Source organism: Gluconobacter sp. P5B12, from assembly GCF_018812035.1.
Taxonomy (GTDB): domain Bacteria; phylum Pseudomonadota; class Alphaproteobacteria; order Acetobacterales; family Acetobacteraceae; genus Gluconobacter.
In genome coordinates this window covers 1-57671 of record NZ_JACRVV010000010.1, presented here as the reverse complement: position 1 = coordinate 57671, position 57671 = coordinate 1, and the positions used below count along the sequence as shown (strand labels likewise).

Here is a 57671-nt window from a genome sequence, read left to right as displayed (position 1 = left end):
GACCACAATAAACCTCGAGCGCCAGACGTTTTGCACAAATCAGTCGGCCAAATTCGATGACTAAATCGTCTGCCACGTGCCGATCAACCACTTCATATGTCAGGGCATCATCGGTCAAATCCTGTCCATTGAAAAGGAAAGACATTCCCCCTGAAACACCCACCAAACGATCATGTTCTTCTGTTAGAGATCCCCTTACTGACGGACCAATTTGTCCGCCACTCCCGTCTTGTGAAGAAACTTTTTGCAACAAAAATTCCCAAGATGCCAAAAATGGTCATTTCGGGCAAAGGTTCGAAAATACCCGAAACTCAATTAGGGATTCCCAGAAAATGGCCGATTTTCTAACTTCGTCTGCGCAGAAAACTGTCTCAAATCAGGCCGGAACAAATCGACCGTTTTTGTCAACCTCGTCCCTTCAAAATTCATGAAGGTAATTGCAAAGATCTTCAACCAACGATCCAGTTTGGAAGGTCATTTATTTGATGTATTTGGAGTGGTTTATATGATCATCGGCTACGCTCGGGTTTCTACAGAAGAGCAAAAACTGGATCTACAGATCCAAGCACTCCGGGCTGCTGGTTGTAGTCGAATTTTCACCGATCAAGGAGAATCAGGTAGTAAATTTTCCCGCTCAGGTTTGGACGCAGCAATGCAACATCTTCATGAAGGCTGCACCCTGGTTGTCTGGCGACTTGACCGACTTGGACGCTCTTTGTTTGGGTTAGTCCAACTCATGGAACGGTTAAGCAAGAAGGGAATACATTTTCGTTCGATAACAGAACACATTGATACTGCATCCTCCGGCGGCCGGCTAATGTTCCATATGATGGCTGCATTAGCCGAATTCGAACGATCCATCATTGCTGAAAGAACCCGAGCTGGCCTTGCCGCAGCACGCGTGCGAGGTAAGACGTTGGGCCGTCCTCGTCTACTTTCCGAACAGGATCTGGATATCGCGTTATCTCGCCTGGAAGACGGGACCGAAGGCCTGACCGACATTGCCCGTTCTCTAAACGTATCCTCCAGGACACTTTCGCGGCGCCTCACAACCGCAAAAATTCGTAAAAGGACACCCCTTCAAATCTCCCCGCTCCATGATACCTCTTTATCTCAATAACTTGCAGGAAACAGGCCGATCAATCTGGAACTACGGGACGCACAACATGGAATAAAAAAAACTGAACGATTGGGAGGAAAATAACTTCTATCTCGGCATACGGTTCGCTTGCGGTAATTTCAGCTGGATTGCGCCTTTTCGTGGAACGGATTGTAAAGTCGTAAGCAAACTCCATTCGTTTTTTAAACCGTTGCGGACGACAGCATTGCCTCTTTCGCGATAACCGCGATGTCGAGCCTGGGAGTAGTTGGCCGCAAAAGCATGCGCTCTTTCGTAACCGCCTTGAAGGCCTTAATCAGGACAAGCACTCGGTCGATACCGGCCGCACTTTTCGCAAAAATCCAGATCGCGCGGCCCCGAATGATGGCTCCGTTTGCCTAACTGTTTACTCCCGTGGTTTGATGGTGTGGATTGCTGCCATGAAGTCGCTGAGATGTGTCCTCAGCTCCTCATGGCTGTCGTAATGGAAGCGCTTGACGGTTGCCTTTTTGATTGTTCAGCTCATCCGTTTAACCTGACCATTGGTCCATGAGTGATTTGGTTTCATCAGACGATATTAGATCCCATGCGCTTCAGATCATGTCGAAGCGCATGGGACGCGACCAGGCCGCATTGCGATTACGGGGTTGGTGAGCGAACTGGATCCCATTATCGGTCAGAATGGTATGCCCCCGGTAAGGAATGACGCTTAGGAGATGCTCGAGGAATTCCCAGGCGTTCTTCGGTCGGCTTTCTCGACCAGATGTGTGACAGCGAATGTGCTTGTCCGGTCAATGACAACGAAGAGATACAGCTTGCCTTCAACAGTCTGGACCTCGGCAATATCGATGTGAAAAAAGCCGATAGGATGGCGTTTGAAACGCTGTCGTTTGGGCTTGTCTCCCTCCATATCCGGAAGTCGGGATATCTCTTGACGTTGAAAGCAGCGATGCAGGGCCGAGCGTGTCAGATGGGGAATGCTGGCCTATCGGGCATCAAGATAGTCATCCAGCGATAGCAACGTATGCCGGCGAAATGCCACGATCATCGCTTGGTCCGTCTCGGAAAGGACCGTTGATCGGGGCTCTTTTGGTCCCGTCTTCTGGTCCTCGACAGTCTGACGCTTCCACCATTTAACTGGAGGGTTGATCCCAAGCTCCTCGATCAGCGCCGCGAGCAAAGCCTGCGATCGCTGTAGTGCTGCTCGCACGGCGGCCGTGGTCTTGGCGCTGCCATGACGCATCTGTCATGTTCTGGCTATGAACCCTTAGCCTAACAAAAATTAGCTATCCTAAAAATTTCTGAATACTTATTTTTCTCAATCATTCAAAAAAGAGAGCTTCTATTGTCATCAATTTTCATAATATCGCACCATGATCATCATTAAATATTGATTCTGATCAATTCCGAAACTAAGACCTGTTAGGCTTTGAATGACAATTTTGGCTGCATAACTGTTTATTATGAGCATGATGCAGTCTGTCTTTTCTGATACCCCATAGTCCGTCTGGGAGACCTTGATCGAGGAAGTCCGTCCGAAGGACAAAATCCCACCGAAGAACCTTCGACGGACGATATCCGCGATTTTCTGGCGCCATTAGAACGGCGCGAAATGGCGCGCCCTTCCGCCTGAGTTTGGTCCCTAGTGGATCGCGGCACAACTGTTCATTTGATGCTCGAAACTCGGTGTATGGCAGCGCCTCTTGAAAAGGTCAAAACAGGGACTAGGCCCTCGGCACGGTTTTTCTCGATGGCACACAGGTTTGCGTAGCTGCAGACGGACATGGCAGGGCATTGTCCTTTACGCTTTCGCCCGGACAGGCGCACGAATTACCGTGTGCCTACGCCCTACTCGATAATCTGCCATACCCACCGATCTATGTCGTCTGCGATCGTGGTTACGCCTCACACAAGTTACAGGAGTATCTTTGGAGCCGGGGAGTAGCTATGATCAGACGTTACCTGTATCTGCGTTGAACTCTTCCTTCTCAGAATTCCTTTGATCAAAACGTCATTGCGGTTTCATGAAAAAACCTGGTTCTTTACAACCTGTCAGCCTTCTTGCAGTTGCTCGTGAAGCTGGCGTGTCCAGAGCGACAGCCTCGTTGGTCCTGCGCGAAAGTCCTCTGGTTGCGACCGAAACGCGCGAGCGTGTTCAGGAGGTCATGAAACGTCTTGGGTATATTTACAATCGGGGTGCAGCAAACCTCAGACAGAACCGGACTCATACAATTGGTCTCGTCCTTCCCAATATTGCGAACCCCTTTTTCAGTGAGCTGACAGCGGGAGTTGATGAGATCAATGATACCAATGACGTTGTCTGCTTCATCGCCAATAGCAATGAATCAGCTGATCGCCAGGCTCGCCAGTTACAACGGCTGCGAGAGCACAACGTTGATGGGGTCATCATCTGCCCTGCTGTGGGAAGTTGCCAGACGCTTCTTGACGATCTTGAGCGGTTAAAGCTGCCTTTCGTGCAGGCTCTCCGGCAAGTTTCTTCAGATGAGAGTGACTATGTGGCGGCCGATTACGCTGTTGGTATTGAGAAAGCAGTAACGCATCTCGTTCGGACTGGTCGTAGACGAATCATGTTCGTTGGCAATATGAACGTTCATTCTGCCGCCCAGGCTCGTTGTGAAGGATTCATGCGTGCGATGGCATTGCATCACCTCCCCCAAACCCTGATTGTCCCGGGTGGAGCAGAAAACACCTATGACGAAGCAGTGTTTGATACGCTGCTAAAGTCCTCCGATCCTCCCGACTCAGCTATCTGTTACAATGATATCATGGCCTTAAATGTCATGAACCGTCTTCAGGCGCATGGTATTGCCGTGGGTAAAGAGTTTGCAGTTATCGGGATGGATGATTTGCCTCAAGCATCGGCGTCATATCCCGCTTTAACGACCATCGCCACCGGTCCCCGCGATATCGGTCGAGCCGCTGCGAATCTTCTTCAGGCTCGACTTGAGAACCCCGAGCGTTCAAGGGAACATATTATTCTCTCTCCCCAGCTAATCATCCGTGACAGTTGTGGCGAAAATGCTCACCTAAGGTGATGTCTTTCCCCACCTAAACGACGATACGATCACAAAAAACGTGATACAAAATCATATAATCACACAAGAGTGACGTTTGGCTAACGTTATTTATGTGACTTTCTCTCAAAATTAGCGTTCCTTGTGTGAACTACGGTCTTTTAGATCGATCTAATTAAAAGTTCTGTTTCGTCGCCATAGATGAAATTCAAGGAGGGCTTATGACAACACCCATGAAATGGGCTCTGATTGGGGCCAGTAATGTAGCACAGGAGTGGATGATTGATGCCATTCGCTCGCAGAAGGAAAGTATAATCTGCACTGTTTTCGGTCAGAATGCGGACAGAGGAAAAACCTACGCGCAGGCCAATGGTATTCCCTGCAATACAACGGTGCTTGAGGATATTCTGCAAGATCCGGAAATTCAGGCAGTCTATATCAGCTCCCGAAATGAGTTCCATAAAGACCAGGCCCTTGCTGCCGCGCGTGCTGGCAAGCACGTTCTCTGCGAGAAACCACTAGCTTTATCGCTGAACGATGCTGAAGACATTGTCCGTGTCTGTCATGAGATGGGTGTCGTTCTTGGTACTAACCATCATTTGCGGTGTTCCGCCGTACATATCGCCCTCAGAGAGCAATTGCGTACTGGAACAATCGGGAAATTAAACGCCGCTCGCGTTTTCCATGCCAATTATCTTGCCAAAGCGATGGATGGATGGCGCTTGAATGATGCCGGGGGTGGGCTGATCCTCGATAGTACTATTCATGACATTGACACGCTACGCTTCTTGCTAGGAGCTGATCCTCTGTCGGTGTTCGCCATGACGCAGAGCGGACGGAAAAGTGTCTCTGGCATTGAAGATGGCCTTATGGCCGTCATGCGCTTCCCCGGAGATGTCCTCGTGCAGATCCACGGGTCTTACGCTGTTCCCTACGCTCCGGGGGGCGTAGAGCTTTATGGGGACGAGGGAGCTCTTATCGCACGGGATTGCATGTCCCAGAAACCAGTAGGAAGTCTTTCTCTGCGGAACGCAGAGGGTGAACATCCAATGTCCCTCACTCACCATAATCTTTACCGCTACAGCGTCGCTCGTTTTCTTGCCGCTATCGATGGCAAAGGAACACCTGCCGCAACAGGTGAGGATGGGGTGGCATCTCTCAGGATTGCACTGGCCCTCAAAGAATCCGCTCGGACAGGACGAGAAATAAAGGTCATCCCATCATGAGCGCAACAACGATGACGACGTCTCTTCCCCTTGATCAGGAGCGGCCCCTAGCTATGACTGAAGCCTTGTCACAGCGTCCTGAAATGGCGCCCGAAGAACTACGCCGTGCTGCCTGGACATGCTCTGTCGGGAGCGCCATGGAATATTACGATTTCGCGCTCTACAGTCTGGCCTCTGCTCTGGTGTTCGGGCCCCTTTTCTTCCCAAGCACCATTCCTGGCATGGGACTGGTTGCAAGTTTCGCAACCTATTTCATTGGGTTTGCGGTCCGACCGATTGGCGGCGTATTTTTCGGTCGACTGGGGGACCGTCACGGACGCAAAAAAGTCCTGCTCCTGACCGTAACGCTCATGGGGTTGGCAAGTGCTGCCATCGGCCTCATTCCGTCTTATGCCACAATTGGCATTGCAGCCCCTATTTTGCTTGTCTTAATGCGCATTTTACAAGGATTTGGCGCGGGTGCTGAACAGGCCGGTGCGGCCGTCATGATGACGGAATCTGCCCCAAGAGAGCGCCGTGGATACTTCGCTGCCCTTCCCTTTCTCGGGATTCAGATGGGAACGGTCGCGGCTGGCTTGATCTATTTTGGTATGCTTACAGGTGTACCAAATATTGCAGAGACCTGGATCTGGCGCGCGCCATTTCTCGGGAGTGCATTTCTTCTCGTCATTGCTCTCTATATGCGGCTGAAACTGAAGGAATCCCCAGCTTTCGCAAAGCTGAAGGAAGAGGAAGAGCATGAAGAGGTCATGCCCATCCGGCAGGTCCTGACCACATCGTGGCGCCCCATCACGGCCGGTCTTGGCCTACGCATGGCCGAAAATGGCGGCTCATCCATCTATCAGGTGCTGTCGATTAGCTACCTGGTGCATACGGTCGGGATGAGTAGCAAATGGGGCACCCTCGCCCTGATCGGCGCTGCATTCGTGGGTGCCGTTACCATTCCGGGAGCTGGATGGCTAAGTGATCGCTACGGACGTGTCCGAGTATATCGTGCATTTGCCATCTTGCAGGCTGTCACCGCTATTCCTGTCTGGTATGTCTTCAGCCAAGGAAACCCGGTTCTTTCGATGATTGCGCTGTCCCTGGCTCTGGGCGTCGCAACCTGGGGAATGTTCGGTACACAAGGCGCCTTCCTGCCTGAGATGTTCGGGGTGCGGCACCGTTACACGGCCGTTTCGTTTACGCGTGAATTTTCATCCGTAATTGCAGGAGGTGTTTCCCCCATGGTCGGGCAGTTCCTGATCACGATGTTCGCGCGTTTCAATATCGGTGGTGTCGCAAGCGGGAAGTTCGCATGGATACCACTCGCAACCTATGTGATCTTTCTGGCGGGATTGGCCGTGCTGGCAACGTTCTTCATTCCTGAAACTAGAGGAAGAGACCTGATGTCTCAGGACGACGTGTTCTAAAAAGTCCTCCCCTGATCCAGAACTATTCCTAATCCTTCCTTTTTGATTTCCACCTGAAATGCAACCGAACCTTCCGGACGCATCATGCTCCATTTATGTCTGAGGTTAACATGAAATCTGATGTTTTCTCTCCCTTATCGGATGCATTGGCACAGTATGCAGACCTGCTTCTGGGTGCGCGCAAAAATGGCCATTGCCTTCAACAGATCCCGGCTTCTTCTGCCCCTCAAAATGCAGAAGACGCATATGCGGTACAGGATCGGGTGGCACGTGGTCTGATCTCATCTCTTGGATCGATCCAAGGGTGGAAAGTTGGCGCCCCTACGCCAGACAGCGAGCCATTCTGCGCCCCTTTGCACCAGAACACGATTTTCTCGGGAGATACCAAACTCCCCGTGGGTTTATGCCGTCTCTACGGTGTTGAAGCTGAAATCGTTTATGTTTTCGGAGTGTCTCTGCCGCTGCGCTCCACGCCGTGGACAGAACAGGACGTCCGTAAAGCCATTGTCAGCGCACACGCAGCGATTGAGATTTTCGATACCCGCTTCTGCAAACCCGGATCCCAGTCGGGCCTGACCCATCTTGCGGATCAGGGAAACCATGGATCTCTGATTTACGGAACTCCTCTGGATGACTGGCAACGCCTTGTACCCGTTGATGAACCAGTCCGTCTCATTTTGAACGGTAAAACGGTCATTGATCATACAGGTGGAAATTCTGCTGGTGATCCGATGCGCCTTCTCGTCTGGCTCGCCAATCATGCTGCCAAGAGAGGTTTGCCCATACAGGCGGGAACTGTCGTAACGACGGGATCCATGACTGGAACTGAATTCGTTCCTGCAGGCACGGTCGCAGAAGTCCAGATCGGCCCATTAGCGGCAGTTTCCGTCACGCTCCCTTGAAAAGAACTGATGAAAGGTTTTCGGTCATGAAGCCGGAACTACTTCTTGTTGAACCCATGATGCCTGAAATAGAGGCTCTTCTCGATGCGGCTTATACCGTTCATCGTTATGACGGATCAGCCATTCCCTCTAATGTTGCCACGCGCATTCGGGGGATTGCTACAGGCGGCGGCACCGGTGTGCCAGCAGCGCTGATGAGAACTCTGTCGAACCTTGAAGTCATTGCCATCAATGGGGTGGGAACGGATGCCGTTGACCTGAAAGAAGCGGCACGACGCGGCATTGGCGTAACTACAACCTTGAACGTCCTGACGGATGATGTGGCGGATCTCGCCATGGCGCTCATGCTGTCGGCAATGCGCGATCTGGTTTCAGGAGACCAGTTCGTACGGAACCATCAATGGGGCGTTGGTCAGCTTCCGCTCGCTCATAAGGTCACGGGACGGAAACTTGGAATTGTCGGCATGGGACAGGTCGGACAGGCTATTGCCAAGCGTGCGCGTGGTTTTGATATGCCCGTTTCCTATTATTCCCGCCGTGACCTGGCGTTGCCAGACGCACCGTTTGTTCCTGACCTGCGAGCGCTCGCTGAACAGAGCGATATTCTGGTCGTCGCAGCTTCTGGCGGAGCACAGTCCCGGCATCTCATCAGTCGTGATGTCATGGAAGCCCTCGGTCCGTGCGGTCTGCTCGTAAATGTTTCCCGAGGCAGTGTTGTGGATGAGCAGGCCTTGGTAGAGCTACTCCAGCAAGGAAAGCTCGGAAAGGCTGCGCTGGACGTGTTCGAAAGCGAGCCGACGGTTCCAGAAGCCCTTCTCAAGATGAAAAACGTCGTTCTACAGCCGCACCGCGCCAGCGCTACGGTGGAAACACGCCTTCAGATGGGCCAGTTGGTTGTCGCCAATCTGGGTGCTCATTTTGCGGGTGTGCCTCTCCTGACGCCTGTGCAGTCAATCTGATTGGGTCAAGGACAGGCGCTGTTCCGCTCAGAACAATGCTTCGCTCCGAGGTAATACCATGATGTATTCCCTGTCTTTTCGCCGGAGGCTTATTGCCCTTGGTGTTCTCTCGGCTGGATGGCTGTGCGCCCATCCAGCCCATCCTCAGTATCGTGGTCCGATCTCCGAAACGGCCCCTCTCTTCGCGCTGGACACTCCAACGTCCTACGCCAATACGCCTTTTACACCCTCCGTGGAAAACATGGTCCTTCCGTGGGGAAGACTGGTTAAACGCCTCAATAAAATGGGGGTTGGGATCGTCGTGGATTACACGAGCGAAAGTGCCATCGCGCTGAATGCCGGTCATGGGGGTGATGCCGGATATGCGCATCAGATCGGGGTGGAACTGGATCTGGACTGGGAAAGGCTCATTGGGTGGAAAGGCCTCAAAACCCATGCCGTTTTCGTCAACCGCGCGGGCCATAATTTAGCATCTGATATGGGAGAAAGATCCCTTAATGGCTTTCAGGAAATTTACGGTGGTGGCGGCAATGTCGGCGTTCATCTGGTATACGTTTATGGAACGCAGGACCTTTACAAGAACCGGGTTCAGATTGCCTTGGGCAAGATGCCGGTCAATATCGACTTTGCTAATTCGCCCTTGTTCTGCACGTTCATGAACAAATCGAACTGCGGCATTCCAAAGTCCCTCACCCGTGGAGCGGCAGGGTATGCGACATATCCAGGATCAACATGGGGAACGAGAGTGCGTTACTGGCCATTACATGGGGTTTACACCCAGGCTGGCCTGTATGGTGTCAATCCATATCTGAATACCAACAGATACGACCGTACTGGTTTCAGGATGGATACAGAGCTTTATACCGGCATCTATATTCCCGTTGAAATTGGCCTCATACCGTCTTTTGGAAAGAACAATCTGGTGGGCCATTACAAGTTCGGCGTTGCGTATGATTCTTCGAATTACAGGGATGTCTATTACGATACGGCGTTACAGCCAGCAGCCAGAACGGGCATGCCCTATCGTTGGACCAACGGAAAAACACAGATATGGCTTCAGGCAGACCAGATGTTAATCCGTAATGGGAATGGTCCGCTGCACGGCCTTTATGCAATTGCCGGCTTCACGAAAAGTCAGGGCAACAACAGCCCCTATACGTATCAGGTTTATGCCGGGTTTGTAGACAGAGGCCTCATCCCTAGCCGTCCGCAGGATACAATGGGTGTGGAATGGTCAGAAACATTTGCGAGCTCGCAACTGGTAGCATCACAATGGATCCGGTATCGACAAGGTTTATCTCTGCCCGGAAATGCAGATTATCCGCAGAGTCACCTCACGACGTTTGAAGCGACTTACAATATTCACGTTTTCCGTGGCCTTTCGATCCAGCCGGACTATCAGCATATCTGGAGAACCAATCTTCAGAAAAACAAGCCAGAGGTTGATGCGCTTGGCCTGAAGATCCATGCTGTTCTTTAGACATTGAGTCCCGTGTTAATATCGAAACTTTCCCGGGCACGTTGACAAAAAGATCTGATCCAGAATTTTGCGGCGGCGAGATCGAAGAAGTTCCTGAACCGTCAGATGGTCAAGCATTCACACATCTCTATAAAGAACAGCTTTGAGCCACATCCGCTGCAACGTGAAAAGCTCTTTTATCAACGAGGTCTAAATCACCCTGGATCTGAGAAGGCTTTTTGTAAATTCATGACTGGGATTTTTGAAGATATGATTTGTTTCCCCGTGGTCTACAATTTTACCATCCTGCATTACAACAACATTGTCGCTCATCTCTTTTATAACGCCCAGATCATGAGAGATAAATAAATAAGCGATTTTCAGACGCTCCTGGAGCTCCTTTAACAATTCCAATACTTGTGCTTGCACAGAAACATCCAACGCTGAAACAGGCTCGTCACAAACAATCAATTTAGGTTTGCCCGCGATAGCCCGCGCGATGGCAATACGTTGGCGTTGCCCCCCCGAAAGCTGGAGAGGGTGACGGCGAGAAACGTCCGGTGTTAGGCGTACCAGCGCCAGAAGTGCCGTAATCCGTTCCGGAAACTCCGTCTGTGGGATGTTGTTGGCTTCAAGCGCATCAGCAAGAATACGCTGAACAGTCCAGCGTGGATCAAAAGAACTCAGGGGATCTTGATAGACAATCCCCATTTCATGCCGATGCGGCCGACGCTCTCGTTCATCTACGCTCCGGTGAGTATCAGCACATATCCCGTTCCAAACTTTTCCATCAAACCATACATTCCCTGCATCAGGCGCCAGAAACCCGGTTACAATTCTTGCAGTTGTTGTCTTCCCAGAACCAGATTCACCTAAAATACCGAGCGTTTCCCCTCTCCGAAGGGTAAAGCTGACATGATCTACCGCGGTCCGCGATGACCCTCGTGACTTAGGGTAATGCTTGAGGATGTCTTTCACGACGAGCAGAGGGGGGTCATCTTCCGTTTGCTGAACTGAGGAACGCTGCGGTTTGTGCTGTTGCCCTGGGATCGAACTCAGTAGCAAACGCGTATACTCCTGAGTGGGGCTCTTTAGAATTTGGGCCGCCTCTCCCTGCTCTATTAGTCGGCCTTCTTTGACCACGATAATTGTGTCTGCAACCTGAGACACGGCTTCAATGTCATGGCTGATCAGTAAAATCCCGTGCCCTGCATCCCGTAAGTCACGGAATAGTTCCAGAACATGCGAAACGGTGCTGGCGTCCAACGCCGTGGTTGGCTCATCTACAATGATGATCCCGGGGTTTAGGGCTATCGCAGAGGCAATGAGAGCCCTTTGACGCAGCCCTCCAGACAGTTCATTCGCGCGCTCCTGCAAGCGCGTTTCAGGGTCAGACACCGCGCTATTTCTGAGCAGTTCCAGAACTCGCTCCCGCCGCGCCCTGCGATGACGCCAACCCCGCAACTGGCCGTGAACCGTCAGAGCTTCTTCTATTTCCTGCCCAATAGTTCGCAACGGGTCGAGCGACGTCAACGCGTCCTGAAGCACAAAACCTATCTCTTTTCCGCGAAGTTCGCTCCAGCCCTCCTCACCCAGGCCCAGGAGATCAAGATCGCCGAGACGCAAGCTCTGTGCTGTAATCTGGGCTCGATCACCCGCCAGCCCAACAAGACTGCGCGCGGTCACGCTTTTTCCTGAGCCAGATTCACCAACCATGGCCAGAATTGTGCCGGGTTTTATCTGAAAAGAGAGATCATGTACGACCTGCTTTCCCTCAAACGATATGGAGAGTTTTTCGACCGTCAGTTCCTGTCCGATCATAGCATGTACCTCATGAGGGTCTGCCTTCGAGGCGACGTTGTAGGAAGCGCCCTAAAATTGTTGTGGACAGCACAGTCAGCACGATGAAAAGGCCTGGAAAGAGAGTCAGCCACCAGGCATCAGCAATGAAATCGCGCCCCATGGACATCATGGTTCCCCATTCTGGCGTGGGGGGTGGTGCGCCAAGCCCCAGAAAAGACAGTCCTGCCGCCCAGACAATCGTCTGGCCAACCCCCATGGTTGCGGTTACAACGAGCGGACGGAGCGCATTGGGTAGAACATGTCGTCGAATGATGGAAAATGGCGTGTGGCCAAGGGCACAGGCAGCTTCCACATATCCTGAGTGCCTTACCGACAGCACCTGACTGAAGACCATCTTGCCGTAGCCCGGCGTAGCGGCGATCCCGATCGCCAAGGCCAGTGGTCCTGCCCCTGTCCCAAGACTGGCGGAAAAAAGAAGCGCCAGTATCAATGCCGGAAACGAAAACAGCACATCTATAACGGCGCCGATGCCTTTCTGAAGCCACTGAGGACCCAGCCCGCCTGCCAGTCCAAGGATGATCCCACCAGAAAAACTGATTGCGACGGCCCCTGCCCCAACCAGAAGTGACTGCCGTGCGCCATGAATAACGCGCGTCAGAATGTCGCGACCAGACTGGTCTGTTCCGAAGGGGTGGTTCCAGTCTGGGGATAAGAAAGCGTGCCGTGGTGCAATAGCATAGGGATCATTTGCGCTGATCGCGTTTGGAATGATGGCTGAGACCAGAAGAAAAACCAGAAAGCCGGATGCGGGAAGGATTGCAATGGGAAGCTGCCTCCACGCGATGAGCTTTTTCGGGGCTATAATCATAAGGATGCTCTTTGCTCCCGAGATGTCGCAAGACGCGGATCAACCAGTTCGTGGATGAGTTCGATCATCAGGCTGGCAAGTATGTATGCAACTGTGACGAACAGAACGATGCCGGTTGTTAGGGGCATGTCCTGTGCGGAAACGGCATAAACGAGCGTGCGTCCAAGTCCTTTTCGCGAAAAAATGGCTTCAATGACTGCTGTTTCACCGAGAAGCGCGCCAAGAGCCCACGCTGAGAGCGCAATACCGGGAAGAAGCGCGTGACGCAGGGCATGGCGCCGCAAGACCTGCCCCATGCTTAGACCTCGCATTCTCGCACTCAGGATGAACGGTTGATCGAGGGCAATCTCCAAAGACTCACGCGTGACCTGAGCCAGAAATCCTCCCAGAGGAATGGCAAGGGAAAGTGCTGGCATAATGAGGGAGGCCAGCGAAGAACTCCCCGCAGGCGGCAGCAGGTGCAATCTGAACGCAAATATCCAGAGCAGCACAATTCCAAGCCAGAACGGCGGGAGCGCTGCGGCAGAGATGTCGAGAGAGGCTCCAAGGCTCGAGAGTACTCTCCCGCGGCGGACTGTGCAGAATACTGAAATCAGTGCGAGAGCCCAGGCAAGGAAGAGCGAGAACGATGCGAGTGCCAGCGTAGGCAGCATCTGCTGGCGCAAAACCTCCGCAACACGCAGGTGCTGACTGAAGGAAGCCCCTAAATCTCCATGGAGGAGCCGCCATATATAGAAACCATATTGCACGATAAGAGGACGATCGAGGCCGTACTCCCTGGTGATCGCCGCGACAGCACCGGGTGTAGGGTTGGCCATGGCCCCACCGAGGATGATCGTTGCCGGATCACCGGGCATCATGCGCACAGCGAGAAATGTTAGTGTTGCAGATGCGAAGAGCATGCCGAGACTCAAGCCAATCCGGCTGATCAAGCGCTGGGAAGCCAAGCGTTTCGTCATGGTGTCATCCAGGCATCATGAAAATTGATGACGCGTAACGAGGGCTCAATGCGTACACCATGAACATTGCTGAACACTCCCAGACGCGTGGTCTGCGAATACGTCGTGATTTGAAGATGTGCCTTAGCGATGATCTCTTGCGCTCGCTGGTAAAGCGCCTTTCGCTGCTGCGGGTCCTGCGTGGCCAATGCCTGTTCCACCACCTCGTCGAAGATCGGGCTGCTATAGCCGGAAGCGTTCTGGTGAATACCGTGCTGAAAATGGTTGGTGAATGCAGAACCGAATACGATGCGAAGGACATCTGGAGTATTCGTGTTCCAATATCCAATCCGCACATCGTAATCCCAGGCATCACTCCGCGCGATGTTGGCAGTCTCGCTTAGGGGCTCCAGCCGGACATCAAAGCCGGTTTGACGCGCAGTGGCTTGTACCTGCTCCCAAAGGGTACGATCGGCGGGTGCCAGAACCGTGGAGATCGGGATGTGCACAGTTAATCTTTTGCCGTCACGGAGGCGATATCCCTTAGAATCCCGGTCTTTCCAGCCAGCTTTCTCCAAAAGTTCGTTGGCACACTTCGGATCATAATCCTTGGTATGCTCAAAATCCGGGCTGTAATCTGGTGTGGAGGGGCTCAAAGGGCCTCCAGCGCGCGCATAATGGTGGAAAAATATGCTTCCTAACGCACCATCAATATCTGCGGATCGAATGAACGCTTCACGGACACGGATGTCATTAAACGGCGGCCGAAGCGTGTTCAGGGTCCCGTTCGTAGGATTTCCCGGTCGATCGGCCATCAGCAATGACACATCCGGGTTGGACTTTGCCGGAGTTTCGCCCTCAGGCGGCACACTATCAATGACGCCCACCTCGCCCGCCTGAAGCATGGCAAAACGGACTGACGGCTCAGCAACGAAGCGCCAGATAATTCCGTCAAGCCAGGCAGGCCCTTGGTGCTGCGCTGTGGGAGGCGCCCATGCATAAGCTGGGTTTCTCCTGAGGACGACCTCACTCTGATGATCCCAGTGGGCAATAATGAACGGGCCAGACCCCACGGGGCTCTGACAGTTCACATCGCGAGGGCGGCCTAAAGCTGCGGGAGACTCAATACCCAGAAAGCCTTGAGCCAGAACATTCAAAAAAGCTGAATACGGCGAGGACAGGTGAACCGCTGCCGTATAAGGATCGAGAATGTCGGTCCGGGTATATTGGCGGATATAACCGCCCGCAGTACCTGACTGTGTGGCGGGATCCACCATATGGTCCAGATTGCGTTTTACAGCCGCTGCATCGAACTTTGTCCCATCGGTGAAGGTCACGTCATGCCGGAGATGAAAGACATACGTTAGTCCGCCGTCCGCTATTTCCCATGACGTTGCAAGCCAGGGATGAATGGTGCCCTGCTCGTCCATCGATACGAGCCGGTCAAGATACTGCTCGGCGATATAGACCTGCGGCATATCTCCATACACATGGGGATCCAGGCACAGAGGCTCGCGCTCCGTCGCTAAGACGAGAATACCGCCTTTGTGGGGTGCTGATCCCTGATGCGTGTTCGGATGCCGCGTTTTACTGTCGGTATCATGCCGATAGAACAGGACAGCCACGCACGCTACCACCGGAATAAGTATCAGAACCGGCCTACGATTATGAAATCTGGTCATACTCTTAGAATCGGCACGTATGAGCGAATATCTGACCAATGAACTGTCTTGGGAAAAAACCAATGCCTCATCAGAAGTGCCTTCCCAAGTCAGTGAGGTGTACAGTCACGCCGCCAAACACACTGAATCCGTCACCCGGGTAAAACATTGCGGAATCAGTATGGTTCAGATTGTAGGCAGTATAAGCTGCCGTGGCGTAATGCTTGTTTCCGAGATTGCGGAAATCAAGAAAAGTGCTCCAGATTTTGCTTTTTGCCTCATAACCAAGCTTCAGGCCGAATATCCCATATCTGGGTGCCTTCAGTGTATTGGCGTAATCGACATAATAGCTTGAGGACGACCTGAAATCGAAGTTCGCATAGAACCCCAGAGGATTATTATACTGGAGTTCGGCTTGATATTGCCATGTCGGGATCGACGGCAGCTTGTTTTGCCCAAGAAGGGAGTCATGCCTGTAATAAAAGTCATTGACCGTAAGAGCCTGACGGAAGGACAAGGCGCCATATTGATGCAGATTAAAGAGTTTCGTTGAGAGTCCGGCTTCAATGCCCTGATGAATTGTCGGACTTGCGTTAGACGTTCTGGTAATCTCGGCTGTTGTATTTGTCGCGCGTGTAACGACGACGGACAGCAGTTCGTCTTTAACCCAACTCCGATAAAGGGTTAGATTTCCGTCGAATATGCCGACATGACCTCGGATACCAATTTCCGCCGAGTTAGCCCGCTGGGCTTTCAATGGCCCTACAGTTCCCGTGTCATTATACGGGCTGCCCCCTTTGACATCATGGTAGTTCCAGGTCACCGGAGGGTCGATCAAGCGACTGAAGTTGGCGAAGACGTCAATGTCCGGATTAATTTCATACCGTAAACCGACGCGCGGCGTAATGAAGACATTATTATAGTGCTCACGGCTCTGAAGCGCTGAGTTCGGTATCAAGCGGTCAACAACGCGAATATTGCGATCAACCCAGATGACTGAAAAGCCGCTAGTCAGCCAAAGCCGATTGAAAATATTGAAATTATTCCCGGCCGCAAAAACCAGATCATGTGATCCGCCGTATTTGACCCGCTGGTGCAGCGTCCAGTCTTCTCTATTATAAGTCGTGGATGGGACGGACGATGTATAATATCGAGAGTCTCCCGACACCATATGCACATCACTCAGAATAAAATTGCTTTCAATCTTCCGCCCGAGAAGACGATCACTCCGGTTATATTTGACAGAATTGTTAATGTCCGTGGAACGCCACAGGTTAAACTGCTGCGTATTTGTCCCGTTAAAGAGCGGATAATCGTTCCACGTTATGCCGTATTCCAACCTGGAATCATCATCGAAAATGTAATTGGTTTTAAATCCCAGCATAGTGCTTCTGGTCGGGCGCCCTCCCCAGTCGTTTGGATTAATGCTGGGGCTTTTGCGAAGTTGGGCCAGTGTCAGCAGGCCACCATAATGGCCGAACCCCTCGTCCCATTTAAAAATAAGTCGTGCAGACAGTTTGTCGGTGAAGCGGTAGCCTAGATTTGCGACAACATCGGTACGATGCATCGCCGTATAGCTTTGGAAGCCCTGTCGGTTGGTTCGCGCTACAGTGACGTAATAATCGCCTTTCTTATTGCTGAACGTCCCCCCCTGACTGACCTGTTCTTTCAGTGTGCCGTAGCTGCCAGCTTCGAAACGGGCCATGAACCCGGGCGCAGAGACCCCGGTATGTGTTACGAAATTGATGCCGCCACCAAGAGCGGTCGCAGCGTAGTCGAACGCGTTGGCACCATAAAGGACTTCTGTGCGCTGATATCCGGTATTGTTGAGGCGATCTTCCTGAAATCCTCCCACACCGCTGACAGTCAATCCATCAATCAGGTATTTCATTCCGAGGCTGTAACCTCCATAGAATACCCCTGCGCCCGATCCTCTTATGGAGATCTTGTTTCCGGTGCTTCCACTGGTTGCTTGCGCGAAAATACCAGGCTGAAACGCCAAAGTGTCCTCAAGCGTGGCTGACCTCCCTTTCTCAACTTCCTTGCTGCTGATAACCGTGAAATTTCCCGGCACCTTTCTCATGCGCTTTGCGGCTGTGCGGACGCTATTCGACCCAGTGACACTGATATCCTCGCTCTTTGAATGAGGAGAAATTGCGTCGCCTTTTAAGCGCTTCGGAGCAACCGGAGTGTTGGGACGACTGACCGCCGGTCCGACATGAAGGGCTCGCGGACCAGAGCGTTTGTTCCTTTCAGCATCTTGGGCAATAGCCGTGGGAATCATGGTGCATGTTGAAAGGACGGTCATGCCAAGGAGGAGAATGCGTGTGTGCCGCTCGTAGAAGGCTTTCATGACTCGTTTCTCAACATTTGGGTGATATCTCGGAACATAAAAATCGACCGTCCGGAGGCGCATTTCCTACCGACGATTCCTTTATTCACATATCCAAATGTATGAACGTTAATAACAACGTATTTTTAATGTTGTATTTAAAAGGCACAATTTTCCCCATAAAACCTAGGGAAAGAGCCGTTCTTTGAGTTCCTATTGAAATAATTAATGGGAGAGATGACGAATTAAAAATTACGCTTATCTCAGTTTGGTGCGCATCATGAACTACGAAAACTAGTTAATTCCGCCTTATATTCGTTAGGTGTCGTTATATGTCCTCTTCCGCCAATTTCGTCTCTGCCAGAGAACGCTTTCAGCCGATCATAGAAACGATAACGCGTGCATCACGGGAGTTCGAGCACGACCCTGCGCTTGTGAGAAGCATTGTGCAGGATCTGAAAACTGCGGGACTGGGACGCGTCCGCCTTCCAAGTAAATTGGGCGGGTATGGAGCTTCCTTGAAACAGAGCTTCACCCTACTGAAAGAGCTAGCGACAGCAGATTCCAACCTTCCACAGATTTTCCGTGCTCATTTTGCCTTTATTGAAGGCAGGCTCCGCCATTCACACAAATCTGCCGAATGGTTTGACCGCATCCGTGATGGCGCTCTTTTTGGCGCGGCGATGGCGGAACGCTCAGACGAAACGGGCGTGTCGACGCAACTGAGTTCCGACGGACAAGAGTATCGGCTGAATGGTACAAAATACTATTCGACTGGCACCCTCTATGCTGACTGGATCATTGTCTGGGCCGCAGAGGGAGAACAGCGCGCGCATGTTCTGGTCCCTTCAGAGGCCTCAGGTGTCACACGAATTGACGACTGGGACGGTTTTGGTCAGCGCCTGACAGGCAGCGGGACAACTGTTTTCGACAACGTTTTAATTGCTCCGACACAAATTCTGGACCGCTCCGAGCCCGGAAATATTCCTGCGCATTCTTATCTCGCCGCGTACTATCAGCAATTTCATCTTGCAGCTCTGGCAGGAATTTCAGCCGCCGTACTGCGCGATGCGATTGACTTTGTGCGGCCCCGAACGCGAACCTTCGGTGTTCCCGGCAAAGTTATCCAACGGGAAGATTCCGTTGTTCAGGGCGTCGTTGGGCGACTGTCTGCTCTTGCCTTCTCAACGTCTGCTCTGGTCGATCGCGTTTCGGACGCTTTGACGGAGGCTGAGCCCGCGTGGCTAAAGGGCGATACCGAAAGCGTTACGTTTAGTGAGGCAGAAGAAGCCGCCTTCAAAGCGCAGCAAATCGTTATTGATCAAACGCTTGAAGCCGCAAATTTACTTTTTGAAGTTGGCGGCGCATCGGCCACCAGTCAGACCAGAAATCTGGATCGCCATTGGCGCAATGCTCGCGTTCTGTCCTCACATAACCCTGCGGCCCAGCGCCGTCGGGAACTCGGGGATCTGGCCTTGAACGATACCCCGCTTTGGACGCCGTACCGTGAAGGTCTGAAGAAAAGTCTCTCCAAGGAGCCAGCATGAGTAAGACATCGGCCCCTAAGCAGTTAAAAGTCAATCTGTTTGAGATGGCTTGCGTGAGTCACATCGTCCACGGAATGTGGACGGCGCCTGACAACAATCGCCACCGTTTTGGAGAAATGGCATTCTGGCTGGAGCAAGCGCGCCTCGCGGAAGACGCAGGCTTCGACGCAATTTTTCTTGCCGATGTCATCGGGGTTTATGACCGTTTTAACGGACTTGACCCTGCCCTTCGGCTCGGGGTGCAAATCCCCAACCTCGATCCGCTCTCCCTGATCCCGGCTATGGCCGCTGTCACCACTCGGCTGGGGTTCGCCGCGACATTCTCAACGACTTATGAGCCACCGTTTGCCTTTGCGCGACGTATGAGCACGCTGGATCTTCTAACCGAAGGGCGTGTTGGCTGGAACATTGTGACCTCCTACCTGCCAAACGCCGCCAGAAACTTCGGCCTCGCGGACGAAATCGAGCACGACGAGCGTTACGAGCGGGCTGAGGAATATCTTGAGGTTCTCTACAAGCTCTGGGAGCAGAGCTGGGACGAAGACGCTCTGGTTATTGATCGCGAGAAGGACGTTTTTACGCACCCTGATCGCGTCCATTACATCAACCACAAGGGTCGGCATCATCAGGTTGAGGGTCCACATCTTGTGCAGCCCACACGCCAGCGCACGCCCGTTTTATTCCAGGCGACCGGCTCCAAGCGTGGCCTAGAATTTGCAGCCCGTCATGCGGAGGCCGTTTTCATTGGTGGCCGTACAGGCGAGGAAATTCGCCATAACATCGCCCAGACACGCGAACAGGCAGCTCTAAACGGTCGAGACCCCAACGACCTGAAATTCTACGTCATGGCCGGGCTCATCGCTGGGAATACAGAAGTCGAGGCTCAGGAGAAGCTGAACCGCTACCGTGAGCGCTATAGCGTTGAGGCCGCTCATGTCCACGCGCAGGCCGAGATTGATTTGCGGAATTTTGACCGCTCCCTGACCATTGGTGAGGCGCTTGAGCAATCGGGGCGTCCGTTTGGAAACATGGGGCGTCGATTTGGCCCCGATCAAACAGTTGGCAGCGCACTGGACCAGATTGCCAGCTTTGAACAGGGCCGTTTTTTCGTCGCCGGCACCCCGTCCCAGATCGCGGATGCTGTTGAGGACTGGCTCGACGAAGACGGCATCGACGGGATTAACCTCCGCCAATACCACACGTTTGAGACGGCCAGAGATTTTGGAGAGCTGATCGCCCCTGAGCTTCGCAAGCGTGGTCGTCTGCCAGAGCGCAATACCCATCCAGAGACACTGCGTCATCGCCTGTTCGGTTTTGATCGCCTTCCGACAAGTCATCCGGCCCATCAGCTCCCCCTACCCGTTCACGCCCAGACAGCGAGTTTCTCATGATCACAAATGCCGCCATCGGGGGTGTCCCCGAGAAAATCAACGTTCTTTGGTTCCTTCCAACTCATGGAGACAGCCGATATCTGGGAACGCAGGAAGGTGGCCGCAGCGTTGACCTGCCTTACCTCCAACAGGTCGCACGGGCTGCGGACAGTTTGGGATATTACGGCGTCCTCCTCCCCACAGGTCGGAGTTGCGAAGACTCCTGGATCGTTGCGTCCTCCCTTATTACGTCCACTGAACGGCTGAAATTTCTGGTGGCCGTGCGCCCTGGGTTACAGTCTCCAACCTTCGCGGCACGTATGACGGCAACCCTTGATCGGTTATCCGGAGGGCGCTTGCTAATCAACGTTGTGACCGGCGGAGATCCGAAAGAGAACGAGGGAGATGGTCTCTTTTTCGACCATGCCACCCGCTACGAAATTACTGACGAATTCCTGTCGATCTACTCTCGCCTTCTCAAGGGTGACACCGTCAATCACGAGGGTAAGCACTTTCATATTGCGGGCGGCCAGATCCTTTATCCGCCACATCAGGCTGGCGGCCCACCTCTGTATTTCGGCGGTTCTTCTGAGGCAGGAATTCAGGTCGCGGCCAAGCGGATCGACAAGTATTTGACGTGGGGAGAGCCACCGGAACTTGTTAAGGAAAAAATTTCCCGTGTTCGCGAGGCCGCAGCTCGTGAAGGACGCGAAGTCAGTTTCGGGATCAGGTTTCATGTCATCGCTCGTGAGACAACTGAAGAGGCCTGGGCTGCGGCAAACCGTCTGATCTCCCGCCTTGATGATGCGACCATCGCGCAGGCCCAGTCTGTATTCTCAAGGCTAGACTCTGTAGGGCAGTCCCGCATGAGCGCCCTGCATGGCGGACGACGGGACAAGCTGGAAGTCAGTCCCAACCTCTGGGCTGGCGTCGGGCTGGTCAGAGGTGGAGCTGGCACGGCTCTTGTCGGTGATCCGGCCACCATTGCCGAGCGGATTGATGAATACAGACGCGCTGGTTGCGACAGCTTCATTCTCTCTGGATACCCTCATCTGGAAGAAGCTTACAGCTTTGGCGAACTGGTCCTTCCGCTACTTCCGACGGCCCATCCGACACGGGCAGCCGGCGGTCTGAACAATATGGGGCCGTTTGGCGAGACGATTGCCAACTCCTATCGCCCGGCCCAAGCCTCTTCATGAACGCGGAAGTCCAGCTCAGCCGTCTGCCAGTTTCTGCCCCTGTAGCAATTATCGGTGGCGGAGCGACCGGCACGATGATTGCGTACCATCTTCTTCGTAAACGCCGAGATCTGGGTGCTGGTAGCGTTGTGATCTTCGAGCCTCGCCCCCGGTTGGGCGCAGGCGTCGCCTATGGCAGCAAGGACCCGCAACATCGAATCAATGTGCCCGCTTCGCGGATGAGCATCGATACAGAAAGACCTGACGACTTTGCGGACTGGTTCAAATGGCACAGTCATAAAACCTGTGATCCGGAAGCATTCTTGCCCTCTGGAGACGTTTATCCGACGCGTGCAGAGTTTGGTCGTTATCTTTTTGAGAGAATAACGCCATTTCTCGTCAATGAGACACTTCAGCATGTTCAGGACACTGTGGTGTCTGTACATCATACCGGCAAGTACTGGCAGATCCGGACCGCCCACGGCGCGATTTATACTGCTGCCTATGTTGTCATTGCGACTTCGCATCCTGCCCCAGCGCTGCCGACCCCACTCAAAGGGATCGCGCACGATCCGCGAGTAATCTCTGATCCGTGGGCAAAAGATGTCTTCAAGACCATAGACCCTCGGGCACGGATTGCCATTATAGGTACCGGGCTCACGATGGCAGATGTTGTGGCAACTCTCGCAGCACAGGGGCATCTTGGCCCTATCACTGCGGTCTCTCGCCGTGGTCTGCGCTCCCGAGGGCATTCACATGGGCCTGCCAGTCTATTTGGGGATTTTTCCACCAACCCCGAACAGACGGCGCGGGGTCTGCTCAGACGTATTCGCAAGACCCTTGCTTCTGCCTCTGAAAGGCCATGGCAAGACACGCTTGATGCTGTACGTCGCCAAGGGAAGACCATCTGGACGGCTCTGCCGGTCGTGGAACAGCGTCGTCTTGTCCGCCATCTTCGACCATTCTGGGATGTCCATCGTTTTCGGATCGCGCCACAGGTCGAACGCGCTTTAAACCTGAGATCAGAAACAGGGTTACTCACAGTGCTTGCTGCTCGGGTTGAGAGCGCAGAAGCCGCCCCTGATGGCCTTACTCTACACCTTCGGGAGCGTGGGGAACGAAGCCGCACGGTCCATGCAGACATCCTGATCAATACCACCGGCCCTGACCATGCAGGCATTCTAACCAAGCCTGGTTTTCTTTCCCGTCTGGCTCAGGATGGCTTTGTGCAGAGAGATCCTGTTGGTCTCGGGCTTTGGACCGACAAAGATCACTCAGCACTTGTCGACGGCCTGCCAGTGTCGGGCCTCCTTGTCGCTGGCCCGCTTTCCCGCGGGACTTTCGGTGAGCTGATGGGCTTCCCGGAGGTAACGGCCAACTCCCAGTCTGTAGCCTCCAGGCTGGCCGATATTCTTCAGATCTCGATATACTCTGAACAGGTGCACTTATGACGTCTGCTCAAACTGCCGCATCCGGAACGCCCCGCCCCGTAATCCGTCATGCAGATGATGTTTCTGCCATCGTCAACGCAGGACCTCAGGGCGGCGGTCACGCAAACATCATTGTTGCCCTTGCTCTCGGCGGTGTCTTTCTTGACGCCTATGACCTGACGACGCTGTCCTACGGCATTGGTGACGTACAAAAGCACTTTGGTCTCACGACATCTGCCACCGGCATGGTTGCAGCAGCGATGAGTGCCGGGACGATTGTCGGGAGCATTGCAGGCGGATGGCTGACTGACCGGATTGGGCGATACGCCGTTTTCATGGCGGATATGATCTGCTTTGTCATCGCGGCCCTCGTGGCAGGCATGGCCCCCACTGCCACCATCCTGATCCTTGCCCGTTTCGCTATGGGTTTTGGTGTCGGAATGGACCTGCCTGTGGCCATGGCGTTCCTGTCAGAGTTTTCAAAGCTGAGTGGAAAAGGAAGCAAAGCGAGCCGAGCTGCAGCATGGTGCCCAACGTGGTATGCCGCCTCTTCACTGTGCTTTTTCCTCGTTTTTGCCCTAGACGCGGTCGTTCCTACCGCCCACCCGGATTGGCTATGGCGCGCTTCACTGGCCTTCGGGGCGCTTCCTGCGCTTCTGATCATCCTCGTCCGTAACCGATACATGAGTGAATCCCCTATCTGGATCGCCCGGAACGGCGATCTGGAGAAAGCAGCGGAGATTTTACGGGCGTCTCATGGCATTGATCCCGTTCTTCAGATTGAAGCTCCGCCTATCCGGCCACAACCTCATGGGATTGCCCCGCTCTTCCGTCAGCCCCTGCTCAAACGTGGAATTCTTGTCAGTACCATTTCCATTGTCAGTGCTTATTCGTACGCGGCAATCGCGTTTGGGGCGCCGAGTTTGCTCGCAGGAATGCTGCACCTCGACCGTAAGCAGGTTCTGATTACATCAATCATCCTGAACCTTGTCTTTGCATTTACGGGCGGTTTGATCGGGGTTCGTCTGGCGCGGTACGTGTCGTCGCGCAAGGTCAATATCGTTGGATATATTCTTCAGGCTGTTTCCATAGGAACGCTGGCGATTGTCGGCACACCACACTCCACGGCAGGTGTCATAGCGGTTCTCGGTGGCTTCGCTGGGTATCTCTTCGGTCAAGGCTTCGGACCCGGCTGCCAACAGATGATCTACGCCACTCTCACCTACCCGACCGAAATCCGGGGCGTGGGCATTGGCATGAACAGGCTGATTTCTGGCCTGGGCGCTACGATGGCCATGTGGGCTCTACCCAGCCTCTACGCAAATTTCGGAACGAACCTTTTCTGGTTCATTTTGAGCGCCCCTCTGATCGGTCTGACATTGCATCAGGTGATCCGTTGGGATGTCTTCAATTATGACCCGGATGGCGACGACACATTGAAGGGCGTCCTAAGGCCAGCCGCCCGACAAGACACATCTCTTCAGCATTCAGCCCTCTTCAATCAGGGCTGAGTGAACTGAGCCGCATTTTCACGTCGCAACACCCCGCCGTCCTACCGTGATCGTTGTTAAGGAGCGCATGTGTCTTTTATCCCCGTAAACGCATTTGATATGAATTGCGTCTCTCATCAGGCAAGCGGCCTATGGCGGCATCCGGACGATCAGTCATGGCATTACAACACCATCGGATACTGGACGAACCTGGCGAAAACGCTTGAACATGGACTGTTCGACGGCCTTTTCATCGCAGATGTTCTTGGCATCTACGATGTATATGGAGGCGGCCCGGAAGCGGCATTACGCAATGCGTCTCAGGTTCCCGTCAATGATCCGGCCATGCTGATTTCCGCCATGGCCGCGGTCACTGAAAATCTGGGCTTTGGGCTGACGGCAACCCTCTCTTTCGAACATCCCTACCCCTTTGCTCGCCGCATCAGCACCCTGGATCACCTTACCAACGGGCGGATGGGATGGAACATTGTAACGGGTTATCTGAACAGCGCCGCAAAAGGCGTTGGTCAGCAACAACAGACATCTCATGATGAGCGTTACGATGTCGCGCGTGATTATATGCAGGTTCTTCAAGGTCTGTGGGGAAAAAGCTGGGAGGACGGCGCCGTCCGTCGGGACAGAAAAAGTGGGATCTTTACGGATCCCACAAAGGTTCATCGCCTTCAGCATAAAGGAAAATACTTTGAGGTAGATGCAATTCATCTCTGTGAACCCTCACCTCAGCGAACACCCGTCCTCTATCAAGCCGGAACTTCCAGTAAAGGGCGGGCTTTTGCCGGAGATTACGCTGAATGCGTCTTTATTGCTGGCCCATCCAAAGAAGTGGCGAAACATGCCGTTTCAGGGCTGGAAGCAGAGCTCCAGCGCACAGGACGGTCACGAAAATCACTCAAGATTTTCTCTCTCGTAACCATCGTAACGGCCGAAAACGATGAGGCCGCTTTAGAAAAATGGGCGGAATACAGAAAGTATGTCAGTCACGAAGGTGCTCTGACGCTCATGTCAGGATGGACCGGGATCGATTTTTCGACCTTCGATCTCGATGATCCTGTCCGTCATATTCGTAATGACGCCATTCACTCCGCCATCGATGCCTTGACCGTTGTAGATCCCAAACGGGTGTGGACCGTAAGGGAACTCGCAGAACATGCGGCAATCGGGGGGATGGGCGTAACGTTCGTTGGTGGTCCGCAGAAAGTCGCGGATCAGATTGAAAAATGGATTGAAGACACAGGTATTGACGGTCTCAATCTCGCTTACGCCATCACCCCAGGAAGCTTCGAGGACTTCGTGACTTATATCGTGCCAGAGCTTCAAAAGCGTGGCCGTTACAAGACAGAATATCAACCCGGAACTCTACGGGAAAAGCTCTTCGGAACATCTGAACCACAATACAACACGGCGGCTCCATGACTGATACACACGCCATTATCAAGCGTCGCCACCTACTTTTTGGCACTCTTGCACTCACCCTTGCCTCGCCAGCTCGCGCAGCAACACCGATTATCCGCATCGGCTACCAGCGTTACAGCACCCTGGTTATTCTCAAAGCATCTGGCGCCTTGGAAAAGGCATTAGCGGGCCGCGCGAATGTCGTGTGGTCCGAATTCGTGGCTGGCCCACAGCTCCTGCAGGCACTTGTCGCGGGAGCACTTGATTTGGGACAGACCGGCGATGCTCCGCCAGTGTTTGCAGCCGCCGCAAGCCCCGGTGCACTTGTCTATGTCGGACATGAGCCTCCTGCCCCACTAGCCGAAGCCATTCTTGTCCCCAAAGACAGTTCGATCCGCACCGTAGCGGACCTAAAGGGCAAGCGGATCGCTCTCAATCGCGCGTCCAACGTCCATTGGTTTCTTCTTCAGGCCCTGCATAAAGCCGGGCTATCTTTTCATGATATCAAACCCGCCTATCTCACGCCCCCCTCTGCTCGCTCGGCCTTTGAAAGCGGCCAGATCGATGCATGGGCAATATGGGACCCCTATCTGTCCGGAGCGCTGTCCAGTGGGCCACGCATTCTGACAACCGCACAGGATATGGTCGCCAATCGAGAGTTTTTCCTGGCTCGCCGTGGATTTTCAGAAAGTCAGCCTGATCTTCTTCGGGAAGCACTTCACCAGATCGCTCAAACGGATGTCTGGGCACAAGTCCATAAGCCCGAAGTTTCCCATCTTCTCGCAACACGAACAGGACTGCCGTACGATACGGTATATTCTGCAATCAAGACACGTGATTTTGGTTATGCGCCTATGAGCGCAGATATTATTCAGGAACAGCAACAGGTTGCTGACGGATTTTTAAAGGAAGGACTTTTAACTTCACACATTGATATCGCTTCAGCGATCTGGAAGTGATCATCAGAAGCGTAAAAAATTTCACTACCGATCGTGCCAAGAGAGCCATTGAAAGGAACGATTCAAGCTGTGTTAGCCGTTTCACTTTATTAAGACGGAATTCCATCACCGCCCTTATCACTCAGAGATTTTCATATAAGATCTGATTAATAATCATATATGCGCCTGTATAAATCTAACTAAAAAAGTAATATAGTTTTTTAACCATCGTGTTTGGTGATATGTCTTTAGGTAAGGAATACTTGGATGCGATGTCAGCGCGGTGATGCCTAAAAGGCAATAAGCCTTGTTGTGAAGTTTCGTCACGCCCACTCAAAGCAACAATGCTGTGTTCTCTATCTTTCGATTAAACGAAAGAGACCAGAGATACCGCATTAGTCTCCGTTGCAGGTGCGGCTACAGAATTCACACCTGAAAATTCAGAGCTCCAAATGTGAGCCAGAGCATCAATAAACATGGGGCAAAATTGCGCCTCAGAATGAGCTTGAAAATGAAGAGCAAGAAAAATCAGGTGCATTCCCATACAGGTTTTCGCCTTGGTGTACCCCATGGCCGCCTGTCTTCCCTCTTGTTAAGCGCGGTCGCAATGACGCCACTCATGAGCGAAGCGGCAGAGTACAAAACTCATCCAACTCATCACCGTACAGGCACTTCGAGTAAAAAACTCGTAACACCCCCCTCTGCCGTTAGTGGGACACAGTCTTCTGAGGCGGTTCATCGCTCTGCTGCGCCCAAACCCTTCGTCGCCCCGACAAGTGAAACAATCAAGGTTTCCACCCGTCGACGCTCTGTGGTCGATCAATCGAAGGCAGCATTAAGCACTATCCCCGGTGGCGTCAGTGTGATTGACGCGCACGAGGTTCTGAAAGGCCGAAACTTCACTAACGCTGACGTTCTTGCGTTCCAGCCAGGTGTTTTTGCCCAGAGTTCGGGTGGAGGTGATGGCTTGCGTCTGTCTATCCGTGGTTCCGGAATTCAAACAGGTACAAACTATTTTCGTTCAGGCATTCTGATGATGTTTGACGGCCTCCCCGTAACGACGCCGGCTGGCACGCCTTACGAATTATTTGAAACACTCGGCGTGCGTTATACAGAAGTGCTTCGTGGCGCCAATGCGTTTGACTATGGCGGCGTACAACTTGGTGGCGCTATCAACTACGTCACCCCGACGGGGTATGATGCGGACTTATTCCAGGTTCGGGCAGAAGCAGGCAGCTTCAACTATAACAAGCAGCAGATCAGTTCCGGAAAAGTCATTGGGAAGTCTGACTACTATGTCAGTATCACCAAGTCCTATCGAGGCGGCTACCAGCAGCAGACAGCGGCCAGCAGTTTTGGTGTTAACGCAAACTACGGATACCGCTTTAATGATAAAGTCTCCACGCGGTTCTTCTTCCGGTATCGACAGACGCAAAACGGATATCCAGGATTTCTGACGCGAGATCAGATCATTGATAATCCGAAACAGGCACAATCGACTTATGTTGCGCTTCATTCCAAGCGCATTCAGCCGGGCTCAAAATGGTATGGCAACATGACAACCATCCGGATTGACGATCATTCCAAACTGGAGCTGGGAATTGATTATCAGGATGCTCCGATTGATATTGAGAATGGCACAACTGCGGGCATCTGGGGATACAAGACGATTGCGGGCGTGATCCGATACAGCCGGAAAGACAAGCTGTGGGGCCGCAGCAATGATATGCTGTTCGGGATCGACACCTATAGCGATCTGGACGCCTGGCAAACTACGCGCACCAGAACGTATACCGGCACTTATGCTGGCATTCCGCTTGGAACAAAGCTTCGACACGCCACATATGGCGGAACGGACAACTATTTCCACATCAGAGACAACTTTGAGCTCTTTCATAATTTCTGGCTGACCGCCGCTGGAGCACTGGACTTTGTGCAGCGCTCTACCGCTGTGACGTACCCTACGCAAAGCTCTCTTGGCACCTCGGCCGTGGGCTTTACCCCGCGTGGGGGATTTCGGTATGTCATCAGTCCGCATGTCTCGGTTTATGGGAACGTCAGTCGCAGTTTTCAGCCGCCTAATGACTGGCAACTTCTGTCTGGAGCAAACTACACAACCGGTCCTGCAGCAGGCTTGACTGCAACGGGAGCCAGCCTCGAAAACCAGACAGCAACAACGTATGAAATTGGTACGACGGGCAACTGGCTACACAATAAATGGAGCCTGACATACTACTATTCCTCTGTGAGGAATGAACTTCTGTCTGTCATGACCCCATTGTCACAACTTTATGGGAACGCGACCTATTCAAACGCGTCCCCAACCGTGCATCAGGGTGTGGAAGCGTCTCTGGAGACAGATCTGTATAAATGGTCCGGCGGAACACTAGCCTTACGTCAATCCTATACCTACCAGGATTTTCACTTCAAAAATGATGCCGTTTTCGGCCGGAACAAGCTTCCAGGAATTCCTGCTCATTTCTATCAGGGAGAAGTCCGTCTTGACCTGAAAAATGGCTTTTATGCCAGGTTCAATACACAGGTTTCGTCAAAGGTTTCAGGGTCTTACGACGACACTTATTTCGCGCCTTCTTATCATATCTATAATGCCAACATTGGCTATGAATGGCCCGGGAAACACCGGCAAGTCTTCCTGTCTTTTAACAATCTGACCAACAAACATTATGCCTCCATTGTGGTACCTGGATATATCGCAGGAGGCCGACAGCTCTCAGTCATGCAGCCGGGAGACGGGTTTGGTATATTCGCGGGAATTTCGATCGGACTAAACAACTAAAGATGCTTCTCAGAGCCCATCTCAATAACCACAAGTGAGACATACCGCTGGCCCCCTCTTGCTCCTACATTCCAAACATGGGGCAAACAGGATCCAGCGGTTGTTGATAAAAAAAAGCATAATCGCCCCTCGGTTGCATCCAGCGCAAATCTGTCTTGCAGGGAAGGATATTAGAAGTATTTCAGATATTGCTTTTCTAAGATGACAACCTGCGCCCCAGCAAACAGGAAATGCATTGTCTCTTCAAGTAGTACGCAGACCTTGAAGTATTATAGATAATGTTTCTCTAACCGATTATTCGTAGTTATTGTGTGTTATTCCACACTAGCATGGGAAACTATATACTATTATCAAAAAAATAACCATAGCGTGAGCAATCAAGAGTTTCAACAAATTCCAAGTCGCTCTTGGTGCCTACTCTTCCGACCATTTCCAAAATAAATGATATTCTCCTCAGGAAAAGATCTAAACCTCTTTCCATGCCTTAGAAAAAAGCGATACCAAACGCTCTACCTGCCCAGTTTGTAGTTACACTGGAGCAGGAACAGGTGCAGTCTGCGCAATTAGATTGTTCTTCCTGAGTTCATCCCAAAATGCCGTCGGAATCGAGACTTCCATGGATTTCGCATTAGCCTGCATCTGGGCAGCATTACGCGCACCCGGAATGACGGCTGCGACTGTCGGATGAGCGGCTGCGAACTGAAGTGCTGTCGTACGAAGGTCAATTCCGTGCTTCTTGGCTATAACTTCCATTGCCGCCCGCTTACGCCCCATCCCGGATGGAATAGTGCCGCCATAATCATAGCGATTGCGTCCGGCAGCATAACCTGCATTCAAAGGCGCGCCGATAACGGCCGAAATGCCACGAGGGGCAAGCGCAGGCAAAGTATGCGTCAGAGCTTCGTCATGCCGTAGAATGGAATATTGCGTTGCCAGAAGGACAATATCCGGGTCCCCGATCTCAAGGGTTCGCAGGACAGCCTGAGGCGTATTAACCCCGAGCCCCCACCCCTTGATGAGACCTTCCTCCCGCATCCTGGTCAGCGCCGGAATGGCGCCTTTAGCGGCTTGATCGAAATAAGCCGTCCAACGCTGTCCCATATCCTTGTTTTCTGGAGAAAGGTCATGAATGTAGACGATATCAAGCCGGGAAATTCCCAGTCTCTGAAGGCTGTCCTCGATTGACCGTCGAACGCCATCTGCCGTGTAGTCATAGCGGTAGGCGAAAGGAGACGGATCATGCCACATTGTGCCACTAGACGGCTGTGGAGCGGCGGTTAGCAATCGGCCAACCTTGGTGGACAGAACAAATTCATCCCGTGGCCGCGTGTGCAAAAAATGGCCAAACCGACGCTCACTCAAGCCCAGACCATACCAAGGCGACGTATCAAAATAGCGTATCCCTAAAGCCCAGGCTGCTTCCAACGTGGCTTCAGCATCTTCATCCGTACCAGCGGCAAAGCCATTTCCAATCGGGACCCCACCAAGTCCAATGCGCGTCGGAGGACGAAACCGCTGGCCCGTCTGCGTTACATTCACTGGGAGCGTATCACGCACAATGTCCCCCCTGGTCGGGGTAACATCTCCAGCATGCTGTGCATCCTGGGTCTGTCCGCTTCGGGGCATCAGCGCGGCTGCGCCTCCCAAGGCCGAAAGGGCGAGAAGATTGCGGCGGGTGGCTGTCATCGCGTCCTCACATGAGATGGATGTGGCTTTTAATGTCTGTAATCCGTTGAAGTTCGAAACTTTCCGGAGCTACTGAAGGAAGGTCACGTCATTGTGTCATCCCCCTTCAACTTACTTCTCAAGAAACCGCAATCCCGCCGTGCCAAAGAGAGCATTTCCCTATCCACTTTGTACGGAGAGTTCTACGGTCTGCGCCCCGCTCCTTAGTTCACGTTGACAAAAGACCTGATCCCCAAAAAGCCTTGCAGCGATAATTGAATATCCGTTCGATGCCGTTGCGATCTCGGTAACGCCGCCAGTCTATTTTCTGCGACGCACTTTGGCCTTTGCGTGATGGAATGTCCGGCACGATACCATGCTGCGGCAGATCCTGACGGAAACTGTCGCTATCATACACCCAATCAGCCAGCATGGCCCCGGAATTTGAAACCGGCAGTTCCATCCGGGCACATATGGCTTTGTAGTCTGAGACCTACCGCCCCTGTGAGGGTAAAGCCGAGAGGGCATCCCAGGCGCTCTGTTCAGCCCACCGACAAACCGAACATAAACCAAGTTCCATTTGCCGTGTGACTCATGCATGCCTCCCCCAGACAGTCTGTGCGCAGGTCACGCAGCATATCTTTGAAAACAGGCAATTATTTCCGGTTGGGAGCCCTCTACCTTCGCTTGGAGGCAAAAAAAGCTCAATCATCAACCATTCCAGATCTATCAGATTACCTCGTGTCATACCTGCTCTCTTTGTCCTTATATAGCACAAGCAGAAAGTGAATCAGGTATCGGCATATTGTATAGATCTTTTGTCAACTTGAGCTAGAACATGGCGTTAAGTGCAAATTGCGGGGAGACTTGGATATTTTTATTGTGACCAGAAAAATAAAACGCTGCCCCCGCAATTATGCCCCAATTTGCATTCCAGTTGTATTCAAAAGCCGGAGCAATTTGCCAATCTGTGTTAGCAGATCCCATTTTACTGACATAAGTTCCGTTACTATCGTGCCCACGCAAGACTGAACCATTCGACCAATCTCGCGCAAGATCCATGACCAAGACCCACTTCTGGGTCAAGCCATACTCCAACGAAAACCCGCTTTGTCCACTCATTCCCGGCCTGCCACGCCCCCGGAAACCATAGGCCGTGCCATAACTTGTTTCATCGGTCAGTGTGGCCGAAGTAACTGCCCGCCGAAACCAGTTCCATGCTCGTACACGTAATTCATGATGACCCGGCAGCGTATAAGTAGACTGCGCAGTTAAGGCGAAGCGAAAAACATAAGCGCCACTCCCTACCCCATCCTGAATATCGTGTAGTTTTTTGTAGTCACCTGTAGGAAAAATCATTCCTGCAAAGAGGTTAAGGGCAGGAATGTAACGTCTTGGGTCGGGCCTTACCAAACGATAGATCAGATCAACAGGGACATCACCTGTTTTGGGGCCATGAGAATGGCCGTCAGCATGTTTCCACCCATAATCAACGATTGTATGAATCTGAATACTGAAGTCTTGAGAGATTCCGTATTTCCAGAGAGTGGAGTTTGAAAACATACGCTGTAAGGGGTGAGATGCTGGTAGCGTTCGCCCGTGTGGACCAAAGCTTCCTAAAGGCTGGCTGTAAGAATAGTAAGGTTCGACATTCAAAACTCCTTCGCGTGTTGTGCCAGAGGGGGAAACAAGTGAACCTGTATACCATTGACCGGCATGTGCAGATGAAAAACCACCTGCAAATACCAGAAAGCAAAAAACTGCTTTTTTAACAGACAATTCTTCATCCACACGCAATAAATTCTTAAGGCGTGCCCTCATTTAATTACTCGTTATACAAAATTTCCGTACTCAAAGCCCGGCGTTGAAGATGGGTTGAATATCTTCTGATGTGTTTTTTCCATTCGCCAGAAGCAGCTGAAGAAGTATTCGCGCCTTTTGTGGGTTCAGATCCATAGAAGCCACAAAACCGTAGCGGTCATCGTCAACTTCTACATTACGGTTTACAAAACCACTGCCAACACGGGTAGAGCGCACGACAACTACGCCGGCCTTCGTAGCTCGTTCCATGCCAGCCAAGGCATCACTCGAAACATTGCCGTCCCCCATCCCTGCAATCACGATACCGCGTGCGCCATGCCTGACGGCATCGTCAATCTGCTGCGCATCCATATCTGCATGGGCATATACAATCTGTACGGGAGGCAATTTGTGATCTCTCGGAAGAGCAAGATGATGCTCAGGCTTTACCGGAGTAATAAAACGCACGCTTGCCGGATCAACATATCCAACAAGATCAAGATTAGGCGAACGAAATGTCTGAAGAGACGTCGTATGCATTTTGCTCACACCACGTGCCGACTGCACTTCGTCATTCAAAACGACTAGCACACCCCGCCCGCGGGCCTGCGGATCGACCGCTACTTTCACAGCTTCATACATATTTGCCGGGCCATCAGCACTAATAGCTGTGCTGGGCCTCATAGCGCCGGTCAAAATAACGGGCCGCGCATCTCCAATCACGGTCCCCAGAAAGAAAGCAGTCTCCTCCATTGTGTCAGTGCCGTGAGTGATCACAACAGCATCGGCTTCGTTATTAGAGAACGCCTTCTGAATACGCTCGGCAATTTTGAACCAGACTTTGCTGTTCATGTTCTGGGATGCAATGTTGGAGATCTGCTCTACCTGCAAGTGCGCTAGTTTTTCGACCCCCGGCACACCAGCAATCAACTGCTCTCCCGTTACAGCGCCTGCGTCGTATCCAATGGCGGACCGAGGGGCGGCCTTTCCGGATATCGTGCCACCAGTCGCCAATACGAGCACGCGCGGTAACGCTATCTGTTGATGGATCATCTCATGAGGAGCGCTTGAGGCTTCTGTGTGAGAAAAAGCAGGCATAATCGAAGCTACTCCCAGAGTTGCAGCAAAAAGAGGCAGGGCACGCCTAGAAAACATAGGGAATACTTTTCCGGCACGGGAAGAGAAAGGGCTGCCCTCTCTTCCCGTGATTAAAAACAGCATCAGCATCCTTGAAGGGAGCTCTGTAGTTTTGATTATTCCGGAGTTTTCACGAATTCGCCGTGATATTCCTCAACCATCTTTCGCAATGAACGACCAATCGCCGCGTACTGGAATTCATTGAGATTTGCGAGAGAGGCGCGTGCCGATGGACGTGTAGCGCCAAACCCGGTGCCTGGCAGCAGAACAATGCCTGTCTCATCCGCAATCCGGAACAGGATCTCACCTGTGCTGGAACGTTTGAGCATCCACTGGGCAAAGTTGTCGCCGTACAGGGTGCGGCAGACGTCTTCCAGGTCAATCAGGGTATAATAATCTACTGCATTCGCGTCCTCTGCTGGCGCTACCCCCAATTCCTGATAAAGCGCAGCTTCCCGACGGCGGATGACGCTCTTGAGCGTCGCTTTATACCGACCTTCATGATCCATCAGCGCAAACAATGAGAAAAGTACCATCTGAACTTGCTGCGGGGTCGAAAGGCCAGCCGTATGGTTCAGTGCCACAGCACGGCTATCCGCCACCAATCGATCAATAAACTTCAAGCTTGCGGTATCTGTTGTCAGGCTGGAATAGCGTTTTACCAGTGCATTTTTTGCATCTTCCGGAAGCTGTGCCAATCGCGCATCAATAGCATTCTCCTTATGCATGCCGATTACCCCCAGACGCCAACCTGTTGCTCCGAAGTATTTTGAGAAAGAGTAAACCAGGATCGTATTTTGCGGACAAATTGCGTAAAGCGACCGGAAGCCATCAGCAAACGTGCCATAAACGTCATCAGTCAAGATCATCAGATCCGGGCGTTCTTTAACAATGGATGCAATCTTCTCCAGCGACGCATCGTTCATCTTGACAGATGGGGGATTGCTGGGGTTCACGCAGAAAAAGATTTTTACCGCCGGATCGCGCAGCTTTTCCAGTTCACCTTCCGGATACTGCCAATTCAGAGCTGGATCGGCCTGCACTGGCACAACTTCAAGGCCATATTCTTCAAGCTGTGGAATTTCGATATAGGGAGAAAAGATGGGCATGCCGATAGCCACCTTGTCTCCCTTTTTGATGAGACTGTTCTGCTTGAGGGAATTGAACACGTAGGCCATGGCCGCCGTGCCACCCTCGGTCGCAAAAAAATCTGTGGAATCCAGTGCGACACTTCCACCCACCATTTCACGCAGCACGTATTGCGCAACAATTTTTTCGCTCAGGGTCAGCATGCGTGGCGGGGTCGGGTAGTAACACCCCAGAATACCTTCCACCATTTCGATAAGGAATGTAGCAGGAGGGAGCCCCATCTGATCCCTCACGTAACTTAGGGCATGCCCTAGAAGAGCTGCTTCTTCTTTATCTGCATTGCTTTCAATAAAGCGGTCAAAACGCCCTTCTATTCCTTCGATCCGCACTGTGCCTCCAAGCCCTGGTGACAGATAGGACAGAGAAAGACGTGCTTCCGACAATGCGTATTGCCCAAGCAGGAAAAAGGCCGCGCGCGGGAGTGTAGCTAGAAAGTTGGGATTGCCACGACCTGCATTAAGCATAACGCGGTCTGCCTTCGACGATGCCAGGTTTATAAGTGTATCTTTAAGTTCAAATGGACTGAGATCACGAAATTTCGAATAATCGATCGTCATTATTAAGTTTCCTTATTTTTAGTATTTAGGAAAATGCGACCACCAGCGGCCCCAGCAATGTCAGAAGAACGTTTGCAACGGCGTAAGTAATGGCAAAAGCGGGAGTGGGAACGGCGTTACCCGCTTGGTTCAGCACTTCACCAAAGGCTGGGTTGGCACTGCGCGCTCCAGCCAAAGCACCTGCAAAAATAGCTGTATTGTTGTACCGCAACACATAGCGCCCGAAGAGCATGGTAAGGATAAGCGGGACCAATGTTACAATAACGCCCAAGAGAAAGAGCGTAATGCCATGCTGCATGATGGTCGCAATGGCCTGCTGACCCGTCTGCAACCCTGTGACCGCCACAAAACCAGCCAACCCGAAGTCCACCAGAAAGGTTGAAGCGCCCTGAGGCATATTGCCCATAACGGGGTGGCGGCTTTGATACCAACCAAACAGCAGGCCAGACAGGAGAGCGCCACCACCACCTCCAAGAGTGAGAGGAACAGATCCAATGTGCATCACGCCCAAGCCGATCAACAAACCGGAAGCTATACCTAATGAATGAAAAACAAGATCAGCTTTAATATTAGGAAGAAGAATAGAACCGATTTGGGACGCAGTTCGCTGCACATCTACTGATGTACCAAGCAAAGTCACAATATCCCCGTTCTGCACGAGCGCAGTGCTGGTTACGGGAATAGCTTTACCTGCGCGCGAAAGAGCAACAAGATAAACACCATGACGCACAGCAGCCGAAAGTAGCTCGGCACACTGTCCAACCGTTTTTCCCGCAAAATCCTTACGGGACAAAACAACATCACGGCGAATAAGGGAAAAATCCAAACCAGGAATTTCTCCAATTTCCTGACCGATATTCTGCCCTATAGCCAGAACATCCTGGCGCTGCCCAACCAACAGAACTTGGTCACCCGGCATTAAAGCCATGTCAGACGCTACGCCTACCGCCTTACCATTACGCAGTACCTGCTCTACTGTAATAGCTGCGGCCATGCTTTCAACACGCGCAACGGTAAGATCAGAATGCGTTAAACGATAGGCCCGTCCAACAAGATTGGGGAAAGCAGAAACCTCTCCCTCCCCCATAATATGTACGCCACCTGCCTGTTCGGCTTCCGCACGGATGGCATCTTCTCGGATGCCGCGTTTCATGAACCACGGCAGCAGGTTTACGCATAAAAGAATAGGGCCGATGGAACCGAAGATATACGTCACAGCATACCCAACTGCGACATTGCCCTGAAGCTGCTGCACCTGCGCAAGAGGCAGACCAATCTTTTCCAACGAAGAACCGGCTGTTCCAATAATAGCCGATTGCGTTAAGCCCCCTGCTGCAAGTCCTGCAGCGAGCCCTTTATCGAGATGGAAAATACGTGCGACAGCTACAACGGTGAGCAACCCCGTAATAGCAAGCACAGCAGCCATCAAAATTTCTTTAAAAGATTGCCGCCCCAATGAGCGAAAGAACTGCGGTCCACTTTGGTAACCAACGGCATAGATAAAAAGAGCAAACAGAACACTCTTGATGCCTGAATCAATATGAACACCCACCTGACTAATCAGGACAGCTGCCAGCAGAGAGCCCGCGACACTACCGAGTTGGAACGAACCAAAACGAAAGCGTCCAATCCAGCAACCGACAATCAGGGCGAGAAACAAAGCTATCTCTGGGCACGCAACAAATAGGCCAGATAATAGTGCCGTCAATGCATACACAAAGATATTCCTCAGTATTTATTCAGACACAATAAGTTGCGATATACACAAATTTGTATAATTCCAATTGATAGAAATCAATAAATAATAATTAATCTGATTCGCACTCATTGTGTTATTGTAACAATTTATTATTAAATAATTTATATTGCGGCTCCGTGAAGACATTTATTTTATATGATTATTATTTACCATAGTAATTAAAATATTATAGAACATTATAGGCTTGGATATCAGAACAGACTGTATCGCTGCTTGTGAGAAGCATGATGCAATCAGTCTTTTCTGATAGCGCCGGATCTGTCTAGGAGACTTTGATCGAGGAAGACCACCCTAAAGCAAGCACCCTCGAGCTAGACAGCGATAATGCCGATTGCTGGCAATCATTAGCTGCTCAGCCCACACCCTGAACGAATGGGCAAGAAGGCCAAGGTCGAAACAGGCAAACGTTCCAGCCGAAACCGCCGGTCGGCTCAAGAGGCTGGTACGCGAGAACCGCGAAGTGCATCAGATGAATGAAGTTCTGCGCAGGGCACCAGTGTATTTCTCCCAAGCGCACCTTGACCGCCCCTCTCGGAAATAACGGGGTTCGTCGATATCGCAAAGCATACGGGATCGAGCCGATTTGCAAGATGCTACAGATTACCCAGTCAGCCTACTATGAACGGCTACGAAAGCGACGCGAACCAAGCCGCAGATCAGCTCGATAGCAACGTGATAGAGATTTGAAGCCCGAAGATACTGCGTGCGGGTCTTCATCGAACATTTCGGTGTCACATCGTGCGCAAGGTCTAGCGTCAACTTCGTTGGGAAAATTTCACGGCCGCTCACTTTACCGTAGCCAGGCTGATACGCAATCTTGGCTTACGGGGCATGATCCGGGACAACACGTGGGGTAATTTATCCATACCGGTCTTCGTCAATCCCGCGGCGGTTCAGGGTGAGTTGCTGTGAGACTGCCGGAGATGGGAGGTTCTTGCCGCGCGTACCGTGAAGCGGAAATTCTGCATGCCGCCTGTTGCCAGCACGGAAAATGAGCGGACAGTCAGTAATTCCTTCGTATAAGCCATTCAGCTTAAGAGGCGGACTCTCCAGATACCCGTATTATTGACATGCGATCGTAGGCGGCCGTTGAGACGCTTAAATCACCCCATGCTCGCGTCCCTAGGCTGCTTGTTCATTCATCTCACGGGCGCTGGTCCGTACTCGGAGCGCGATCAGCAGAGCGGAAAAAAGCATGATCGCGCTGGCGACACCAAACACACCGACCACACCGCCGATACTGAACATCAGACCACCTACAGCTGCCCCTGCGGCGATGGCAGACTGCACGGAGACCACGACCATTCCACCCGCGCTTTCAGCCTGATCTGGAACCGCATGCGCGACCCAGTTCGACCACGCCACCGGAACGCCACCAAAAGCCATTCCCCATAGGATCACCAGCAGCACCTGACCAGTTATTCCCATAGGTAACAGGATCAGACCCAAGCTTGCGATCCCAATCAAAACCGGCATAACGACAAGCGTAGCGCGTAGGCTACGTTCAAGTATCCATCCGGCAGCTAGTGTTCCAATGAAATTTGCGACGCCGAAAGCCAGTAATACCAGCGCCAGACCGCTGACATTGATCACCATCACGTTTTCCAGTACCGGGCGGATATAGGTGAACAAGGCATATTGACCTGTATGAACAAGAGTACAGCAGAGCATCCCTACGCCAACCCCGGGCCTGCGCAAAACATCCAGAATAGTTCCCAAACGGGCAGGACTATGGGGCTTCAGAGCTGGAAGTGTGAAAAACTGGAAGGCCAGAGTGAGAACGCCGAGCGCCGCCGCTGCAAAAAAGGCAGCTCTCCACCCATACAGGCCGCCCAGATAACTGCCGAGCGGAACGGCTACGACGGTTGCTACCGAAATGCCGCTAAAAATAATCGACAAAGCACGTGGCAGGAGCGCCGCTGGAACAAGGCGCATCGCCACAGCAGCTGCCATGCTCCAGAACCCTCCTAGAGCAATACCCAGCAGGACCCGCATAGCAAGAAGTACGATGAGGCTGGATGACAGAGCAGCCAACAGGTTGGACGTGATCATCAGTAGACTGAACGCAAGGAGCACAATCCGGCGATCGACCCGTTGCGTCAGGCTTGCCGTCAGCAGGCCGGAAAACATGGCAATTACCGCCGTTACCGTGACCGCCTGTCCCGCCAAGGCTTCTGAGACGCCCAATCCGGCGGCCATGGGTGTCAGAAGGCTTGCAGGCAGATATTCCGCTGTCAGAAGTCCGAAAACCCCCATGGCCAGTGAGAAAACCGCCATCCATGCAGGGGATGTAGGCTCGGTGTCGTCTATGCTGCCGATGTCCGAGGTGGTTGGCTCCAAAAATATATCACTCATGAAAACGTCCTTAGAGTTGCTGTTGCAACACAGGCTATGCGGCATACTCAGGACGATCTATGACTGTGCATCTGTATTCTTTGACTATAACGCCGGGATATTCCGCCATTGGACCAGATTGCTCCGTCCTCTGACCTCATGAGCGAACTGCTTCTCGGGATGCGTTTGCGTGGCATTCAATACCGTCGCATTCATGCTGGGTCCTCTTTTGGCTTTGCTTTCAAGGCAAAACCCGGTTGCGCCTATTTCCATTTTCTGGCGACCGGAACAGCAAAGCTACTTACTGAAGATGCCGCGCTTCAGACGCTCTCGGCGGGAAATGCGGTGTTCCTTCCGCAAGGGAGTGCACATCAAATTCTCTCCGACCCGACGGCTCCAGTTCAGGATATCGACCATTGCGATGTCGTTCCCCTCAGCGAGACCATGTGTGCGGTCGAGGCTTGCTCCATCGGCACACCCCATACGATTTTCTTTAGTGGCTGCATGGAGTTTGATCTCGGGGGCCTGCAGGGACTTGTCCCCCTGATGCCAGAGATCATGATGATTGACGCTACGAGCCAGCGTTATCTTGAACTCATGCCGATTTTGACAGCCATGGAACAGGAAGCCTGCACCGGGCGCGTGGGAGATGCCGGTATTCTTGCCCGTCTCGCCGATGTTGTGATGGCGGTCATTGTCAGAGGCTGGGTTGAATGTGGGTGTGGAAACAGTTCCGCCTTTGTAACCGCTCTGCGAGAGCCAAAACTATCGCGCGCTATTCTTGCCCTGCATCGTCACCCCGGACGCGACTGGACCGTCGCGGATTTGGCGGCGGAAAGCGGTCTTTCGCGCTCAGTGTTTGCAAAGCGATTTCAGGAAACAATTGGCGTTTCGCCTTTGCGCTACGCAGGAGATCTGCGGATGCGCATCGCCCGGACCTGGCTCGCTTACGACAGAATGTCCATTGAGAGAGTTGCCGATCGCCTCGGCTATACATCTCAGGCCGCCTTCAGCCGTGCTTACAAGCGGATCACAGGGACATCACCAGGCTACAGCCGTAGGGTGCAGGGAAAATAGTCTCGGAGCCAGTGTTTTCTCGGCATTTGTCAAAGAAATTGAAGATCTTGAACGGTAGTTCGTTTATTGCCTGCTGGATATTTCAACGCGCGCATTCTACTGCCTGAGTTAGTCTGCCATCCAATCCTCGGACCGCAGCCCGTTTACTCGGGTAAATCCTTGTAGATTCCCAGTTACAACAACAAGCCCCCTGCTCTGGGCATGGTCAGAAATCATCAAATCGTAAGGGCGGATGACACAACCACGAGCTTCCAGGTCAGCCCTGATTTCTGCCGTGTACGCAGCGACATCATCATCAAAGAAACCTGGCGGCTTCACTCCATCCCCTCTCATTACAAGATGAGAAAGGAAATCTAGAGAACCCATCAAAAGCCGTAGGGCGTTCCCACTACATCCGCTACGCTTCTTTCGTCAGTGCTTGGGATCTCATTGAGAAAATCGATGCTTTCGTCCAGATTTGCATCACCACAGCGAAGCTATTTGCGGGATAGAACACTAGCGTGGTCGAGCCATTGCAATCGATAACAACGCCGGTAGAAGACGGTTTCTTACCGCACAGACTTCGATGTGTCTCAATGCATCAGGAAAATGATGACACCTACAGCCAGCAGAATCAGCATGGCACCGGAAACGCGCTCTAGCCACGGCAGCACCCGTGCGAAACGCTGCAGGATGGCCTGATTGCCAATCATGACCGCCACCAGCAGGTCCCATAGCAGCACGACGCTGAACATCCAGATGCCATAGAACGCTTTCCAGCCCGTGCTGGCATAAGGCCCAGTCAGCATTGTCGCCAGACTAGCATAAAATAGCGCATTCTTGGGATTAAGTATCCCTGACAGGAAGCCCATGCTGGCGGCGCGGCGCCATGCCCCGAACCAAAGACTGGATCGTGCGACATGACTACCCTGTGTCAGTACACTTCCCAAGCCGCTGGTACCAGCATGGCGAATGAACAGCACGCCCAGATAGAGCAGATAAGCGCAACCGGTCAGCTGAAGGATCACGAACCACGTGCTTTCTCGGCTCAGCACGGCAAGCCCCGCAAATGCGGCGACGATGAACACGCCGTTGGCGGCAGCAATACCCAGACAGGCACCGCTGGCGACCCGCCAACCGGAAGACAGCGAATTTCGGGCGATCAGGAAGAAATCGGGGCCGGGAGAAAGCAGCGCCAGGAAATGCGCTGCGGCGATCATCAGGAATGGCTGCATTCAGGATACACTCGTCGTTTTTTCCACACAGTGTGCTCACCAAAGCACCTACTGTATTGAAGAAAATTGCAGCCGTGCCGTCGTCAGCCTCGGAAACTTCCAGGCGTCACACCAGCATGCGCCTTAAACACTCGCTGAAAGTGGGCCTGATCCGCAAAGCCAAGGTTGTGGGCCACGTCTGCAAGGCTGTCCTCGCTTTGAATCCACTCCCTGACAAGATTGACGCGCTGATTGAGCTGCCAGGCGTGTGGTGTCATGCCTGTGACAGCGCGGAACGCCCGAATGACTTGATAGCGGCTCATGCCTGCCAGGACAGCCAATTTGTCCAAGGTCGTACTGACGGTGGGCCACGTATACAGATAGTCTAGGGCTGGTTGAATCTGCTCGGCCAGGTTCAAAGGGACGAGTGGTCTTTCAATAAAAAGCCCCTGTTCGCTGTCGTAATCCACGACAAACTCGATCAAAGCGGCCTCCTTTTCGAGAGGATCGGCTTCTCCGAACAGCAACGCATTGAGAAAACAGAAGCGCGCATAGATCATCGGATCGGTCACAATACGCACCGGCTCATCTTCCATCAATTCAGTGCGAAGGTACTCTCGCCGAACAGCCTGGAGCCATGGGGCGTCCAGATGCAGCATCTGATAGCTCCAAGCGGTGTTGGGAGCCGGGTTGCACGCATGAACACGCGATGCAGGTATGAAGACGAGCGTGCCAGGAGACAGGAGAACTGGGCCACTCGGAGCACCTGTGAAGACACTGGTGCCGCCGTCCACGGCACCAATTGAAAAGGTCGGGTGATGATGGGGCTTGTAACAGGCCCAGCTCTGGCAGGCGCGGCGGCTCTCGACGAAAGGCAAGGCCGGATCCCGCCAGAATGCTTGGGTATCGCTATGCGGGTCTGCGCATGGCGGGCAGCTAGTTATTTTTTCGAGATTAGCGCCCATACAGTCCTTGCATATTGTTGTTCTGAGACCGGGTCAGCTAGCCTCTCGCCAAGCAGGACATAACCGCCTGCACCTTGCCGAACAAGAACCGGAAATCAACGCAATCTTACCACTCGCATTTGGAGGGATCGAAGAGCCATTGATTGAAGTCATCATGCCCTGATTTTCGGATCAACGCGCAGGGATTGATGGTTCGGAGTGAAGACTTTCTGCCTACGTCTGGAGCAGAGCGGAGAGCGTTATAGCCTAGTTTTCTACGCGACGAGGCTGCTCCGTTCCAGAAATAGAAAGTCGCGCAGATTGTAGACAATTTTGGTCAGCCCGATCCTCATCGCGGCACAGGCGATGCCCACAGTGCGGACAGACAGTCATGTCTGCAATTTCTGATCAGCCGAAAGATGCCCGACACGGGATCGAATGATGGATTTGCCAAGATTGGACCGCTGGATATGACGGGCATGGGTTTGAGATGCGACTTTTTCCTGTGAACCTCTGAGGCAAAACCTCGCTTTTCCATGTAAGCTTCATTGGCTTTTGACCGATAGGCCGTGTCCGCCCAGACATCCGATGCTGTATTACGGCGGTCGAGCAATCCCTCCCCCAGTCTGACATCGTCACAGGCAGAGGCATCGGTGAAGGGGTATCAAAAACTGACTGCCATGATCCCGATCAGTACAACGATAGCCCCCGTGATCCGGCGCGTGAGATGGCCCTCGTGAAAGAGCATGCATGCGAGAAGAGAGCCTATAACGATAGATGATTCACGCAGAGGCGCAACGAGCGCCACTGGTGCCGTCTGCATGGCGCTGAGTACGAGGATATAGGCCAGAGGAGAAAGCACGGCGACAATAAGGATTGGCGTGATGTTTGCGCGGATAGCAGCCGGGATCCGATGACGCCGACGCAGTGCGCTTGGGGTTAGCAATATGCCCTGTAGCAGCAGCGTGCCAGTATAGTAACTTACTGGTGCGAGATGCAGTGAAGTGACTGAATAACTGTCCCAGAGAGTGTAGCCTGCAATGGTGGCGCCTGTCGCAGCGCCCCATAACACACCCTGAAGCGGGTGGTAAGTTGCGCGCCTAAACGGATTTCCTGTGACAACGAGGATTCCTGCTATGATCAGGAAAGCGCCAAGCATCGCGACTGCCGTAAGGTGTTCTCCCAGCAGGAGAACCGCGAAAAGCATCGTCAGCAATGGCCCCGTGCCGCGTGCTACCGGATAGACTACGCCTAGCTCTGCGCGATCATATCCGACCTGCAAGATCAGGGAGTATGCGATATGGAGCACCGCCGAGACGGCCGCGCCCAAGGCAAGCCGCCAGTCGAGCACCTGTTGCCCCGGGGTTACAAGTGCGGCCCAGATTGGCACACAGAGCAACGCCGAGATGCCGGTATAGGCCCAGACGAACAGCAGGGTATCACCGCGCTTGTATTTCGAAGCCAGGTTCCACATCGCATGAGCGACCGCCGCAACGAGAATTATTTCAACCGTGCCCGGCTTCATCAGGCAAGATCGGGCAGGTCAATGCCGGCTCGTTCTGCCCGTCGGCTACGCTCCGGGTCGCGTAAGGCAAGTGCTGCGGCCAGTGCGTCGATGACGACGAGCTGGGCCAATCGGCTGCCAGCAGCGGCCATCTGTGCTGGCAGTGGTGCTCCACCAACGACCAGTGCAATGTCCGCAAGGGTGGCCAACGGTGTGCCGTACTGATTGGTGACCGCAATAAGCAATGCTCCTGCGGCGGCAGCTGCATCGGCGACACCGAGCGTCGTTGGCGTGCGACCCGTCGAACTGACAGCGATAACGACGTCGCCCGGCCCGAGCAGGCGCGTGGCAATCATCGCCGACAAATAATCCGGGATGCCGATGGTCGTCACGCCAAGTGCACGCAGGCGGAACACGGCGTCAGCAGCAACCGTTGCTGACGGCCCTGCACCGAAGGCGATCACCTGGCGGGCACTCTGGATAGAGGCAACGGCCTTGTCGAGCGCAGTCGTGTCCACGGCGCCGCCGAGCGCCGTCAGAGCGTCGGTGCCGGCACGAATAGATGTTTCGAGCACGGTGGCGGTCGTCGCATCCGCCGTGAGTGTTTCAGAAGGCGCGAAGAATTCGGCCGTGCCGCGGGCACGGGCGATCTCAATCTTGAGTTCAGTAAAGCCGCTGAACCCGACCGCACGTGCGGCGCGGATCACGCTTGGTGCTGAGACGCCAGCGCGGGCGGCTACCTGCGCAGTCGTGCTGGTGCCGACGAACAAGGGATCGGTGAGCAGGAGTGCGACCACCTTCTCCTCGCTGGCAGCGAGGTCGCCGGTGCGTGCCTGAATGCCGCCGAGCCATTGACCCAGTCGCCCTGCAGAATCTGTAATTTCATTACATTTATCTATCATCATATGTAATACATTACAAAGCACGCATCGAACGCACAAGCGTCATGTGCGTATATGCGCTGTATGTGAGCCAAAGATTTCGCGAGGGAGGCCATTTTTATGAATACGGATATGAGGACCGCTGTCGCTGTCATAGGCCCCGGGGCAATCGGCACCGTGATCGCGACGGCGCTGTATGAAGCTGGTCATACTCCGGTGCTATGTGGTCGCACACCACGCGAGCATCTGACTCTTCAGGATAATGGTCGTCTCATCACCGTTCCCGGACCCGTAAAGACTGATCCCAGACAAATAGATCGGAAGGCTGACCTCGTCTTCCTGGCGGTCAAGGACACGCAAATCGAGGCGGCGGCGGAATGGCTGTCAGTACTGTGTCGCCCGAGGACCGTCGTGTGCGTGCTCCAAAACGGGGTAGAACAGGTGGAGCGTGTTGGGCCACACTGTCCGCATGCGCAGGTCATACCTGCTGTTGTGTGGTTTCCTGTTCAGGCGCAGTCCGATGGCTCGGTGCGCTTGCGTGGGGCTGTGCGTCTTACCCTGCCAGACATGTCGGCTTCACACATCGTTGTCGAGGCGTTGCAGGGCTCCCGCTGTTCCGTAGAATTGGCGGAGGACTTCCTTTCCCAGGCCTGGCGCAAACTGCTGCAGAACGCGGCAGCCGGCCTCATGGTGCTCACGCGGCGCCGCTCAGGCATGTTTGGCCGGTCGGACATCGCCGAACTGACGCTCACTTATCTGCGGGAATGCCTGGCCGTGGCTCGCGCCGAGGGCGCTGAACTTGGTGATGAGGTTCCTCAGAGCATCCTCGACAAATTCCTGGCATTTCCTGCTGACATGGGCACGTCCATTCTTACGGACCGTGAAGCCCGTCGCCCCCTTGAATGGGATATCCGCAACGGCGTCATCCGGCGTCGAGGTCGCGCCCACGGCATCCCGACGCCGATCAGCGATGTCATTGTGCCACTCCTCGCGGCCGCAAGCGATGGTCCAGGCTAATTCACGGCTGAAACGATCAAAATTATTTTTGAAATCCCTGCGACCCAATTTTGAAGGCAATGGATGATGACGACTGGGTCTGCGTGATGACTTTCGCCTTACGTTAAAATCGAGCGGGAGTTGCTCTGCCTTAAACGGTTATTCGACGACGCGGACCCTCTTGAGCAAGAAAGAGGATGGCACAATTAGACGACAATCATTCATCCCACAGACATTTTGGGGATAAGTAAGTGCGTCTGTCTTTTGGGTGCCAGCGATATGGGTATTTCTCCAGCGAGTTTTAGTTCAGTCAGCAGGCTCGCTCAGGAACCACGCGCTCGCCCTGATGCCGGGTTTCCCAGTCTTTATTCAAGAGCCGGATCTTCCAGTCGCCTCCTGATCTGTCTGGGTGCTCTATCCCTGTTGAACAGACAGGCGGCATAGGCCTACATGCCGGTCCATTGAAGGTCTTCCCAATAGCGGACACTAAATAAGAGCTATAAGCTCGTGGAATGCCCGGCACCAAGCACCATACGGATCTTTCTTCAATGGCCACTTCCAATATGTCGCGATGGCATCTAGTTGCTGATGGCGTGCCTGTTCGGACAGCAAGCTCCTACTTTGTTCCGGTCACCCGCGACGGCTCCCCAGCTATATTAAATGACTTCTGACCCTGATGAACTTCGCGGCAATCATCTCATGACGCTGTGGGATAGGTAGGGTACTGCCGCTGTTCTGGAGCATGATTGAGACGCGCATAAATATAGAATCTATAAAATAAATAATTTTTATTTAATAATTATTTATAATATCTCCATTTAATCCAATTCTAAAATCTGCCGTTGCTTCACTAACAAGAAGCCTACTGTATTCGCACACTCCTAATTCTGCACATGTTGTAATACGTTCAATCCGCATCAGGGTAGTCTGCTCAGGAAGCTTCATCCACTGGGCAACATCTTCCGACGCTCGGGAAAGGCCGATCGAGATATCTGCATGCGTGACCCGAAGTCCAAGCTCTTCTCGCAGAATGGCCGTTGAGGTCCGGGCAGAGGCCATCTCGCGCGTAATGGCGGACGCCAGATGCCCCGGATAAAAGACTTCCGTGACGCCAAGAGGAGTGTGCTCGCTCCTATATCCACGCCGGATAAACAGAGCCTGTTCCACCGATTCAAAGGCCTTGGCTACCTCCTGAGGGGGAAGACGCATCTGGTAATCCAGCATGATCATTTCCGGCCTTAGCCCCTTGCTCGACAGGATATCGAAGAAGGAATGGATTGTTTTCTGCCGACCGGGTCGATGGAGAGATCCCACAAAGGTCCCTCGCCCATGTTGCCGCACAACAATGTCCCGCTCTGCCAGGGAGGCAAGGGCCTGTCTGATCGTAATCCTGCTCACGGCATACAATCGGCATAGCTCAGCTTCAGACGGCAGACGATCCACAAAGCGGCTGTCTTTACCAATGAGGCTGGAAATATGTCGGGCCACCTGAAGATAAAGCGGCTCTGCGCCATTCATATCCAGCGCAGCCACAAACACAGCGTCAGGCATAAGCAAGATTTTTCCTATATTGTTGCATTTATGGATTGAAATCTTAGAGGAAATCAGTAACAGGACGTCTTATAACAACTTAAGACGTCTTTGCCGATTCACTCCCTGACAGTCCCGGGTGAGAGGCAGAACGAGCCCGTTTTCGTCGTGTCTCCGTGTTTGGCCGGGAGCTTCATCAGTCATGCGTACTTCAATCCTTCTAGGTACCACGTTTCTCGGCAGCCTAGTCTGTCTGCCCGCGCATGCGGCAACCCTGTCGGACCACCCATCCAGCATCGACAAACACCATTCGGCCCCTCATCGCAAGGCAACGTCTCTCTCAGCGGAGCGCTCGGAAGTTATCCGCGTAGCTGGTGCAGCGGCTGGCGGCGGCAGGATGGTCGCCCAGAATGGGGCAAAATCAAGAAGCGAAATCACTCAAGCCTATATTGCCAAACAGGCCCCGACGCCGAACGTGTTCAAACTTCTGGGAAACATGCCCGGCGCCAATGTTGCAAGTGCAGACCCCTTTGGCATGGTCAGCGGAAACATGACGATCCGCGGCATGAACAGCGATCAGATCGGATTTACGGTTGAAGGTGCCCCACTCAATGATATTGGGTCCTACATGGCATTCCCGACGGAATGGGTGGATTCAGAAAACCTCAATGAAGTGACAATGCAACAAGGGTCAGCCAATCTGGACTCCCCGACGATTGGTGCCTCCGGTGGTCTGGTAACAATGAACCTGATCGATCCGTCCCATAAGATGGGAGGAACCGTTGCCGGGTCTTTCGGTTCCTATAACACCCATCGGGAATATGTGCGCCTTCAGACGGGAGACATTGGCAATACCGGAATGCGCGCATTTGTCGCGTGGTCGCATCTGGAAGAGCCTCATTTCCGTGGTGCGGGTAATGATCACAAACAGCACATCGACGCCAAACTGGTAAAGGACTGGGAGAACGGAAGCAGAAGCTCAGTTGCCTTGACCTTCGACGATTCCATGAAAGTATCCTATCTCAATCCAAGCCTTTCTGCCTGGCAACAGTATGGTCGACACGCCAACTATTCCGTGGACTTCTCGCCCACAGACACACGGTACTGGAAACTGCACCAGAGCCCCTATCGAGTTCTTATTCTCAGTGCGCCGCAGAATATCGTGGTCAATAGCCACCTCGGCTTTGATTTCACGCCGTACTTCTACTGGAACTCCGGAACGATCGCGTCAGCATCTTTAATGTCAGAAAATGCCGTGTACTCAGGGAACCAGCGATACAGCGTTGATCTGAATGGCAATGGCACGACCAATGACAAGGTCATGATGTACACGCCTTTCGGGACACCATACGTCTATCGCCCGGGAATGGTCTCAAAGGTCCACTATACGATCGGCCATCATACATTTGTGTTTGGTTACTGGTTTGATTGGTCGCGTCAGCGAATGCTCAACCCATACAGCGAAGTGGGCGCGAATGGTGGTCCGGCAAATGTCTGGGGCTACCTAGGTAATGTGAAGCTCTCAGATGGCACGCGACTGGCGAGCTACGACAACCTGACCATTACACGGGTCAATTCCCTGTTCTTTGGCGATACCTTCAATGCGCTGCACAACAGACTGCGCATTGAAGCAGGCGTCAAAGAATCGATGGTGACACGTATTGGTTACAACTATCTGCCCGGCGCCCAGTATCGCACCAGCATGAACGCTGCCGTGACCACACCCAATCTGGGCGCGCGCTATAAAATAGATAATCACAGCCAGATCTTTGCGGACGTGGCCACGAACTTTCGGACACCGACGCTTAACGCGCTCTACAACACCTATAGTGCAACCACAGGCAAGGTTGCGACGCTCGCAAATCCCACGCAGAAAACCGAGTATTCTATCTCGGAAGAAATCGGATACCGTTATCAAGATAATATTCTGAACGGCTCAATCACATTTTTCAATTACAACTTTACCAACCGTCAGGTCGCAACGCAGGTCACGATCAATAACGCCCAGATCACACAGAACATCAACGCGGGTGGTCAGACATCGCGCGGTGTGGATGTCGAAATCGGGCTGCATCCGTGGCACCACCTGCACCCGTATGTCTCGGCTGAATATCTGCACGCCACGATCGACAATAATTACAAGGTCGGCTCTGATTATCTGAAAACAGCTGGAAAGACGGCAGTCCGCAGCCCCAGTGTTCAAGCCTCTGTCGGGCTGGACTATGACGACGGCACGTATTTCGCCGGTTTCTCGGTCAAATATGTGGGTCGCCAGTTTTCTACTTTCATGAACGATCAGGCCATGCCGGGCTATGTGAATGCTGATATGAACTTTGGCTACCGTATGCCAAAGGTTCTCAATACACATCCAGAAGTCCGGCTCAATCTCATGAACGTGGGCAACAACAAATACCTGTCGGGTGTCTCTGGTATTGCAGCGTCCTCCCGGGTCAGCAAAGGCCTTTATGGGACCACAATCGCATCTCAGGGAACACCGACGTACTATGTTGCGGGCAGCTTTGCAGCCCTTGCCACAGTCAAACTCGATTTCTGATCGGATGCTGATGACCCGTCTGGACCGTTTTTTTGGCCTGACCGCCAGTGGTACAACGATCGGACGTGAGGTTATTGCTGGCCTCACAACATTTGCAGCCATGGTTTACTGCGTGGCCGTCAATCCCATGATTATGCAGGAAGCTGGCCTGGACCGGGCAAGTGTGCTGACAGCCACTTGCCTCGTGGCCATTTTTGGCACGACGGTCATGGGTCTGTTGGCCAATCTGCCGTTGGGTGTCGGTGCAGCGATGGGCTCGAATGTCGTCTTTGCGATCATTCTCGTAAAGCAGATGAATGTCCCTTGGCCTGCCGCCCTAGCGCTTGCTTGCGTGACAGGCGTTATTTTTCTGTTGATGAGTCTGACACGCATCCGGGAGCGGATCGCCCACGATATTCCAGATACGCTGCGCATCGGTATTCAGGTGGCCGTTGGTCTGGTGATCATGTTCATTGGCATGCGCAATTCAGGATTTGTGGTCGCTAATCCTTCAACATTTGTCACGATGGGTCCGGTTGGCAGCCCAAAGGTTCTTTTGACACTGGCAGGTTTCATTTTAACGCCAGTTCTCATTGCCCGACGTGTCCCCGGATCGTTGATCCTGTCCATCATCGCTCTCACCTTTGTTGGGTTGTTCTTACCGGACGGGACAGGGCACACAATCACACGATGGCCAGAACAGGTTGTTGCCTGGCCGCAATGGCCTCACGAAACCGCATTTCATCTCGATCCAATGTATCTGGTGCACCATTTTTTCTATGTGCTGCCCATGTTGTTCTTCTTCCTGTGCACGGAATTGTTCGGGACTTTGGCAAATCTGCTTGGTGTCACCACGGCTGCAGGGATGGTCTCCGAAAGCGGACGTATCCCTCGAGCAAAAGAAGCTTTCATTACCGATGCCCTTGCCAGCATCGTAGGCCCGTTGCTCGGAACATCTATTGCCGCCGTCTATTCAGAGTCGATCACTGGCGTCCACGCAGGTGGTCGGACAGGTCTGACAGCTCTGGTCATTGCCGGAGGCTTTTTGACCGCACTGTTTTTCTGGCCGCTGTTCATGATCATTCCCCCTCAGGCCACAGCCCCTTCCCTGCTCATGGTCGGCATGATGATGTTTCAGGGCGTGCGTCATCTTGATTTGTCCAACCTCAAAGAAAGCGCTCCTGCGATCCTGACATTTATTTTCGCCCTCCTGACGGGCAATCTGATCAGCGGCATGGCAATCGGAACTTTTTCTTACGTGATCATGGCGCTCGCCACAGGCCGCAGGCGCAGTATCACGCCAGTGGTCTGGGGGCTTTGCGTTATTTTTGTTCTGTTTTTTGTCGTATCGGCCAACCTGCACGGCCATCATGCGTGAGAAGATCTATCTTATGTTTTTGAAAAACTGCTTTTCTGCCCTTCTCCTTGGCCTTGCAGCGCTATCTTGCATCACGCCCATATTCCCCGCTGGTGCTGCCCCCACAAAAGGCTATCTGATCTTCGACAATGACTTTGCAGGCCCCGGCGGCACGAACATCCAGTCTGTTATTCCCATCCTCGGACGCAAGGATACTTCAGATTTCCTGGGCTTCACTGTGGTGATTGGGGATGGATGGGAAAACGAAGCTGTCGCTCATCTTTCGCGCTTTCTGGATATTGCCGACATTGCTGCCACGCTACCGGTTGTTCCCGGTGCAACACAGCCCCTCGTCAACTCGCGCCCTCGTCTGCTGGCATGGGAGCAGTCTAACGGGAAAATGCCATGGAAAGGCGCATGGCGTGGTAATGCCCCTGATCTGCAACCTCCGGTCGGACCGCTTAAAGAAGGTGCTTCCTTACGGGCCATATCAACGGAAACAGCTGCTCTCTTCCTGATCCGTCAGGTCCATGCTCATCCACATCAAGTGACTGTTCTGGCGGCTGGGCCACTGACCAATATTGCACTTGCCATCAAACTGGATCCCGACTTTGCCGCGCTTTGCAAAAAGCTGGTTTTCATGGGAGCCATCGTAGACGGTAACCTGCGTCAGGTTACGGATAGTGCAGACTATTATACCGACTTTAATCTCATGTTCGATCCTGAGGCAGCGAGTATTACACTCGAAGCACCTTTCCCCGAAATCATCTCAATCGGGGCCGTCGCTAACCCGATCCGTATGACACCAGACATTCGGGATCAGGCAGCTCGTAATCCGGGGGCCATCTCGGATTATCTGAAGCATTATTTCCGTCCCCAGCCGATGTGGGACGAACTTGCTGCCGCCATTGCTCTGGACCCTTCCCTCATTACCTCCAGCGTGACAGCCTATATGGACGTCGATCTGACCCATGGGCCCAATTACGGCTATGCTCACGCGTGGCCTGAAGCGACCCGCCCCCATATTGGTGAACGTCCCGTCATTGTCGTAACGGGCGTGGACAAAGACCGGTTTGTCAAAGGCTTTATTGAGGCTGCGAACAGGATGAACAGCCATGATTGATGTAAACAGCCCCCTGAACGACCCTGAATTACGCCGCCGCGCCGTCAGTGCAGCGGCCGGCCGCCTGCCGTTTGACATCCTGTTAATCAATGGCTCAGTTGCTGATGTCGCCACGGGTGAAATCAGGCCGGCCGACGTAGGACTTGTTGGGGCATTCATTGCCAGCGTGCATCCGCCCGGAACACGCGCAGATGCCGGGACAATACTAGACCTTTCTGGCAAGATCATTACCCCCGGACTGATCGATGCGCATATGCACATCGAGAGCTCCATGGTGACACCCCGCATTTATGCACAGACTGTTGTTCCTCAAGGAACAACAACCGTGTGCTGGGACCCCCATGAAATCGGGAATGTCAGCGGGCTGGACGGTGTCCGATGGGCCATCAATGCAACCAAGGGTCTGCCGCTCCGTATTCTGGTCGAAGCACCTTCCTGCGTTCCGTCAGCACCCGGCCTCGAACGCTCTGGAGCCGTCTTCGATGCTGGTGCGATGGAAGAAATGCTGTCTTGGCCTGAAGTTATTGGAGTGGCCGAAGTAATGGACATGCGCGGCGTCGTGGCCGGGTCTGACCGTATGGAAGGCATCGTCAACGCCGGTCTCGCAAGTGGGAAGCTCGTTTGTGGTCATGCCCGCAATCTGTGCGGCTCTCACCTGCAAGCCTTCATGGCGGCGGGTATTGAATCTGACCATGAGTTAACCAGTAAAGCAGACATTCTGGAAAAGCTCCGCGCCGGCATGACATTGGAATTGCGGGTCTCCCACGAAAATATTTTGCCGGACGCCATTGAGGCCTTCAAAGAGCTTGCCTGCGTTCCGCAGACCGTAACACTCTGCACGGATGATATCTTCCCTGACGATCTCCTGCGCCGGGGCGGCATGATCCATCATCTTCGGTTGTTGGTGTCTTTGGGGATGTGTCCCATGGATGCTCTCCGTTGTGCCACTTTGAACGCTGCCATGCGGATCGAAAGAAGGGATCTTGGCCTTGTCGCAGCCGGACGACGTGCAGACCTGGTCGTCTTCAATAATCTGACAGACTTCACGCCTCAGGAAGTTTTTGCGTCAGGTATTCATGTAGCCTCCAATGGAACACTGCTGGCGGCACTGCCAGCAGAACTGCCTGGACTTCCGTTGAACACCGTTCGGCGCTCACCAGTTACCCCAAATGATTTCCGCATCTCGGTTCCGCATGCGCGTAAGGCTCTTATCCGTACAGTTCGCACACCTCGCACCACCCAGTGGGCAGAACGGGAAATGGATGTTCTTAACGGTTCACTCGTGCTTCCTGATGAAACAGCCCTGATGGCTGTGTTTAACCGTTATGGTGAGAATACCCCGCCCGGTCTGGGTATTCTGGAAGGATGGGGAGACTGGTCGGCGACGATTGGCACAACCATTCTGCATGACAGCCACAATCTGGCTGTCTTCGGGCGGAACCCTGAAGATATGGCGCTTGTTGCCAATACGTTGATTGAAAGCGGCGGCGGCATGGCTGTGGCGCGTGATGGCCGTATTGTCGCGCTCTTGCCTCTTCCCGTCTGTGGCCTTCTTTCAACCGAGACCCCGGAGAATGTGGCCCGCCAGTTTGCCTCCGTTCGGGATGCCGCTGCGACTGCCACGACCTGGGATGGGCCTACGTCCATGATCAAGCTGGTCACCGGAGCGTCACTGGCCTGCAATCCAGGTCCACATGTGACAGATCTGGGCATTACGGACGGTATGACTGGGGAAATTGTGACAGACATGGTGCTGGAGACCTGCTGAATGCTCCCCCATGACGTCATTGGCATGCGCCGGAGTTTTCACAGTTTTCCAGAAACGGCCTTTCTCGAATATCGCACAGCTGCTCTGGTTGCAGAACGCCTTGCTGAGCTCGGATATGCGGTCCGTGTCGGTCCGGAAGTCATGTCCATGGACGGTGTGCGTGGGTTACCATCGAAAGAAAGCCATCAACAGGCACAAGAGGCAGCACGTGCCGCTGGCGCAAGTCCTCTATGGATTTCCCGCATGCCAAACGGCCAGACAGCTGTGTGCGGCGATCTCAAGCGCTGTGACGGGCCTGTAATCGCTTTGCGATTTGATATGGACGCGCTGCCTGTTCAGGAGATCAAAGACGACACGCACCTGCCTTCCCTAAAGGGCTTTTCCTCATCTTGTGAAGGAAGGATGCATGCATGCGGGCATGACGGACATACAGCCATTGGCCTCGCTGTTGCTGCCCGCCTGGCATCTCCTGAAACGATCTGGAGGGGAACGCTCCGCCTGATTTTTCAGCCCGCTGAAGAAGGTGGCCGAGGTGCACAGCCCATCGTCAATCACGGGCTTCTGGATGACGTCGATATTTTTCTGGCTGCACATCTCGGATGTCAGTTGCCCAGTGGGTCGATTGCCTTGGCCGCAGACGGCTTCCTATGGGCAGAAAAATGGAATGTGACGTTCAAAGGTGTCGCAGCCCACGCAGCAATGTGCCCCGAGGAAGGTCGCAACGCTCTCCTCGCGGCCGCAATTTCTATTCCTGCACTGTATGCCCTCCCCCGCGATGGTCAGGCAGATACACGGATCAATGTAGGCTTGCTACATGCCGGCCGCACCCGGAACGTGATCGCTGATGAAGCGACCTTAGAAATGGAACTGCGCGCTTCGACCAATGACGGTTTGAAGCGTCTGACATCAGGAGCCAGAAGAACTCTGGAAGGCGCGGCCCTCACACAAGGAGCAACTGTAAATATCGACGTATACGGCACGGCCATCAGCGCCATATCAGACACCAGTATCACGGAACGTCTTCATCATGCTGTGCTGGCCGCCAAGGGTGGAGAAGTTATTCAAACCTGGCCAATTGGCGGAGGCGATGACGCCACATTTATGATGCAGCGCGTGCAGGAGCGCGGTGGCCAGGCTGGGTATTGTCTGATTGGAGCGGATCTCACTGCCCCACATCATGCCAGTGCCTTTGATTTCGATGAAAGCGCGCTGGAAAAAGCTGTCGATATCCTGGTCTCCTTTGTGGAGAAGACCCAATGAGTACACTCTCCTTCTGGCAGGATTTCGCGCCTGACGAGCTTTTGGTTCCGCCTTATACTGACCGGTATCGTGTCTGCTTCGAGGGGAAGCATCTGGATCTTCCCTTGCGTCCCCTCCCTGATGGAAAAACAGCAGTTGCTTCCCTGCTCGTCAATCAAACGTCTTTCAGAGTTTTCGATGTACTCTGCCAGGACCTTGTCCGACAGGCACTGCTTCTTGCACCCGATCTTATTGTTGGAATGCCTACGCTAGGTCTTGGCCTAGCAGCAGCCGTGGCCAAAGGGTGTAATCATGAACGCTTTATTCCGCTGAGTACGTCCCGTAAATTCTGGTATGACGATCAACTGTCATTACCACTGTCGTCAATCACCACGCCGGACAGTAAGAAGCGCCTCTATTTTGATCCTAATCTTCTACCTTTACTGGGAAGCGCAAAAAGAATTTTGCTTGTTGACGACGTAGTCAGCACTGGTCAATCGCTCTTTGCCGCAGTTAAAATACTGGAGAGTATTGGCCACTCTCCTTTCGCTGCTTTGTGCGTTATGACTCAGAGTGAGCGCTGGAGAAGTCGGTTCTCGTTTCCTATTAAAAGCTGCTTTTCATCTCCTTTATTTATAAAGAAGGATAAAACCTGGATTGTGGATAGGCTTAATGGTCGTATGTAAGAGTCACTTCAGAAATTCAGGAATGGTCTGACGACATGGAAGTGCATTCTACATACGCTGCGTTTATCAGTATTATTGAGTCTGAAAAATTTTATACCTAAAGCGCTCCGGGATTGCCGGAGACCATTTCTTCTAAGCGCAGGCTTCATAACCAAGAGAAGACGGTTGCAACGAGACAGATGGCCGAGAAGAAGTCATTCGGGGATCTGGCATGACGCGTTTTAATACGGCAGATACAGAGCAATTTGGAAATATTTGTATCGTGATTTGTGACACAGTGGGGAAGCCGAAGCTTCCCCATCAGTACCCAGAGGCTGTTATCCGACCTGACGCAGTTCGGACAGAGCAGAGCGATCCTCCATCAGATAGGGTCCGCTGGACACGACCTGAATGGAAAGAATACCCGGTTCCCTGCTGCTATTTCCGCTTTGCAGCGGCAACGTCGCATCGCCATCTGTCCAGCGGTATGTGGAAGATTCCAGCCCATGCCAGCCTGACAGGTTGGACAGGGACAGATGAGCGGTCAGACTGACTGTCTGACGAGACGCAAACAGGGAAACATCCCCGACAAGAACGCCGAGA

41 protein-coding genes and 5 pseudogenes (1 of these 46 running past the window's edge) are annotated in these 57671 nt (G+C 53.0%); 24 read left to right on the top strand and 22 right to left on the bottom strand.

All coding sequences use genetic code 11. The features are described from left to right. On the bottom strand, nucleotides 1-250 hold the 5' portion of the coding sequence (locus KP702_RS14340; RefSeq protein ID WP_215769274.1) for a hypothetical protein. Its footprint begins 23 nt before the window's first position; the window shows 250 of its 273 coding nt (coding positions 1-250); it begins with the start codon at nucleotides 248-250; its stop codon lies beyond the left edge, outside the window. Between the two features lie 177 nt (nucleotides 251-427). On the opposite strand from KP702_RS14340, the gene KP702_RS14335 reads away from it, so the two are divergent. After that, nucleotides 428-1120: a recombinase family protein gene (locus KP702_RS14335; RefSeq protein WP_237390042.1), complete on the top strand. Its 693-nt coding sequence runs from the start codon at nucleotides 428-430 to the stop codon at nucleotides 1118-1120. A gap of 412 nt (nucleotides 1121-1532) precedes the next feature. Here KP702_RS14335 and KP702_RS14330 read toward each other — a convergent pair. Next, nucleotides 1533-2342: pseudogene (locus KP702_RS14330) on the bottom strand (DDE-type integrase/transposase/recombinase); the annotation flags it as partial. A gap of 521 nt (nucleotides 2343-2863) precedes the next feature. On the opposite strand from KP702_RS14330, the pseudogene KP702_RS16610 reads away from it, so the two are divergent. From KP702_RS16610 to KP702_RS14295, 7 genes and pseudogenes are all read left to right on the top strand, one after another. Continuing rightward, nucleotides 2864-3076 (top strand): annotated as a pseudogene (locus KP702_RS16610) (transposase); the annotation flags it as partial. A gap of 47 nt (nucleotides 3077-3123) precedes the next feature. Further along, nucleotides 3124-4155, top strand: coding sequence for a LacI family DNA-binding transcriptional regulator (locus KP702_RS14320; protein WP_202208158.1), 1032 nt, complete (start codon nucleotides 3124-3126; stop codon nucleotides 4153-4155). A 200-nt stretch (nucleotides 4156-4355) separates the two neighbouring features. After that, a complete protein-coding gene (locus tag KP702_RS14315; RefSeq protein ID WP_202208157.1) occupies nucleotides 4356-5360 on the top strand; it encodes a Gfo/Idh/MocA family protein in 1005 nt (334 codons plus the stop codon). Further along, nucleotides 5357-6772, top strand: coding sequence for an MFS transporter (locus KP702_RS14310; protein ID WP_202208156.1), 1416 nt, complete (start codon nucleotides 5357-5359; stop codon nucleotides 6770-6772). Before KP702_RS14315 ends, KP702_RS14310 begins: the two co-directional genes overlap by 4 nt. Before the next feature lie 110 nt (nucleotides 6773-6882). After that, nucleotides 6883-7674: a 2-keto-4-pentenoate hydratase gene (locus tag KP702_RS14305; RefSeq protein WP_202208155.1), complete on the top strand. Its 792-nt coding sequence runs from the start codon at nucleotides 6883-6885 to the stop codon at nucleotides 7672-7674. Nucleotides 7675-7700: 26 nt separating this feature from the next. Next, nucleotides 7701-8633, top strand: a complete 933-nt coding sequence (locus tag KP702_RS14300; protein WP_202208154.1) for a 2-hydroxyacid dehydrogenase — start codon at nucleotides 7701-7703, stop codon at nucleotides 8631-8633. A 58-nt stretch (nucleotides 8634-8691) separates the two neighbouring features. After that, nucleotides 8692-10113, top strand: coding sequence for a carbohydrate porin (locus tag KP702_RS14295; RefSeq protein ID WP_252348758.1), 1422 nt, complete (start codon nucleotides 8692-8694; stop codon nucleotides 10111-10113). Nucleotides 10114-10302: 189 nt separating this feature from the next. On the opposite strand, the gene KP702_RS14290 is transcribed toward KP702_RS14295, so the two are convergent. From KP702_RS14290 to KP702_RS14270, 5 genes are all read right to left on the bottom strand, one after another. Then, nucleotides 10303-11913 carry an ABC transporter ATP-binding protein gene (locus tag KP702_RS14290; RefSeq protein WP_202208153.1) on the bottom strand — a complete coding sequence of 537 codons (1611 nt, stop codon included), beginning with the start codon at nucleotides 11911-11913 and terminating at the stop codon, nucleotides 10303-10305. 10 nt (nucleotides 11914-11923) lie between these two features. Further along, nucleotides 11924-12763, bottom strand: coding sequence for an ABC transporter permease (locus KP702_RS14285; protein ID WP_202208152.1), 840 nt, complete (start codon nucleotides 12761-12763; stop codon nucleotides 11924-11926). Next, on the bottom strand, nucleotides 12760-13722 hold the full coding sequence (locus tag KP702_RS14280) for an ABC transporter permease (RefSeq protein ID WP_202208151.1): 963 nt from the start codon (nucleotides 13720-13722) through the stop codon (nucleotides 12760-12762). Before KP702_RS14280 ends, KP702_RS14285 begins: the two co-directional genes overlap by 4 nt. Next, on the bottom strand, nucleotides 13719-15383 hold the full coding sequence (locus KP702_RS14275; protein WP_252348757.1) for an ABC transporter substrate-binding protein: 1665 nt from the start codon (nucleotides 15381-15383) through the stop codon (nucleotides 13719-13721). Before KP702_RS14275 ends, KP702_RS14280 begins: the two co-directional genes overlap by 4 nt. Before the next feature lie 70 nt (nucleotides 15384-15453). Then, nucleotides 15454-17715, bottom strand: a complete 2262-nt coding sequence (locus KP702_RS14270) for a TonB-dependent receptor domain-containing protein (protein WP_202208150.1) — start codon at nucleotides 17713-17715, stop codon at nucleotides 15454-15456. A 311-nt stretch (nucleotides 17716-18026) separates the two neighbouring features. Here KP702_RS14270 and KP702_RS14265 point away from each other — a divergent pair, with 311 nt between their 5' ends. The 8 genes from KP702_RS14265 (at nucleotide 18027) to KP702_RS14230 (ending at nucleotide 29857) form a co-directional block, all read left to right on the top strand. After that, nucleotides 18027-19241, top strand: a complete 1215-nt coding sequence (locus tag KP702_RS14265; RefSeq protein WP_215769273.1) for an acyl-CoA dehydrogenase family protein — start codon at nucleotides 18027-18029, stop codon at nucleotides 19239-19241. Then, nucleotides 19238-20632: an NtaA/DmoA family FMN-dependent monooxygenase gene (locus tag KP702_RS14260; protein ID WP_252348756.1), complete on the top strand. Its 1395-nt coding sequence runs from the start codon at nucleotides 19238-19240 to the stop codon at nucleotides 20630-20632. The genes KP702_RS14265 and KP702_RS14260 overlap by 4 nt, the downstream gene beginning before the upstream one ends. Further along, a complete protein-coding gene (gene ssuD / locus KP702_RS14255) occupies nucleotides 20629-21810 on the top strand; it encodes an FMNH2-dependent alkanesulfonate monooxygenase (protein ID WP_202208148.1) in 1182 nt (393 codons plus the stop codon). The genes KP702_RS14260 and ssuD overlap by 4 nt, the downstream gene beginning before the upstream one ends. Then, nucleotides 21807-23240, top strand: a complete 1434-nt coding sequence (locus KP702_RS14250) for an FAD/NAD(P)-binding protein (RefSeq protein WP_202208147.1) — start codon at nucleotides 21807-21809, stop codon at nucleotides 23238-23240. Before ssuD ends, KP702_RS14250 begins: the two co-directional genes overlap by 4 nt. Further along, entirely contained in the window at nucleotides 23237-24730 is a 1494-nt protein-coding gene (locus KP702_RS14245; protein ID WP_202208146.1) for an MFS transporter, read from the top strand. The genes KP702_RS14250 and KP702_RS14245 overlap by 4 nt, the downstream gene beginning before the upstream one ends. A 99-nt stretch (nucleotides 24731-24829) precedes the next feature. Continuing rightward, nucleotides 24830-26143 (top strand): LLM class flavin-dependent oxidoreductase, encoded by a 1314-nt coding sequence (locus KP702_RS14240; RefSeq protein WP_215769292.1) that lies wholly within the window; start codon nucleotides 24830-24832, stop codon nucleotides 26141-26143. Next, the gene (locus tag KP702_RS14235) at nucleotides 26140-27081 is read left to right on the top strand and encodes an aliphatic sulfonate ABC transporter substrate-binding protein (protein ID WP_215769272.1); all 942 of its coding nucleotides are present in this window, start codon (nucleotides 26140-26142) and stop codon (nucleotides 27079-27081) included. Before KP702_RS14240 ends, KP702_RS14235 begins: the two co-directional genes overlap by 4 nt. 490 nt (nucleotides 27082-27571) lie before the next feature. Next, nucleotides 27572-29857 carry a TonB-dependent receptor domain-containing protein gene (locus KP702_RS14230; RefSeq protein WP_252348755.1) on the top strand — a complete coding sequence of 762 codons (2286 nt, stop codon included), beginning with the start codon at nucleotides 27572-27574 and terminating at the stop codon, nucleotides 29855-29857. Between the two features lie 528 nt (nucleotides 29858-30385). Here the strand turns inward: KP702_RS14230 and KP702_RS14225 are convergent. The 7 genes from KP702_RS14225 to KP702_RS14195 form a co-directional block, all read right to left on the bottom strand. Then, nucleotides 30386-31543: an aldo/keto reductase gene (locus KP702_RS14225; protein ID WP_215769270.1), complete on the bottom strand. Its 1158-nt coding sequence runs from the start codon at nucleotides 31541-31543 to the stop codon at nucleotides 30386-30388. 208 nt (nucleotides 31544-31751) lie between these two features. Next, nucleotides 31752-31985, bottom strand: coding sequence for a hypothetical protein (locus KP702_RS14220; protein WP_215769269.1), 234 nt, complete (start codon nucleotides 31983-31985; stop codon nucleotides 31752-31754). Between the two features lie 368 nt (nucleotides 31986-32353). Next, nucleotides 32354-33343 (bottom strand): transporter, encoded by a 990-nt coding sequence (locus KP702_RS14215; protein ID WP_252348754.1) that lies wholly within the window; start codon nucleotides 33341-33343, stop codon nucleotides 32354-32356. Nucleotides 33344-33373: 30 nt separating this feature from the next. Continuing rightward, nucleotides 33374-34477 carry an asparaginase gene (locus tag KP702_RS14210; protein WP_215769268.1) on the bottom strand — a complete coding sequence of 368 codons (1104 nt, stop codon included), beginning with the start codon at nucleotides 34475-34477 and terminating at the stop codon, nucleotides 33374-33376. A 98-nt stretch (nucleotides 34478-34575) separates the two neighbouring features. Further along, entirely contained in the window at nucleotides 34576-36165 is a 1590-nt protein-coding gene (locus tag KP702_RS14205) for a bifunctional aspartate transaminase/aspartate 4-decarboxylase (protein ID WP_215769267.1), read from the bottom strand. 25 nt (nucleotides 36166-36190) lie between these two features. Then, nucleotides 36191-37882 (bottom strand): aspartate-alanine antiporter, encoded by a 1692-nt coding sequence (gene aspT, locus KP702_RS14200; RefSeq protein ID WP_215769266.1) that lies wholly within the window; start codon nucleotides 37880-37882, stop codon nucleotides 36191-36193. 1164 nt (nucleotides 37883-39046) lie between these two features. Beyond that, nucleotides 39047-40279, bottom strand: coding sequence for an MFS transporter (locus KP702_RS14195; RefSeq protein WP_202208140.1), 1233 nt, complete (start codon nucleotides 40277-40279; stop codon nucleotides 39047-39049). A gap of 108 nt (nucleotides 40280-40387) precedes the next feature. On the opposite strand from KP702_RS14195, the gene KP702_RS14190 reads away from it, so the two are divergent. Then, nucleotides 40388-41335, top strand: coding sequence for an AraC family transcriptional regulator (locus tag KP702_RS14190; RefSeq protein ID WP_202208139.1), 948 nt, complete (start codon nucleotides 40388-40390; stop codon nucleotides 41333-41335). 108 nt (nucleotides 41336-41443) lie between these two features. On the opposite strand, the pseudogene KP702_RS16480 reads toward KP702_RS14190, so the two are convergent. The 6 genes and pseudogenes from KP702_RS16480 to KP702_RS14165 form a co-directional block, all read right to left on the bottom strand. Further along, nucleotides 41444-41635: pseudogene (locus KP702_RS16480) on the bottom strand (VapC toxin family PIN domain ribonuclease); the annotation flags it as partial. 272 nt (nucleotides 41636-41907) lie between these two features. Further along, nucleotides 41908-42549, bottom strand: a complete 642-nt coding sequence (locus tag KP702_RS14185; RefSeq protein ID WP_202208138.1) for a LysE family translocator — start codon at nucleotides 42547-42549, stop codon at nucleotides 41908-41910. Between the two features lie 83 nt (nucleotides 42550-42632). Continuing rightward, nucleotides 42633-43406 (bottom strand): AraC family transcriptional regulator, encoded by a 774-nt coding sequence (locus KP702_RS14180; RefSeq protein WP_215769265.1) that lies wholly within the window; start codon nucleotides 43404-43406, stop codon nucleotides 42633-42635. A 341-nt stretch (nucleotides 43407-43747) separates the two neighbouring features. After that, a pseudogene (locus KP702_RS14175) lies at nucleotides 43748-44127 on the bottom strand (IS5/IS1182 family transposase); the annotation flags it as partial. A gap of 9 nt (nucleotides 44128-44136) precedes the next feature. Continuing rightward, complete coding sequence (locus tag KP702_RS14170) at nucleotides 44137-44997, bottom strand: DMT family transporter (RefSeq protein WP_202208136.1); 861 nt, start codon at nucleotides 44995-44997, stop codon at nucleotides 44137-44139. After that, the gene (locus KP702_RS14165; protein ID WP_202208135.1) at nucleotides 44997-45881 is read right to left on the bottom strand and encodes a MurR/RpiR family transcriptional regulator; all 885 of its coding nucleotides are present in this window, start codon (nucleotides 45879-45881) and stop codon (nucleotides 44997-44999) included. Before KP702_RS14165 ends, KP702_RS14170 begins: the two co-directional genes overlap by 1 nt. Nucleotides 45882-45977: 96 nt before the next feature. On the opposite strand from KP702_RS14165, the gene KP702_RS14160 reads away from it, so the two are divergent. Then, nucleotides 45978-46874, top strand: a complete 897-nt coding sequence (locus KP702_RS14160; protein WP_202208134.1) for an oxidoreductase — start codon at nucleotides 45978-45980, stop codon at nucleotides 46872-46874. Nucleotides 46875-47645: 771 nt separating this feature from the next. On the opposite strand, the gene KP702_RS14155 is transcribed toward KP702_RS14160, so the two are convergent. Then, nucleotides 47646-48404, bottom strand: coding sequence for a GntR family transcriptional regulator (locus KP702_RS14155; protein WP_202208133.1), 759 nt, complete (start codon nucleotides 48402-48404; stop codon nucleotides 47646-47648). A 181-nt stretch (nucleotides 48405-48585) separates the two neighbouring features. Here KP702_RS14155 and KP702_RS14150 point away from each other — a divergent pair, with 181 nt between their 5' ends. From KP702_RS14150 to KP702_RS14125, 6 genes are read left to right on the top strand one after another with little or no spacing between them, the layout of a single operon-like run. Further along, nucleotides 48586-50937, top strand: a complete 2352-nt coding sequence (locus KP702_RS14150; RefSeq protein ID WP_202208132.1) for a TonB-dependent receptor — start codon at nucleotides 48586-48588, stop codon at nucleotides 50935-50937. 4 nt (nucleotides 50938-50941) lie between these two features. Next, nucleotides 50942-52294: an NCS2 family permease gene (locus tag KP702_RS14145; protein WP_215769264.1), complete on the top strand. Its 1353-nt coding sequence runs from the start codon at nucleotides 50942-50944 to the stop codon at nucleotides 52292-52294. Next, nucleotides 52287-53396 (top strand): nucleoside hydrolase, encoded by a 1110-nt coding sequence (locus KP702_RS14140; protein ID WP_237390032.1) that lies wholly within the window; start codon nucleotides 52287-52289, stop codon nucleotides 53394-53396. Before KP702_RS14145 ends, KP702_RS14140 begins: the two co-directional genes overlap by 8 nt. After that, nucleotides 53389-55164 (top strand): adenine deaminase, encoded by a 1776-nt coding sequence (locus KP702_RS14135; protein WP_202208131.1) that lies wholly within the window; start codon nucleotides 53389-53391, stop codon nucleotides 55162-55164. Before KP702_RS14140 ends, KP702_RS14135 begins: the two co-directional genes overlap by 8 nt. Further along, a complete protein-coding gene (locus tag KP702_RS14130; RefSeq protein WP_202208130.1) occupies nucleotides 55165-56424 on the top strand; it encodes an amidohydrolase in 1260 nt (419 codons plus the stop codon). Then, a complete protein-coding gene (locus tag KP702_RS14125) occupies nucleotides 56421-57089 on the top strand; it encodes a phosphoribosyltransferase (protein WP_202208129.1) in 669 nt (222 codons plus the stop codon). Before KP702_RS14130 ends, KP702_RS14125 begins: the two co-directional genes overlap by 4 nt. Before the next feature lie 317 nt (nucleotides 57090-57406). On the opposite strand, the pseudogene KP702_RS14120 reads toward KP702_RS14125, so the two are convergent. After that, nucleotides 57407-57671: pseudogene (locus KP702_RS14120) on the bottom strand (hypothetical protein); the annotation flags it as partial.

Coding starts and splice junctions, on each gene's coding strand:
- KP702_RS14165 (WP_202208135.1), bottom strand. CDS start 45,881: ATGATGATAGATAAATGTAATGAAATTACAGATTCTGCAGGGCGACTG.
- KP702_RS14250 (WP_202208147.1), top strand. CDS start 21,807: ATGAACGCGGAAGTCCAGCTCAGCCGTCTGCCAGTTTCTGCCCCTGTA.
- KP702_RS14140 (WP_237390032.1), top strand. CDS start 52,287: ATGCGTGAGAAGATCTATCTTATGTTTTTGAAAAACTGCTTTTCTGCC.
- KP702_RS14225 (WP_215769270.1), bottom strand. CDS start 31,543: ATGACAGCCACCCGCCGCAATCTTCTCGCCCTTTCGGCCTTGGGAGGC.
- KP702_RS14270 (WP_202208150.1), bottom strand. CDS start 17,715: ATGAAAGCCTTCTACGAGCGGCACACACGCATTCTCCTCCTTGGCATG.
- KP702_RS14305 (WP_202208155.1), top strand. CDS start 6,883: ATGAAATCTGATGTTTTCTCTCCCTTATCGGATGCATTGGCACAGTAT.
- KP702_RS14300 (WP_202208154.1), top strand. CDS start 7,701: ATGAAGCCGGAACTACTTCTTGTTGAACCCATGATGCCTGAAATAGAG.
- KP702_RS14310 (WP_202208156.1), top strand. CDS start 5,357: ATGAGCGCAACAACGATGACGACGTCTCTTCCCCTTGATCAGGAGCGG.
- KP702_RS14135 (WP_202208131.1), top strand. CDS start 53,389: ATGATTGATGTAAACAGCCCCCTGAACGACCCTGAATTACGCCGCCGC.
- KP702_RS14335 (WP_237390042.1), top strand. CDS start 428: ATGAAGGTAATTGCAAAGATCTTCAACCAACGATCCAGTTTGGAAGGT.
- KP702_RS14240 (WP_215769292.1), top strand. CDS start 24,830: ATGAATTGCGTCTCTCATCAGGCAAGCGGCCTATGGCGGCATCCGGAC.
- KP702_RS14185 (WP_202208138.1), bottom strand. CDS start 42,549: ATGCAGCCATTCCTGATGATCGCCGCAGCGCATTTCCTGGCGCTGCTT.
- KP702_RS14285 (WP_202208152.1), bottom strand. CDS start 12,763: ATGATTATAGCCCCGAAAAAGCTCATCGCGTGGAGGCAGCTTCCCATT.
- KP702_RS14155 (WP_202208133.1), bottom strand. CDS start 48,404: ATGCCTGACGCTGTGTTTGTGGCTGCGCTGGATATGAATGGCGCAGAG.
- KP702_RS14130 (WP_202208130.1), top strand. CDS start 55,165: ATGCTCCCCCATGACGTCATTGGCATGCGCCGGAGTTTTCACAGTTTT.
- KP702_RS14275 (WP_252348757.1), bottom strand. CDS start 15,383: ATGACCAGATTTCATAATCGTAGGCCGGTTCTGATACTTATTCCGGTG.
- KP702_RS14220 (WP_215769269.1), bottom strand. CDS start 31,985: ATGGAACTGCCGGTTTCAAATTCCGGGGCCATGCTGGCTGATTGGGTG.
- KP702_RS14265 (WP_215769273.1), top strand. CDS start 18,027: ATGTCCTCTTCCGCCAATTTCGTCTCTGCCAGAGAACGCTTTCAGCCG.
- KP702_RS14215 (WP_252348754.1), bottom strand. CDS start 33,343: ATGAGGGCACGCCTTAAGAATTTATTGCGTGTGGATGAAGAATTGTCT.
- KP702_RS14210 (WP_215769268.1), bottom strand. CDS start 34,477: ATGTTTTCTAGGCGTGCCCTGCCTCTTTTTGCTGCAACTCTGGGAGTA.
- KP702_RS14260 (WP_252348756.1), top strand. CDS start 19,238: ATGAGTAAGACATCGGCCCCTAAGCAGTTAAAAGTCAATCTGTTTGAG.
- KP702_RS14235 (WP_215769272.1), top strand. CDS start 26,140: ATGACTGATACACACGCCATTATCAAGCGTCGCCACCTACTTTTTGGC.
- KP702_RS14245 (WP_202208146.1), top strand. CDS start 23,237: ATGACGTCTGCTCAAACTGCCGCATCCGGAACGCCCCGCCCCGTAATC.
- KP702_RS14320 (WP_202208158.1), top strand. CDS start 3,124: ATGAAAAAACCTGGTTCTTTACAACCTGTCAGCCTTCTTGCAGTTGCT.
- KP702_RS14195 (WP_202208140.1), bottom strand. CDS start 40,279: ATGAGTGATATATTTTTGGAGCCAACCACCTCGGACATCGGCAGCATA.
- KP702_RS14150 (WP_202208132.1), top strand. CDS start 48,586: ATGCGTACTTCAATCCTTCTAGGTACCACGTTTCTCGGCAGCCTAGTC.
- ssuD (WP_202208148.1), top strand. CDS start 20,629: ATGATCACAAATGCCGCCATCGGGGGTGTCCCCGAGAAAATCAACGTT.
- KP702_RS14205 (WP_215769267.1), bottom strand. CDS start 36,165: ATGACGATCGATTATTCGAAATTTCGTGATCTCAGTCCATTTGAACTT.
- KP702_RS14125 (WP_202208129.1), top strand. CDS start 56,421: ATGAGTACACTCTCCTTCTGGCAGGATTTCGCGCCTGACGAGCTTTTG.
- KP702_RS14280 (WP_202208151.1), bottom strand. CDS start 13,722: ATGACGAAACGCTTGGCTTCCCAGCGCTTGATCAGCCGGATTGGCTTG.
- KP702_RS14295 (WP_252348758.1), top strand. CDS start 8,692: ATGATGTATTCCCTGTCTTTTCGCCGGAGGCTTATTGCCCTTGGTGTT.
- KP702_RS14315 (WP_202208157.1), top strand. CDS start 4,356: ATGACAACACCCATGAAATGGGCTCTGATTGGGGCCAGTAATGTAGCA.
- KP702_RS14290 (WP_202208153.1), bottom strand. CDS start 11,913: ATGATCGGACAGGAACTGACGGTCGAAAAACTCTCCATATCGTTTGAG.
- KP702_RS14230 (WP_252348755.1), top strand. CDS start 27,572: ATGAAGAGCAAGAAAAATCAGGTGCATTCCCATACAGGTTTTCGCCTT.
- KP702_RS14160 (WP_202208134.1), top strand. CDS start 45,978: ATGAATACGGATATGAGGACCGCTGTCGCTGTCATAGGCCCCGGGGCA.
- KP702_RS14145 (WP_215769264.1), top strand. CDS start 50,942: ATGCTGATGACCCGTCTGGACCGTTTTTTTGGCCTGACCGCCAGTGGT.
- KP702_RS14170 (WP_202208136.1), bottom strand. CDS start 44,997: ATGAAGCCGGGCACGGTTGAAATAATTCTCGTTGCGGCGGTCGCTCAT.